47 protein-coding genes and 1 tRNA gene (1 of these 48 cut by a window edge) are annotated in these 57,671 nt (G+C 45.9%); 27 read left to right on the forward strand and 21 right to left on the reverse strand.

Annotation, left to right across the window (positions count from 1 at the left end):
* Positions 1 to 453, forward strand: the 3' portion of a protein-coding gene (locus tag D0A37_RS24860; protein ID WP_242718484.1) for a hypothetical protein. It extends 318 nt beyond the left edge of the window; 453 of the gene's 771 nt are visible here — the last part of the coding sequence; its start codon lies off the left edge, out of view; the stop codon is at positions 451 to 453.
* A 366-nt stretch (positions 454 to 819) separates the two neighbouring features.
* Positions 820 to 1,266: a hypothetical protein gene (locus D0A37_RS24865; protein WP_242718486.1), complete on the forward strand. Its 447-nt coding sequence runs from the start codon at positions 820 to 822 to the stop codon at positions 1,264 to 1,266.
* Between the two features lie 225 nt (positions 1,267 to 1,491).
* On the opposite strand, the gene D0A37_RS24870 is transcribed toward D0A37_RS24865, so the two are convergent.
* From D0A37_RS24870 to D0A37_RS24880, 3 genes are all read right to left on the reverse strand, one after another.
* Complete coding sequence (locus D0A37_RS24870; RefSeq protein WP_242718488.1) at positions 1,492 to 2,046, reverse strand: cyclic nucleotide-binding domain-containing protein; 555 nt, start codon at positions 2,044 to 2,046, stop codon at positions 1,492 to 1,494.
* 167 nt (positions 2,047 to 2,213) lie between these two features.
* Positions 2,214 to 2,378 (reverse strand): hypothetical protein, encoded by a 165-nt coding sequence (locus tag D0A37_RS24875; RefSeq protein WP_242718490.1) that lies wholly within the window; start codon positions 2,376 to 2,378, stop codon positions 2,214 to 2,216.
* Positions 2,378 to 3,361: a DUF1517 domain-containing protein gene (locus tag D0A37_RS24880; RefSeq protein WP_242718492.1), complete on the reverse strand. Its 984-nt coding sequence runs from the start codon at positions 3,359 to 3,361 to the stop codon at positions 2,378 to 2,380. Before D0A37_RS24880 ends, D0A37_RS24875 begins: the two co-directional genes overlap by 1 nt.
* A gap of 303 nt (positions 3,362 to 3,664) precedes the next feature.
* Here D0A37_RS24880 and hemB point away from each other — a divergent pair, with 303 nt between their 5' ends.
* Both hemB and D0A37_RS24890 read left to right on the forward strand, forming a co-directional pair.
* Positions 3,665 to 4,648 (forward strand): porphobilinogen synthase, encoded by a 984-nt coding sequence (hemB, locus tag D0A37_RS24885; protein ID WP_242718494.1) that lies wholly within the window; start codon positions 3,665 to 3,667, stop codon positions 4,646 to 4,648.
* 501 nt (positions 4,649 to 5,149) lie between these two features.
* Positions 5,150 to 5,638, forward strand: a complete 489-nt coding sequence (locus D0A37_RS24890) for a GNAT family N-acetyltransferase (protein ID WP_242718496.1) — start codon at positions 5,150 to 5,152, stop codon at positions 5,636 to 5,638.
* An 83-nt stretch (positions 5,639 to 5,721) separates the two neighbouring features.
* Here D0A37_RS24890 and D0A37_RS24895 read toward each other — a convergent pair whose 3' ends face one another.
* The 9 genes from D0A37_RS24895 to D0A37_RS24935 all read right to left on the reverse strand — a co-directional run bounded on the left by D0A37_RS24895 (position 5,722) and on the right by D0A37_RS24935 (position 10,989).
* On the reverse strand, positions 5,722 to 5,886 hold the full coding sequence (locus D0A37_RS24895; RefSeq protein ID WP_242718498.1) for a hypothetical protein: 165 nt from the start codon (positions 5,884 to 5,886) through the stop codon (positions 5,722 to 5,724).
* Positions 5,887 to 5,981: 95 nt separating this feature from the next.
* Complete coding sequence (locus tag D0A37_RS24900; RefSeq protein ID WP_242718500.1) at positions 5,982 to 6,149, reverse strand: hypothetical protein; 168 nt, start codon at positions 6,147 to 6,149, stop codon at positions 5,982 to 5,984.
* A gap of 9 nt (positions 6,150 to 6,158) precedes the next feature.
* Complete coding sequence (locus tag D0A37_RS24905) at positions 6,159 to 7,094, reverse strand: sensor histidine kinase (protein WP_242718502.1); 936 nt, start codon at positions 7,092 to 7,094, stop codon at positions 6,159 to 6,161.
* Between the two features lie 25 nt (positions 7,095 to 7,119).
* Positions 7,120 to 7,713 (reverse strand): L-threonylcarbamoyladenylate synthase, encoded by a 594-nt coding sequence (locus tag D0A37_RS24910; RefSeq protein WP_242718504.1) that lies wholly within the window; start codon positions 7,711 to 7,713, stop codon positions 7,120 to 7,122.
* A 46-nt stretch (positions 7,714 to 7,759) separates the two neighbouring features.
* Complete coding sequence (prmC, locus tag D0A37_RS24915) at positions 7,760 to 8,737, reverse strand: peptide chain release factor N(5)-glutamine methyltransferase (protein ID WP_242718506.1); 978 nt, start codon at positions 8,735 to 8,737, stop codon at positions 7,760 to 7,762.
* A gap of 161 nt (positions 8,738 to 8,898) precedes the next feature.
* Entirely contained in the window at positions 8,899 to 9,753 is an 855-nt protein-coding gene (locus D0A37_RS24920; RefSeq protein WP_242718508.1) for a Tic22 family protein, read from the reverse strand.
* Between the two features lie 152 nt (positions 9,754 to 9,905).
* Positions 9,906 to 9,979, reverse strand: a tRNA-Pro gene (locus D0A37_RS24925).
* A gap of 226 nt (positions 9,980 to 10,205) precedes the next feature.
* The gene (locus D0A37_RS24930) at positions 10,206 to 10,388 is read right to left on the reverse strand and encodes a hypothetical protein (protein WP_242718509.1); all 183 of its coding nucleotides are present in this window, start codon (positions 10,386 to 10,388) and stop codon (positions 10,206 to 10,208) included.
* 49 nt (positions 10,389 to 10,437) lie between these two features.
* Positions 10,438 to 10,989, reverse strand: coding sequence for a GNAT family N-acetyltransferase (locus D0A37_RS24935; protein WP_242725747.1), 552 nt, complete (start codon positions 10,987 to 10,989; stop codon positions 10,438 to 10,440).
* A 278-nt stretch (positions 10,990 to 11,267) separates the two neighbouring features.
* On the opposite strand from D0A37_RS24935, the gene D0A37_RS24940 reads away from it, so the two are divergent.
* The 11 genes from D0A37_RS24940 (at position 11,268) to D0A37_RS24990 (ending at position 27,097) form a co-directional block, all read left to right on the forward strand.
* The gene (locus D0A37_RS24940) at positions 11,268 to 11,420 is read left to right on the forward strand and encodes a hypothetical protein (protein WP_242718511.1); all 153 of its coding nucleotides are present in this window, start codon (positions 11,268 to 11,270) and stop codon (positions 11,418 to 11,420) included.
* Positions 11,421 to 11,505: 85 nt separating this feature from the next.
* Positions 11,506 to 12,231, forward strand: a complete 726-nt coding sequence (locus tag D0A37_RS24945) for a hypothetical protein (RefSeq protein ID WP_006631881.1) — start codon at positions 11,506 to 11,508, stop codon at positions 12,229 to 12,231.
* A 1,191-nt stretch (positions 12,232 to 13,422) separates the two neighbouring features.
* Complete coding sequence (locus tag D0A37_RS24950) at positions 13,423 to 14,292, forward strand: alpha/beta fold hydrolase (protein ID WP_242718513.1); 870 nt, start codon at positions 13,423 to 13,425, stop codon at positions 14,290 to 14,292.
* Between the two features lie 35 nt (positions 14,293 to 14,327).
* Positions 14,328 to 14,492 (forward strand): hypothetical protein, encoded by a 165-nt coding sequence (locus D0A37_RS24955; RefSeq protein WP_242718516.1) that lies wholly within the window; start codon positions 14,328 to 14,330, stop codon positions 14,490 to 14,492.
* Between the two features lie 203 nt (positions 14,493 to 14,695).
* On the forward strand, positions 14,696 to 15,838 hold the full coding sequence (hrcA, locus tag D0A37_RS24960; protein ID WP_445242560.1) for a heat-inducible transcriptional repressor HrcA: 1,143 nt from the start codon (positions 14,696 to 14,698) through the stop codon (positions 15,836 to 15,838).
* Between the two features lie 986 nt (positions 15,839 to 16,824).
* The gene (gene metG, locus D0A37_RS24965) at positions 16,825 to 18,432 is read left to right on the forward strand and encodes a methionine--tRNA ligase (protein WP_242718520.1); all 1,608 of its coding nucleotides are present in this window, start codon (positions 16,825 to 16,827) and stop codon (positions 18,430 to 18,432) included.
* A 90-nt stretch (positions 18,433 to 18,522) separates the two neighbouring features.
* A complete protein-coding gene (locus tag D0A37_RS24970) occupies positions 18,523 to 19,128 on the forward strand; it encodes a LabA-like NYN domain-containing protein (RefSeq protein ID WP_006631885.1) in 606 nt (201 codons plus the stop codon).
* 197 nt (positions 19,129 to 19,325) lie between these two features.
* Positions 19,326 to 20,522, forward strand: a complete 1,197-nt coding sequence (gene lptC, locus D0A37_RS24975; protein ID WP_242718522.1) for an LPS export ABC transporter periplasmic protein LptC — start codon at positions 19,326 to 19,328, stop codon at positions 20,520 to 20,522.
* An 85-nt stretch (positions 20,523 to 20,607) separates the two neighbouring features.
* A complete protein-coding gene (locus tag D0A37_RS24980; protein ID WP_242718524.1) occupies positions 20,608 to 21,192 on the forward strand; it encodes a Uma2 family endonuclease in 585 nt (194 codons plus the stop codon).
* Between the two features lie 1,200 nt (positions 21,193 to 22,392).
* Positions 22,393 to 25,191 carry a hybrid sensor histidine kinase/response regulator gene (locus D0A37_RS24985; protein ID WP_242718526.1) on the forward strand — a complete coding sequence of 933 codons (2,799 nt, stop codon included), beginning with the start codon at positions 22,393 to 22,395 and terminating at the stop codon, positions 25,189 to 25,191.
* Position 25,192: 1 nt separating this feature from the next.
* Entirely contained in the window at positions 25,193 to 27,097 is a 1,905-nt protein-coding gene (locus tag D0A37_RS24990) for an EAL domain-containing response regulator (RefSeq protein ID WP_242718528.1), read from the forward strand.
* Between the two features lie 320 nt (positions 27,098 to 27,417).
* Here the strand turns inward: D0A37_RS24990 and D0A37_RS24995 are convergent, their stop codons facing one another.
* Both D0A37_RS24995 and ffh read right to left on the reverse strand, forming a co-directional pair.
* Positions 27,418 to 28,026 carry a Uma2 family endonuclease gene (locus D0A37_RS24995; protein WP_242718530.1) on the reverse strand — a complete coding sequence of 203 codons (609 nt, stop codon included), beginning with the start codon at positions 28,024 to 28,026 and terminating at the stop codon, positions 27,418 to 27,420.
* A gap of 163 nt (positions 28,027 to 28,189) precedes the next feature.
* Positions 28,190 to 29,638: a signal recognition particle protein gene (ffh, locus tag D0A37_RS25000; protein ID WP_242718531.1), complete on the reverse strand. Its 1,449-nt coding sequence runs from the start codon at positions 29,636 to 29,638 to the stop codon at positions 28,190 to 28,192.
* 203 nt (positions 29,639 to 29,841) lie between these two features.
* Here ffh and D0A37_RS29185 point away from each other — a divergent pair, with 203 nt between their 5' ends.
* Positions 29,842 to 29,964, forward strand: coding sequence for a hypothetical protein (locus D0A37_RS29185; RefSeq protein ID WP_278187107.1), 123 nt, complete (start codon positions 29,842 to 29,844; stop codon positions 29,962 to 29,964).
* 237 nt (positions 29,965 to 30,201) lie between these two features.
* Here D0A37_RS29185 and D0A37_RS25005 read toward each other — a convergent pair whose 3' ends face one another.
* Positions 30,202 to 30,984, reverse strand: coding sequence for a calcium-binding protein (locus D0A37_RS25005; RefSeq protein ID WP_242718533.1), 783 nt, complete (start codon positions 30,982 to 30,984; stop codon positions 30,202 to 30,204).
* Positions 30,985 to 31,528: 544 nt separating this feature from the next.
* On the opposite strand from D0A37_RS25005, the gene D0A37_RS25010 reads away from it, so the two are divergent.
* The 3 genes from D0A37_RS25010 (at position 31,529) to D0A37_RS25020 (ending at position 40,307) form a co-directional block, all read left to right on the forward strand.
* Positions 31,529 to 33,913, forward strand: coding sequence for a GAF domain-containing protein (locus D0A37_RS25010; RefSeq protein ID WP_242718536.1), 2,385 nt, complete (start codon positions 31,529 to 31,531; stop codon positions 33,911 to 33,913).
* Between the two features lie 199 nt (positions 33,914 to 34,112).
* Positions 34,113 to 39,593: a trifunctional serine/threonine-protein kinase/ATP-binding protein/sensor histidine kinase gene (locus D0A37_RS25015; RefSeq protein ID WP_242718538.1), complete on the forward strand. Its 5,481-nt coding sequence runs from the start codon at positions 34,113 to 34,115 to the stop codon at positions 39,591 to 39,593.
* A 282-nt stretch (positions 39,594 to 39,875) separates the two neighbouring features.
* Entirely contained in the window at positions 39,876 to 40,307 is a 432-nt protein-coding gene (locus D0A37_RS25020; protein ID WP_242718540.1) for a Tery_1686 family protein, read from the forward strand.
* Between the two features lie 61 nt (positions 40,308 to 40,368).
* Here D0A37_RS25020 and D0A37_RS25025 read toward each other — a convergent pair whose 3' ends face one another.
* Positions 40,369 to 40,791, reverse strand: coding sequence for a thiol-disulfide oxidoreductase DCC family protein (locus D0A37_RS25025; protein WP_242718542.1), 423 nt, complete (start codon positions 40,789 to 40,791; stop codon positions 40,369 to 40,371).
* A gap of 103 nt (positions 40,792 to 40,894) precedes the next feature.
* Positions 40,895 to 43,975 carry a PAS domain S-box protein gene (locus D0A37_RS25030; protein ID WP_242718544.1) on the reverse strand — a complete coding sequence of 1,027 codons (3,081 nt, stop codon included), beginning with the start codon at positions 43,973 to 43,975 and terminating at the stop codon, positions 40,895 to 40,897.
* Between the two features lie 319 nt (positions 43,976 to 44,294).
* Here D0A37_RS25030 and D0A37_RS25035 point away from each other — a divergent pair, with 319 nt between their 5' ends.
* The 8 genes from D0A37_RS25035 (at position 44,295) to D0A37_RS25070 (ending at position 54,832) form a co-directional block, all read left to right on the forward strand.
* Entirely contained in the window at positions 44,295 to 44,576 is a 282-nt protein-coding gene (locus tag D0A37_RS25035; RefSeq protein WP_242718545.1) for a hypothetical protein, read from the forward strand.
* Between the two features lie 166 nt (positions 44,577 to 44,742).
* Complete coding sequence (locus tag D0A37_RS25040; protein WP_242718547.1) at positions 44,743 to 45,936, forward strand: NAD(P)/FAD-dependent oxidoreductase; 1,194 nt, start codon at positions 44,743 to 44,745, stop codon at positions 45,934 to 45,936.
* Between the two features lie 464 nt (positions 45,937 to 46,400).
* Complete coding sequence (locus D0A37_RS25045) at positions 46,401 to 48,317, forward strand: S9 family peptidase (protein ID WP_242718549.1); 1,917 nt, start codon at positions 46,401 to 46,403, stop codon at positions 48,315 to 48,317.
* A gap of 91 nt (positions 48,318 to 48,408) precedes the next feature.
* Positions 48,409 to 49,125, forward strand: coding sequence for an HAD-IA family hydrolase (locus D0A37_RS25050; protein ID WP_242718551.1), 717 nt, complete (start codon positions 48,409 to 48,411; stop codon positions 49,123 to 49,125).
* 276 nt (positions 49,126 to 49,401) lie between these two features.
* Complete coding sequence (locus D0A37_RS25055) at positions 49,402 to 50,025, forward strand: DUF3859 domain-containing protein (protein WP_242718553.1); 624 nt, start codon at positions 49,402 to 49,404, stop codon at positions 50,023 to 50,025.
* Between the two features lie 218 nt (positions 50,026 to 50,243).
* On the forward strand, positions 50,244 to 52,010 hold the full coding sequence (locus D0A37_RS25060) for an asparagine synthetase B family protein (RefSeq protein ID WP_242718555.1): 1,767 nt from the start codon (positions 50,244 to 50,246) through the stop codon (positions 52,008 to 52,010).
* Positions 52,011 to 52,174: 164 nt separating this feature from the next.
* Complete coding sequence (locus D0A37_RS25065) at positions 52,175 to 53,395, forward strand: diaminopimelate decarboxylase family protein (protein WP_242718557.1); 1,221 nt, start codon at positions 52,175 to 52,177, stop codon at positions 53,393 to 53,395.
* 117 nt (positions 53,396 to 53,512) lie between these two features.
* Positions 53,513 to 54,832, forward strand: a complete 1,320-nt coding sequence (locus D0A37_RS25070) for a toprim domain-containing protein (protein WP_242718559.1) — start codon at positions 53,513 to 53,515, stop codon at positions 54,830 to 54,832.
* Between the two features lie 319 nt (positions 54,833 to 55,151).
* Here D0A37_RS25070 and argJ read toward each other — a convergent pair whose 3' ends face one another.
* From argJ to D0A37_RS25090, 4 genes are all read right to left on the reverse strand, one after another.
* On the reverse strand, positions 55,152 to 56,393 hold the full coding sequence (argJ, locus tag D0A37_RS25075; protein WP_242725749.1) for a bifunctional ornithine acetyltransferase/N-acetylglutamate synthase: 1,242 nt from the start codon (positions 56,391 to 56,393) through the stop codon (positions 55,152 to 55,154).
* A gap of 305 nt (positions 56,394 to 56,698) precedes the next feature.
* The gene (gene gifA, locus D0A37_RS25080) at positions 56,699 to 56,839 is read right to left on the reverse strand and encodes a glutamine synthetase inactivation factor IF7A (protein ID WP_242718561.1); all 141 of its coding nucleotides are present in this window, start codon (positions 56,837 to 56,839) and stop codon (positions 56,699 to 56,701) included.
* 61 nt (positions 56,840 to 56,900) lie between these two features.
* Complete coding sequence (gifA, locus tag D0A37_RS25085) at positions 56,901 to 57,095, reverse strand: glutamine synthetase inactivation factor IF7A (RefSeq protein ID WP_006631905.1); 195 nt, start codon at positions 57,093 to 57,095, stop codon at positions 56,901 to 56,903.
* Between the two features lie 25 nt (positions 57,096 to 57,120).
* The gene (locus D0A37_RS25090; protein WP_242718563.1) at positions 57,121 to 57,321 is read right to left on the reverse strand and encodes a hypothetical protein; all 201 of its coding nucleotides are present in this window, start codon (positions 57,319 to 57,321) and stop codon (positions 57,121 to 57,123) included.
* Between the last annotated feature and the right edge of the window lie 350 nt (positions 57,322 to 57,671).

Genomic DNA, 57,671 nt, shown 5'->3' on the forward strand with positions numbered 1-57,671 from the left:
CTTTACGCCCTAGCCGCCACCGGAATTAGTGCTGTTGGCTATCTCAGTTCCGGTGCTGCACTGCTGTTAACTGTACTGCGTCCAGCTATCCGAGGTTATCAGTATTTAGCCCAGCGGCTGACAAGTATCCGCCGCCAATTTTTGCACCCCCGCGAAGATATTGTCGAACTCCGCAGCCGCTTTGCAGAATTAGAATCTACAGTTAGAGATTTGACCAATCAATTAAGTTCAGACAATCCGAATTCGTGGGTGGCTGTCCAAAATCGGGAACGGCAAGTTATCAGAAGAGAATTAACTACGGTATCCGCATCTCTACAATCTTTGCAAGCGACAAATGAGGCAGAACACACTAAACTCAGAAGAGATGCAGAAAGTGCGATCGCCCAACTCACCGATGACGGACAATTTCTCAACCACGTCCGCGAAATCATCCGTTTCTTTAAAGAATCGTAAACGCAGACGATTTTAGATTAAAGAATTGAATAATTGGGAATGACTGATGACTATCTGGCTTAAGAGCTGGCCTACCGTAAAATTCTGGTTCTAAACTGGTATCATTAGTCATTAGTCCAATTCCCAATCCTCAAACTCCAATTGCCAATTCCCTATCTTTAGATAGATGCGAAATAGTCGCAGATAGTCACAGTTTTAATAAAAACAGAATTTTATCAGTCTTCAGGAAGACTCAATCAAGGTATTTTCCCTAACAGCAATTTTTAGCCAACTATAACCAAAGATAGTTTGTGAATGAGTTAGCTTGGGCCTAATATTTAAATATAACGCAAAGACCTTTTTGAAAAAACAACCCAGGAATAAATCATGACTAATCGCCAACCAATACCCCCCAAAGAAGAAGTTAGCAAATCAACACCGGCCGACGAACAAATCGAAGCCAATATGGAAGCCCCCCACTACGACCGGGGCATTACTCCTGCTGAGACAGCAGCGCGGCAAGACCGGGAAGGCGCTAATTTCATGCACACAACCACCGAAGGGAAGCAGAAAAGTGCAAAAACTGATGACCAAACCGATGACGAAAGCATTCACACTACAGATGGTTATACAGTAGACCAAGAAGGTCTGGTTAACAATTACGCGATCGAACCGGAAATGTACATCAACGAACCGGGCGATTTGAGAGCAAAAGAAGAAGCAGAAGCCGCAGAACGCGCTCAAATTCTTGCAGAAATCAAAGATAAAAAAGGCGAGGAAGGAAAACTGACAATGGATGCAGACACCCGCGGCAAAGGGCCGGGAATTATCTAGATTGTGTGGTTGGTAGTTGCGTTTCAGCGCGCGAAATTGCAACTGCGAAGCAAAGGGGCGGGTTTTTATAGTTCCGGCAGTTATCGATCGATATTTCCGGTAAAACTCGCCTCTATTTTGTTTTGCACATCTGTTTGGTGAGTTGAGAGGTTACATCATACATCTCTCAATTACCGTATCAATCGGCAAGTTTTCACACCCAGCTCAAAAAAGCCTTAAAATTCCTCAAGCTTTAACATTTTCCTTCAGCCAATTAAACTTAGCCTCAGCTAGTGCCAAATTTTCCAGGACGTTAGGATTGATATCCTCTCGTTCAAATTCTGGTTGATCTAATTCTATATTGCGACCGTATTCTATATGTCTGATCGTACCGCGCATCCTATCGGCCAGACACAGTGAAATTCCATAATAAAACCGCGAAGCAAAGCCCATATCTTGTTGAAGTTTGATTACTAACTGCCGCCTCGGAATTGCTAGCAAGTGAGTTTCTTCCATCGCCTTCACAGTTGCCAAAGGAGGACGAGCGTCAATGAAAGAGACTTCTCCCACCAATTCTCCCGTGGCTATTTTAGCGAGTTCTCTAGTCTGCTCAGCCTCGATCAAAACGCTCAAACTTCCATCTAAAACAATGTATAGCGCATCGATCTGTCTCCCTTCATGGATCAAAATCCCGCCCGGATCTAGAACTTCCTTTTTGCCTTTTTGGACGATCCAGTTGATATCGTCATTATTTAACTGGCTCAAAATAAAAAGTGCTTTTTTTCTGCTGCTGTCGGCCATAAGTTTTAGCTCTTGATCGCTTCTTTTTTATATAAAATTCAGAGGGCGCGCGATCGCAACTTCTTCCGAAGCAGTCCTCGCTCAATACAGTTTTTTTTATCTTGCCTAACTTCTTGGCCAAACCCCTATTGGGCAGGCTTTGCCAATAGCAGATGAATCACGCTGAATCATAATCTCTCAATACTAGCATTTGTTAAACAATCTTCTTTAACTCGATCGACCTTCCTAACATCCCGCGAAATGCCCGTCTCAAAAGCAATCGGGTTCGTCCACACAGCTTGTGAGACGGGATCGGGCGCGGGAAACCATGCTCCGCGCCCAGTCTTGCTCACTAAATCGATCGCAAATCAGGATAGCCCGCCAACATATCGTCAGCAGTCAGAGTGTCCCCGTTCGCTTGAGGAGTCCACAGCACCTCAACCGCCAGCAACTGCTCGCTCGATACTCCCCCAATCTGACGCAAAGCTTGGCGCAAATCTTCAGAGTTTTTCACTGCTGGCAATTGCAACTTACCTTGAGTACCGACAATCACCGTCACAACAATAAATTCCCCGGGATCTGAATTCAAATCAGAAGCAACCAGCGCACCATCTTGCTGCATACCTGGCAGGATATTGCTGCTCCCTGCTTGCCGGAGCTGATTGTTATAATTCGAGAGCGTTTCCTCAGTAAATTTACTGCGTTCTGCCAAAGACAATTGATTAAACTTAGCTTCGGCTGCTTCCAAGCGAGTTTGCACAGATTCAGCGCCCGCGTAAACCCAGTATTCAGGATGCCGCAGCAGCGCCAGAGTAGATTCTTGCACCACTTGAGCGCGACCGGCCGCTGTATCGGTATCCGCTTTGCGCGCTAGAGTGTCGAGTTCGGCTTGCAAACCGCGGGCCTCTGCTAGCAAACCAACTTGCAAGCGGGCGACAGATACGGTGGTAGTGGGGGCGCTGTTGCCGAGTTCGTCAGTTGATCCCCCGGCGCGGCGGAAGCTTTGGACAAGGAAATTAGCGATCGAAATAAAAATCAAAATCGAGAACAGGCCGCCAAACCCGCCCCCAAAGCCAAAAAACGGCAGCAAGAACGGGAAACCGAAGCCGCCGCCAAAGCCACGGCCTGGGTAGTAGCCCCCTCCCGACGGCGCGTAAGTGCGACTAGGAGACGAGTAACTGCGCGCCGGAGCTCTAAAAGATCCGCCGCCGATGCGTCCTCCGCTGCGGGCTGCCAAAGCTCCGTCAGCGTTACCGAGGGCTAGCGTCAGTACCAGACCGATCGCAAATAGTGATTTCAAAAGCGGTTTGATCTTGGAAATTAGTTGCTTGTACATAAGACCGTTACTATTCGATACATTTATAATTTACAGTCTATCCTCGCTTCTGGGCAGCCTGGTTATAGGTATGAAGCCAGCGAGATATCCGTACCAACCGATCCCACAAGCAGCGTTAGGGCTGAGTCTGGGAACGGGAAAGGCTAGAAATGACTGGCATTCCTGACTACGAACAATGGACATCCCGGGTTTTACAGAAGTTTACTTAAGTCCAGGGCGATCGGCCAACAATAAGCTCTAGACTTTTAAAGAAGCGCCACGAGTCCTAGAAAACAGGGCTTTATCTACCGTAAAAAAAACATTATGTTTCCAACTCACCGCCCCCGCCGCCTCCGCAACCATCCCCAACTCCGCCGGATGGTACGCGAAAATATCTTGACAACCAGCGATTTAATTTACCCCTTATTTGCCGTACCAGGGGAAGCTTTTGCTAAAGAAGTCACATCGATGCCGGGAGTTTACCAGCTATCGGTAGACAAAATAGTAGAAGAAGCAAAAGAAGTCTACGACCTCGGCATTCCCGCGATTATTTTATTCGGCATTCCCGCAGATAAAGACACAGATGCTACAGGTGCTTGGCACGACTGCGGCATCGTCCAACAAGCGACGGAAGCAGTAAAAAAAGCCGTACCAGATTTAATCGTCATGGTCGATACTTGTCTGTGCGAATATACCCCTCACGGTCACTGCGGTTATTTGCAAGTCGGAGATTTAAGTGGCCGCGTCTTGAACGATCCCACACTAGAATTGCTCAAGAAAACCGCCGTTGCTCAAGCTAAAGCCGGTGCAGATATTATCGCACCTTCGGGAATGATGGACGGTTTTGTCGGAGCAATTCGCGAAGGATTGGACAGTGCTGGATTTGAAGATATTCCCATCATGTCTTACGCGGCAAAATACGCCTCAGCTTATTATGGCCCGTTCCGAGATGCGGCCGATTCTGCTCCGCAATTTGGCGATCGACGCACCTATCAAATGGACCCAGGAAACGGCCGCGAAGCTCTCAAAGAAATTGCTCTCGACATTGCCGAAGGCGCAGATATGCTCATGGTTAAACCCGCTTTAGCTTACATGGACATCATCTGGCGCGTGAAGGAAGCAACTAACCTGCCAGTTGCTGCTTACAACGTTTCTGGAGAATATGCGATGGTGAAAGCCGCCGCCCTCAACGGTTGGATAGATGAAGAAAGAGTAGTGATGGAAACATTGACCGGATTCAAGCGTGCTGGTACTGATTTGATTTTGACTTACCACGCCAAAGACGCCGCCCGCTGGCTGCAAAACTGATTCACTCGATTTGACAGGTGAGATTTGACTCCACAGCACAATCTTCGGGTGTTTTCGTGGAGTCAATACCTCTCTCGATAGATGCTTTTTAAGCAGGCAAGAAACAAGCTATCGCTTACGCTTACCGATAAAAGACGCCTCGAAATCGGCTTTTTACAGTCTCAGTGGGCTGTAAGGAAGTATTGGTATGAAAAAACCCGGTTTCTCTGTAGACCAACTCCAAACCCCCTAAAAAATCAGTCATTCCCCATCTAAAATCTCAAATCTAAAACCTCCCATGGTATGAGTTATTAAGTTGGGAATTCTGAGTCAAAGACTTTTTTACAAAATATAGCCAAAAAAGTATTAATAATTACCGAAATTAGTTAAAAAATATGTATGAATAAAAATAGTTTTGTAAATCGGGAATTAAATCATTGATTGTTCCCAAGCAAAATCAACTATACCCGGTAAGACAGTAAAAGTAACACACTTTAGATAGAAATTGAAGGCAGATTGAGCATGACATCAACGACTAGGGATTCCAGTCACATTCAATTTTGTATAGGTCGCGATCGCGCAGACATCGTACAGATCCAAGAACTATTTAAAGCCGCCGCCTTTTGGGCGAGGGAACGCAAGATAGAAGATTGGGAAATTGCGATCGCCAACAGCGAACCAGTTGTTACAGTTTGGGACGGCTCACGGGCGATCGGCTTTGCCAGAGCCACCTCAGACGGCATCTATCGAGCCACCATCTGGGATGTCGCCATTCACCCGGATTACCAAGGTGCAGGACTCGGCCGTAAATTAGTGCAAACCGTCTTGAGTCACCCTCGGATGTGCCGAGTAGAGCGAGTTTATCTCATGACAACTTACAAACAAAGCTTCTACGAGCGCATCGGTTTTCAGCAAAACGCTAGCACCACAATGGTACTTGAAAATCAGCTTCTAGAAGAGAATCTCGAATTAGAAATTAGCAACAGCGAATTGCTAACTGCTAATTGTTAAATAATCACCCGATTGGCACCAAAATCTATAATATGTAGGGTGCGTAAGGGCGCACCTTACTCCCTATGAATAATTTCCTTGTTTCATCTTCCCTCGAACCTCTTCCCCACCTCCGTTAAATCTGTTAAATCCTTTGCCTTCTTCCCCACCTCCGTTACATTTGATATGTTGCACCATTCTCCATAGCCTTTTATGAACAGGCAAGATGCCTGTTCCACCAGAAAATTAATCTCTTGTGGAACAGGCATCGTGCCTGTTGCGCTTTCGGGCCTGTTGCACAAGAAAATTCATCTCTTGTGCAACAGGCATCTTGCCTGTTGCTTACAATGGTGCAATATCTCAGTTACATCCCGTACATTGCTCGTGGTTGAACGGGAGCATCGCATATTTGTAAAAACACTTCTTCTGGCTCCTTCCTTCTTCCTTCTTGCTCTTTCCTCCTGACTCCTGTCTCCTGACTCCTATCTCCAATTTCTAGCTTGGGTGCAAAAGTGAGATGCCCGTGGCCCAACTTCCTTCATCACAAAGTTGCCAAAGGAATAGAACACTGAGTACGGTTAAAATTGCACTCTTCGGACTCAGAAGGCACAGCCAGAACCTCTAACTTTCCGCTCATCAAACTTAAAAGAGTCTGATTCATCAATAACCTCATTCCAGAAGACACCTGAGAATTATCGCTGCTCTTAGTAGCATCACACTCCAAATCGTGCTTCAGCAAATCCCAAGACTCGCTCCAACCACTCACTGAACGCTGATCGTCCACCCAAATGTGAACGCATCCAGATTCCGGCGAAGCATGGGCAGACACAGAAATACTCCCCTCCTCCATCTGAGCAACAGCAGTATCTACCAAATGGACTAAAACTTGCCTAAATCTCGGCAAATCTGCCAATACATAAATCCCCGGATCTGGTGGCAATATCTCCAAACGAATGCCGCGATTAGCAGCCTGCAAGTAAGTTAAATCATCAACCTCGTCAAAAACCTTAGCTAACTGAATCGGCTCAATATCCATCCTGTCAGTACCGTGTTCAGTTTTAGCAACAGAGATAATTTCATCTATCAATTTCACCAGCTTGAGTGCCGCGACGTGAGCTTGCTCGACAAACTCTCGCTCCTCAGCAGGATCGTCGCACAAATCCGAGAGAATTAATTGCAGCGTACCAATCATAGTGCTCAGGGGCGATCGCAACTCGTGAGAAGTTCGAGCCAAAAAACCCGCCTTAAATTGGCTCATCTCCGATGCCATCTGATAAGCCAATTGAGTTTGCTTAAGTTGCTCGGAAAGGGCATCAAACTTCTCTAAGTGAATTTCTTGAGGAGGTGGCTGCACTTTGGGTGCAGGTTCGGGCTGTTGCGAGCTTTTTTGCCGCCGGCGCCAAATCACACTGCTTCCCAAACCCAGCCCCAGTCCCATACCTAAATATATAAATTCGCTCCAGCCGATCGGCGCCATATTGCTTTGCCTTGGAGTTTAGCTTTTAGCATTCTAACTCGATCGCGCCTTGTCGCAATATTTCCCAATCGCTGCCACTCCATTTAGCCACAGTGGAAGGCAAACTCGAAGCTGTTGCCGCTGTTGCTAATTCAGAAGGCACTAATGTCAAGACTTCGGGAAACACAGCCTCAATTTCTGCCACCGACTCCAGAGGTGGCTGACCGGATAAATTAGCGCTGGTAGTCGCCAAAGGGCCTGTCTGCTCTAGAATTTTGAGCGCAAGGGGAAGGTTAGGCACTCGTACTCCGATTGTAGTTCGATCGATGGGATTGAGAGCCGCCGGAACTTTTGCCGAAGCCGGCAGCACCAAAGTTAACGCCCCCGGCCAATAGGATTCGGCTACTTGCTGCCACAATTTTAACTCTGCTGGACTTCCCTGCACGTAAGGCCACAAAGCCCTCGCTGATGCTGCCATCAAAATCAGCGGTTTGTCTTGACTGCGGCGTTTAGCTGCAAAAATCAGCTCGGAGCGATCGGGACGCGCAGCCAAAGCGGGTACAGTATCTGTAGGAAAACTGACGATATGATTACCAGAAATTGCCCCTTGAACTAGGGCATCGATCGAAACTTGTGTCATACCATTTTAGATTTAAGATTTTAGAATTGCGGCATATTCTTGAAACCTAAAGACGGTAGGCTAAGGCAAACCGATCGACTCCTGCTAAATCAGAAAATATCTGAACTTTGCCATAACTCCCGTGAGTTTGCAGCATATCAGCTACCGCCTCAGCCTGTCCCGCCATCATCTCAATCAACCAAACTCCCCCCGATTCTAAATAATCGGGAGCCGTTTCTACCAAATGCCGGATGCACTCTAACCCGTCAAAACCGCCGTCTAAGGCCAGATGAGGTTCATGCTTCAAAACTTCCGGTTGCAGGGTCAGAACCGTGCTGCTGGGGATGTAAGGCGGGTTAGAGACCATGCCGCTGACTTGACCTTTGAGAAAAGCTAGCGGTTCCCACCACAAACCTTGATAAAAATTAATTCGCGATCCAAAACCCAAATTCTCAGCATTCAGTCGAGCCACTGCCAAAGCTTCCGAACTGCAATCTACCGCATAAACCGTAGCATTGGTCAACGCAGAAGCCAAGCCGATCGCGATCGCCCCGCTGCCCGTCCCCAAATCCACCCAATGTGATTTGGCAAATTCTCCCCCCCGAACCTCGGAGAAGTTTAAATCTTCTCCCCCCCTTACTAAGGGGTTGGGGGGGGTAGATTTTTGATTGATATTTTCTACTTCTAAACGGCTTTTAACAGCTTCTACAGCCAAATCGATCAGCAATTCCGTTTCAGGGCGCGGAATTAGCACCGCCGGCGTTACTTTGAGCGAAAAATGCCGCCAATGTGCAACTCCCGTTAAATACTGCACCGGCACCCGTTCCTGTAAGCGCCGCTGCCACAATTGAGCCAGTTCAGATAAAGACAACTTTAATTCAATTTTTGGCAAATCTTTAAACGACTCCAAACGCAGAGCCAACCTATCTAAACGAGCCAGCTCTTGCAGCAGCCAGTCGATTTCTGCTAGAGGAATATCATAATCGATCGCCTCTGCCTTAGCTTGATTCACCCACTGCCAAAGCTCTAAACCAGAAGCAAACATAAGGCTTTTTAGTAATCGGTAATTCTTAAGGGGTAATTCGCAATTGCTAACTGGTAATTAGTAATTAGTAATTACTAATTGGTAATTAGTAGGCTGAGTCGAGAAACCCAACCTACTAATTAATGACTGATAATTAATGACTAATGACTGCTGACTAACTATTAGCGAGCTGGAGCCGGAGCTGGAGCCGGCCGAGCTGGAGCCGGAGAGGCTGGAGCCGGTCGAGTTTGATTCGGAGCAAGCTGTGGATTTTGGCCCGCACCGGCAGGTTGGAGCGATCGCACAAATTCCAGCGATTCCCGCGAGGGAACCAAAATCATTTGCGTCAAAAACGGGTCGTTTTCAGTACGCAAAGCTTCCAAAACGCTCTCCAAGTTGACCACCTCAATCTTAATTGTGGCAGTCACGTTCGGCTGCTGCTGCTTAAAACGATCGACCATGCCCTGTAAATCCTCCTTGTTAAAAAACAAGGGAATCACCTCTTGCTGGCCCCGCTGAATCGTCAAATAACCATTTTCCGCGCCGCCTCTTGCCAAAAACAGAGGTACACCGTTGAACTCGTTAACTTGTTGACCAGTCTGTTGAAGTACAGTTTTAGCCGACTGCACCTGCTGCGGAGCCGGAACAAAAGCAAATTGCACTTCCTCCGGCTTACCTTTATTTGCTTGAGTGATCTGATAAATTTCCCCCAGCGACACCGGCATCACGCGCACCGACGCCGCCAACTGAGGATTTTTGGTTTTCAGTTGATCGACAAAAGCTTGAGCATCTTTCTGGCTGATGAAAATTCCCGCGACGGAAGCATTACCAGTTTGACCCTCACCCTGCTTGGGAACAGAAGCGATCAAGGGCGCACCCTGAGCGTCTGTAATCGTAAATACTGGCACCGATCGCAATTTTTCCAAAATTTGCGGCTCCGGCAGTGCCAGTGCAGACATTTTGCCAATTGGGGAGGGGCCCAGCAGAGTGCTGCCGACAATTCCCAATATTGCGCCCAAACGAACTAATGATTTCATGTTTTTTCCATCAGGAGCGATCCTGAAACACATTAACGCAAAGACTGGCGACTTAGCACGATCAGCAAAAACTGCCTCAATTTGTTTTCATTTTGACGAAATGTAAACATCAGAGACAGTTCTGCTTCAATCTATTATTTAACATTGTGCGATCGGGATGACAGGATTTGAACCTGCGACATCCTGCTCCCAAAGCAGGCGCGCTACCAAGCTGCGCTACATCCCGGTGTTATAGTTAGCTAACCTCTAACCATTAACGCACAAAACCACTTGCTTGTCAAGCTTTATTAAATATTTAACTTTCGATGCAGCTAAGGCGAAGTTTTTTTCAGGTTGTGCGGTTTGACCCCACCCAAAAACCGATACCAGCCCCTGACTCCTATCGTGATCGGCTCACAATTTTAGACCCTAGTTCAAGCTCCCAGATTCATCTGTGGAATAAATCTCAAATCTCAAATAGTGCCTTCGACTGAGGGCGACTTGACGCCTCGACTGAGTGCCGAACGTCTCGCCGCAGTCTCAAATCTCAAATCGACTGACAATACTTGCACAGCTTCATAACGGCCCTGATGGCGAGATACATCCCAGCCTAAATGACCGCAGCGCACAGGTGCATTCGGTGTTGGCAGCGTCAATATTGTATTGTATATCCTCAACAAATCAACGCCGACCTGCACCTCTGGGCTAATCTGGATACCAAAACATACCTTTAATCCCCTCTGGATCGGACATAAAGCCCAAATTGCGGTAAAAATCCACCACCTGAGGGTCAGCAAATAAGGTAATGTTGCTGATATCTTCACTGCGGAGTTTTTTAATGATGTATTTCATCAGCGCCTTGCCCATGCCTTTGCCCTGGTAGTCAGGATGAACTACCACATCCCAAAGCGTGGCATTAAAAGCATGGTCTGAAGTCGCTCTGGCGAAACCCACCAGCCGTCGCTGGCTGCCCCGCATCTCCCACATAGAGACGACTAGGAAGCTGTGCACAATAGCTTTTTTGACTTTACGCAGGGGACGGCGAGACCAACCCACTGCATTACAAAGTTCTTCGAGTTCGTAGAGGTCAATGTCCCGATCGCAACTGAAAAAGATGCGAGCGTTGCCGCTGGCGGGTTTGCGAAACGTTGGGGAAAGCGGATCGCCTAACCCAACAGCCACATCTTCCTCAAAATCCGCTGTTTGGGGTACAGAGGCAGACTCAGAACTACTAAATAAGTTTTTCCAAAAACCCATGCAGGCGCGGTTAAGGTAGTAGAAGTTGGACGACGAGAAAGAGAACCCGACAGATAAACCCACTCCGATCGGTGTAGGATCAATTGCCGGTAGCCTCTTGAGGAACAGTTTACGGTACACTCATCTTACGCCGAAAACAGGGATTTGTCGTCCAACATTGAGTCTGCGCTTTTTTGATTCTTGATTCTCGTCAAGTTTCGTAGAACTGTTCTGCTAGCCAGTGCGCGGACAACCCGGTTTTAAGGTAAAATTTGTTGCCGAACCAGGACAGAGGCATTTTGGGAATTGCTTCTTTTGAGTGCCGCCGATCGCGCCGGAACTTATACCCTTGGTGGGAAATACCACTGGAATGGCGCAACGGTGACATTCTTGTGATCAGTTCCCCGACCGATTTGACTTTTGCTTTTAGTGAGAAGACGGGGACAATTTAAGTCGAATCGTCAAATCGAAAATCCCATTGCCATAAGGCATGGGAGAGTCAATACCTAGTATATCTCCCGCACCTTCTCCTCAATTATGGCTTCGGGTTTAAAACCATCTACACTAGAACTTCTCAAGCGCTTTAACCGAGCGTTTCCGCAGTTTTATGAGCAATTTGTCAGCAGCGAAATCCAGTTGCAAAACCTCAAATTAGCTTACCAGCTTTACAAAACTCGGCAAGCAGTCATCGAAATCCGAGCCGAAGGTAACAAAAGTGCCCTGCATTTTGCTTACCGGAACCAGTCTTTTCTATTGAGCGATATTTTTGGAGTGCTCGCGGCCTACGGACTGACGATTCACAGTCTGAGTCTGTACGGTCAAATTTACCCGCCCATGCTGGTATTTATCAAATTGGTCGTATCTCGCGGTGGCAAGGTACTGGCAGATAAAACAGCAGAAAACGTCTGTCGAGCCGTTCGAGAGGCCTTGGCGGGACATTTTGAGGTTGAAGAGATGTTGGCGGTGGAATTTAATTTAGACGCGGGTTTGGAAGATGTGGCAACTGAATTCTACGTCGATCCGGTTTTCCACTTGCCAGCTTTACTGATTGAAGCAGATAATCAACCTGGACTTTTTTACAAAGTTATGTATGCCATCTGGCAAGAGGATTTGTTGGTCGTAAATGCTAATTTGCTGGTTTGGCGGGGGCGAACTCGCCTAATTCTCTACTTGTTGGGGCCCAATGAAAGTTTAATTCCCGAGTATCTGGGGCAGAAAATCGCTGAGGGGGTGCGACAAAGATTGCTGGGCGAGCGATTTTAGCGCAAGCTACCGATGATCCCTAAATAACTAGATTTCTATAAGTAGACATTAGTTTACAGAAGTTTTCCAGTGAGATAGGGTAAAAAGATCGGCAACATTGTTCGTACAAACGAGTCTAGATAGCGGTTCTCATAAACATGGGAAACGCAGAAACGATGTTGTCAAGCTTTTTAAGTTTGATGGCGTACTTCATCTACAAAATAACCGCCCTAAGAGAAAAGACGTGCCAGACAAATAGGGGAGTTTAACAAGCAATGTAGCAATCCTTGCAGGAGTAGTAAATTTTTTACCCCACCCCAACCCTCCCCGAACCCGCTCGCTCGGGAGTAAGAAATTCACAAATGATGCGAGTATTGCTATAGTGCTGACTATTTTTAGTTCGTAAAATCAGCTCGCATCACACCGAAAAGTCGCACTTATCCGCAAAAATTACCTCCATAAAATTATGTATTATCTCGCTAAAAACTATGTACAAGTAAGGCTCATTAGCTATATAATTAATAAATTAAAGCATTGTTAAATTATCACAGTGTTGCTGGTTCAATAGTTAAATGCGGAAGGGAAAAATTTAGTTTTGGACTCGACTACCAAAATATTTTTAATCTAAATTGACACTGAAATTTCGAGGGTTTGCGATTCCCAAATAGGCTAAAGTTGGGGAAGTTCTTGCCGCAAAATGCCCTTAAAAAATCGCCATGATGTATGTCCCCCTTGCGCTCATACAGCAGACAGAAATTTGAATGCTGCAAAAAACATAGAACGTGGGTTTGAACTGATATCTTGCACCATTGTCAGCAACAGGCAAGATGCCTGTTGCACAAAAGATAAATTTTATTGTGGAACAGGCATCTTGCCTGTTCATGAAAGGCTAATTGAGAATGGTGCAACATAGGAGTTTGAAGGAATATTTATTCTAGGGCGATCGGATAAAAGGGCAAGCTATGCCAATATTGCCCGTGCAGTGGACAAAAATCTTGTAACGTCCGCTTAAGACGGCGCGTTGCAGCAGGAGGTAAGCGCTAAATCGATAAAGTTGAGTCTTTTTGGCTTACTTATAGCGATTCTTGGGTAGATGAGGTAAACAATTCCACTGAAAAAGCTTGAGAGCACAGGGTTTCGGCGTACTCTCTCTTTCTGAGAAAGGCTATACATAGGTTTACATAGGTCTTATGGAGCGGGTACGATAAAAGTATGGCAACAATCGACATCCTAGGGGTTCGGCACGCTTACGATTTGACGGCTCCGACTGCAACTTCCCCGGTTCTGGTATTTGTCCACGGCTGGCTGTTAAGCCGCCACTACTGGCAACCTTTGACCGATCGCTTGGCATCAAACTATCAGTGCCTTACCTATGATTTACGCGGGTTTGGGGATTCTCAATCGGACGTAGGCGACGATCGCCCATGTTCCGAACCCCTAAATTCCTGCTACACTCCCGCAGCTTACGCTCGCGATTTGGAACTTTTACTCGAAAAACTCGATATATCTTCTGCTTGGCTGGTGGGACACTCTCTGGGCGGTACGATCGCTCTATGGGGAGCGAGCAAATTTTCTGATCGCGTTAAAGGCGTGGTCTGCATCAATGCAGGAGGTGGCATCTATCTTAAGGAAGAATTCGAGCGGTTTCGAGGGGTCGGCAAGCAGCTAGTAACAATGCGTCCCGGCTGGCTGCCTCGCTTGCCGTTAGCAGATTATCTGTTTGCCCGCGATTCTGTAGCCCGCCCGATCGGCAGATCCTGGGGACGGCAGCGCTTAATAGATTTCGTGGGAGCTCATCCAGAGGCAGCTTTGGGGGCTTTGTTGGACTCCACCACAGAAGCGGAGATTCACCTATTGCCACAAATTGTCTCCCAACTCAAGCAGCCTGTTTATTTTATTGCCGGTACTAAAGACAAAATTATGGAACCAAAATACGTGCTGCATTTGGCTAGCTTTCACTGGATGTTCCAAGGTTGTGGCGAGAATGTCCTTCAGCTTCCCGATTGTGGCCATTTGGCAATGGTGGAACAGCCGGATGCAGTGGCTAGTTACTTGCAAAATATTCTGCAAGAACACACTTAAAGGGAATTGGGCACAGCAAAGCCGAGGAATTGGGCATGGGGCAGAGCTCGGATTCGGGGAAGCGAAGCTCCAAAATTGAAAGTTATGGCAGAAGGAAGAAGGAAGAAGGAAGAAGGAAGAAGGAAGAAGGCTTTACTTATCTACGAGAGAAGGAAGAAACAATTGAGCGCATGGGAAAAGTGCAATTAAGAACGTCCTAACCGTCAGGGCGGTTGCTCTACAAGTTAAAACTTAAAACATTCTTCCCTGTTCCTTGTTCATTCTTACCTCTTGCTTCTTCCCTGTTCCTTCTGCCTTCGCCTAAATCTGTTATCTTAAATAGATAAGTCTGCCCGCTCGCCCTCTTCGGACAGACATTTCGATTAAATAGTGGCTTTCAACTCTAAATTCTAATTCTGCTTAAATATCTGTGCGCGTTAACCTCACCGATCGGCAACAACACATCCTTTGGGCAACGGTTCGCCACTACATAGCTACAGCGGAACCCGTTGGCTCAAAAGCTTTGGCTGACGAATTCAACCTCAGCGTCAGCCCAGCTACAATTCGCAATGCGATGGGGACTCTTGAAAAAGCTGGACTGCTTTATCAGCCCCACACTTCGGCAGGACGAGTCCCCTCTGACTCCGGCTACCGAATTTATGTAGACCAGTTGATTCAGCCGTCTGATACGCTGGCCCGCAAGGTGGAACAGGTACTAGACCAACTCAATTGGTCGGATGGTCGCATGGACGCGGCACTCCGTGGCGCGGCTCAAATCCTGGCAACTATCAGCGGTTATATAGCAATGATCACCATACCGCAAACCACTATGGCTTGCTTGCGCCACTTGCAATTGGTGCAGCTAGAGCCGGGAAAGGTGATGCTGATCGTGGTGACGGATGCTTATGAAACTCAATCGGTTTTGGTGCAGTTGCCTTTGGACGCAGAAGGTAACACGCCTGATGTCGAAATCGTCGATCGCGAATTGCAGATTTTGTCGAATTTTTTGAACAGCAAGTTGCGGGGACGATCGCTCTCGGAACTCTCGGCTGTAGACTGGAGCGAGTTAGGCCGGGACTTTGAACTCTACGCTGAGTGGATGGGAACCATGCTGACTGCTTTGAGCAGCCGCCAAAGCAATCCAACCTACACGCGGATTCTGATCGGCGGTTTAGCAGAAGCGCTGCGCTTGCCTGAGTTTTCGCAGTTGCAGCAAGTTCAAACCCTGGTGCAATTGCTCGAACAAGAGCAGGAACTGCTTTGGCCTTTGATTTTTGAATCGTCTGAGTTAGATACCCCAGGGAAGCGGGTAACGGTGCGTATTGGCTCGGAAAATTCCTTAGAACCAATTCGTGGCTGTACTCTGATTTCTTCGACTTACCGCCGGGGCTCGGTGCCGGTGGGTAGTGTTGGGGTTTTGGGGCCGACGCGGATGGTTTACGAAAATGCCATCGCGGTGGTGGAAGCTGCGGCCGATTATTTGTCAGAAGCTATTGGCGGAAATCGAGTGAGTTTTCCTGATAACGATCGAGGGCGATCGGATCATCCCTTGTTAGATGCGCCCTAATGTGATATCCCCAAGCTTAACGGGCTTGGGGTTTTATTGTCTGTGGACGTACTCGCAACCTTTATCAACCGGGTTTTGTGACAAAAAGCCTAGGCTTTTATCCCACATTCCGCACCCTGGCGTGTTATATCAATTCCGGTTGCACTCCTCCGGAATTGTTGATTGTTGACTGTTGACTGTTGACTGTTGACTGTTGACGGGCGGGTCGAAAAACTGAATGGTTGAGTGTTAACTGTTGACTCGATTTGATTATTCCGATGCAACCGGAAACGATATTACACAGCATAATTACGCAGAAAACTATATCTTGAAAGTAATAAACTATACCTTTAAAGAGTCTTTTATCCGTTAATCTACGGTATAAGAGTAGAATTTATAGTTTTATTGCTCGATAAAAATAAGTAAAAACCCATAGTGACAGTTGAGGGTGGGGAATGTCGGTTTTATACTCTTTTTCGGGTAAGAAACTAAAGCTTCGCGCTTGACCAGAGAGTTTCCTAAACAACCCGGTTTCTGCGTCCATGAGCGGCTCGGAAAGTGGTAGGAGTTATGGGGAGCGACTTTCCAGCGATTGGGAGAAAAAGATTGCGATGGCGAGCGATCGCGCATTTACAGAAAGTGGTCGCGGAGTGTTAGTCGAATGGCGGGTTTAGCAGCCTAACCGATGAGTTTTGTTGCCACCCGGGTGGGCGATCGCCCGCTCTAGGCATAGCTGCTGCGACAAATAAATTGAGGAGACGCGAACCCCGCGATCGTCGCTTCCCAAGGCAGCAGAAGGTCAAAATATTAAGACATTTTAGAGAGTTCGTCAAAAAGAACTAAAAAAGATTAATGTTGATATGAAAGCAATATTTCTTTTGGGAATAGCCCGGGTTAGACAATTGCAAATAACTTGCAGTAAATTTGGCTTGATTGCCACTCCATAAAAAATTTAACCGCTGAGTTAAGATCGAAACGAAATTTAGGGAATTTTCTTTTAGCATTCAATGAAATCGACCGATAAAACTAAAAATACCTTTGCGATCACAACCCCTCTGTATTATGTAAACGATTTACCTCACGTTGGCAGCGCTTACACGACTATGGCAGCCGATGCCCTAGCCAGATTTGAGCGGCTGCGGGGTAAATCTGTTTTGCTGGTGACGGGGACCGACGAACACGGGCAGAAAATTCAGCGGACAGCCGAGAGTTTGGGACGATCGCCCCAAGCTCACTGCGATTCAGTGGTTCCGGCGTTTGAGGCGCTGTGGGAGCAACTCGACATCCATTACGATCGCTTCATCCGCACAACTTCGCGGCGCCACGAGTACATTGTCAAAGAATTTTTCCAGCGCGTCTGGAACTCCGGCGACATCTACTTGAACCAGCAACAAGGCTGGTACTGTGTCTCCTGTGAAGAATTCAAGGATGAACGGGAATTGTTGCCGGGAAATCGGTGCTCGGTCCACACCAGCAAGGAAGTTGAGTGGCGCGACGAGGAAAATTACTTTTTCCGCCTGTCGCGGTATCAAGACCAACTGCTGGCCTTGTACGCAGAACGTCCCGACTTCATCGCGCCGGAAAGCCGACGCAACGAAGTGCTCAGTTTCGTCAACTCTGGACTGCAAGACTTTTCGATTTCTAGAGTGAATCTCGAATGGGGTCTACCCATGCCAGTTGACCCCAGTCACAGCATCTACGTCTGGTTTGACGCTTTGCTGGGATACGTCACCGCCTTGCTAGATCCGGACAGCGACCCAATCTTGGAGAATGCTTTATCTAAATGGTGGCCGGTTGACTTGCACTTGATCGGCAAAGATATTCTTCGCTTCCACGCAGTTTACTGGCCGGCAATGCTGATGTCCGCGAATCTACCGGTGCCGGGTCGCGTCTTCGCACACGGGTTTTTGACCAAAGACGGCAAAAAAATGGGGAAAACGGAGGGTAATACTTTAAACCCTGTCGAATTGGTCAACAAATACGGCGCTGATGCAGTACGTTACTATTTCCTCAAAGAAATTGAGTTCGGAGAGGACGGCGATTTTAACGAAACTCGGTTTATCAATATATTGAATGCTGAGCTAGCAAATGATTTGGGAAATTTGCTTAATCGTACCCTAAACATGGCTCGCAAATATTGTGGTGGCTGCGTACCAAATGTGTTGGGAGAAAACATTGACGGTGACAACATTCTCAAGGCTATGAGCCGGGATTTGGGCGATCAAGTAGCGGGTTTTTACGAAGAGTTGGCTTTTAGCAAGGCTTGCGAAGTCGTGCTTGCATTAGTTCGAGCCGGTAACAAGTTTATTGATGTGCAAGCACCTTGGAGTTTGTACAAGCAGGGACAGATCGAAAGTGTCGCACAAGTGCTATATTCTGTTCTGGAATCTGTTAGACTAGCATCTTACCTTTTATCGCCGATAATTCCCAATATCAGCAACGCTATCTATCAGCAGCTAGGTTTTTCAATTGACTTTAACGATCGAGTTACAGTTAACAGTTTAGCGAATTTTGCAGCTCATGCTGCCTGGGGCGCTTTGCCGGCAAACCAAACTCTGGGGGAACCCCAACCTGTTTTTAAGCGGCTCGAACTGCTGGAAACACTACCTTCATAGTTGGCAGCCAGCGCTCTGGGTGTTATGACAGACTACGAATTAGCAGTTATTTCCTTACCAATCTTTCATAAAAATTGAGGCATAACAATCATGTTGAATAGAATAGAAAGCAACGACCTTTTTACACCGGAACAGGTTCTAGAAAATCGCGGCCGAGTGGCAATATTTATTGATGGGTCTAACCTTTTTTACGCGGCTTTGCAGTTAGGAATTGAGATTGATTACACTAAGCTGCTGTGCCGTTTAACTGCGGGTTCGCGGCTGCTGCGCTCTTTCTTCTACACGGGTGTCGATCGCACTAACGAGAAACAGCAGGGGTTTTTGCTGTGGATGCGCCGCAACGGCTACCGGGTGATTTCTAAGGATTTGGTACAGTTGCCAGATGGTTCTAAGAAGGCGAATTTAGATGTAGAAATCGCTGTGGATATGATGGCTTTAGTGGGGTCTTACGACACGGCGGTACTGGTCAGCGGTGACGGGGATTTGGCTTATGCTGTAGACGCTGTGAGCTATCGCGGTGTGCGGGTTGAGGTGGTGAGTTTGCGATCGATGACGAGCGACAGTTTGATTAATGTAGCCGATCGCTATATCGATTTGGAAATGATTAAGGACGACATCCAAAAAACATCACGCCCTAATTATGCTTACCGCCCTTTGTCTGGTCTAAGCTTGATGGAGGAACACGACGACAGATAGGGATTTGGTAATTGGTAATTGGTAAGGGTTAATAGGTGATGGTTAATGGGTTAAATCATTGAGAATTAGAAGTTAAAAATTTAGACAAAGCATGAGACATTTTTAATTTTTGATTAAGTGTTTTTTAATACCCAATTATCAATTACCGATTACCAATTATCGATTACCAATTACCGATTACCAATTCCCAATTCCCAATGATTAATGTCACATCCTCAATTCCAAATCTCAAATCCCCAAAATTGAGGCTGCTATTTTTAGCAGCACTGATTTTGGGGATTAATGCTTGTGCGGTTCCGCAAGAGACTCAAAAGAATAAATTAGCTGAGGATCTCCAAACTGCTCAACAGTCAAACAGCACTTTAACTTTAAACAAAGTCACTCTAGAACAAGCAAACGAAAAGGGCGAGACGTTCTGGAAAGTAAACTCGCAAAATGCCGTTTACAGCAAAGACAAAAAGATAGTTAACGTTCAGAAACCTGTGGGCAAATTGTTTCAGGACGGCAAAGAGATTTACGACATTCAGGGAGACACCGGGCAGGTATTTCAGGAAGGAAATCAAGTTTTTCTCAAAGGTAACATAGTCGCTACCGACCTAAAAAATGGAGTGGTCTTGCGGGGAAATGAGTTGGAGTGGCGGCCGAAAGAAGATGTTCTAGTTGTCCGCAACAATTTGACGGGACAGAACAAACAGGTAACTGCTTCAGCGAAGGAAGCGCGGGTTTTCAGTAGGGCTAAGAGGATGGAGTTATTCGGATCTGTAGTGGCCAATGTTAAAGATCCGGTTTTGCAATTGCGAACCGAGCACTTAGTCTGGTTTGTGGATCAACAAAAGGTACACAGCGACCAACCAACTCAAATTGACAGATACAAAGATAAAATAGTAACAGACAGCGGTTTTGCCGACAAAGTAGATGTAGACTTAAAAACCAAGATTGCGACGCTGACGCAAAACGCTCAGTTGATGCCATCAGACCCGCCGCTACAAATAGAAAGCAGTTTGATGAGTTGGAATTTTCCCGCGCAATATGTGATATCGCCTGGGCCTGTGAAGGTTTTTCACCGGGTGGAAAAGGTGACGATGACTGGGGATACGGGGCGCGGAGATTTAGAGAAAAAAGTCTTTTATTTGACTGGCAATGTGATAGCAATTGGGGAAAAACGTCAAGCTCAATTAAATACCGATCGAGTAACGTGGTATTTAACTAACCAGACATTCGACGCGGAAGGAAATGTGGTTTACAAGCAACTAAATCCGGTGTTTAATTTGACTGGACCGAGGGCGGCGGGAGAGTTAAAAAATCAAACTGTGATTGTCAAAGGCGACGGTGGCGGTGGTCAAGTGGTTACGGAATTTGTACCGGACGAGTATAAGGGAAATTTGGGACAGTAGATGAGATTGCGATCGCTGATGTAGGCAGATGAGCGCTGATGAACGCAGATCTAATGAAGATTAGATTGAGTAAGGAGGGGTTGGGATGGCAACAACTTTAGAAACAACTTTAGAAAAGGTGGATGAACCTATCTTAATTGACGAGCTGAGTTGGAGAGAGTTTAAGGTGGTTGAACAACTTCTCTCACGCCCAGGGGTGAGATTATCGTTTTTAGATGGGGTGTTGGAGATTAGACGTAGGCCTGGAGAAAAACATGAAACCATTAAAGAACGAATTGGTTCTCTACTAGATCTTTATCTGCTTCAAATGGGAATTGATTATCAGCCTACTGGTTCGATGACGCTGGAAAGTCCATCGGGATTGGTGAAGCCAGAAGCTGATAAATCCTATAAATTGGGAGCTAACCGAGAATTTCCTGATTTGGCGGTGAAAGTGGTGGTGACTCGCGGCGGTATTAACAAGTTGGAAGCTTACAAACGCCTGGAAATTCCTGAAGTTTGGTTTTGGGAAAATGGCGCACTTCGTATGTATTCGTTGGGGGCTGATGGATATGCAGAGGTCGATCGCTCTCAAGTTCTGCCAGACTTAGATATTGTATTATTGGCGCGGTGTATCAATATTGAAAATCACCTTCACGCAATGCGGGAATTCAGGCAAGCTATTCAATAGAATTTGATTGTGCAATTAAGTGTGCCCTCCTGACCGAAAGCATCCAGGATACAAGCCTCCGGATTGATCCGTGGAGAAATAAAAAACCTGTATCCGATGAAACTTGCCCCCCGAATTTATCCGTGGGGTCAATGCTTCAATTCTTTAATCTAAAATCTAAAATCTAAAATCGATTGACTTCTCTCTATTATTAAAGCTTTTAGTTACTAATGACTAAAGTTCCTTACTACAACACATCCCAACGGGCAGCATACACTGCAAGAGCGGATCGAAGCCGATCGTCCGAGACAGTAGTAAGGTAAAATACTTGACGGGGTGACAACGCCTCTGGAACTTTGATGGTAAAAGCATTAAAGCCCCTGAAACAAAAAAAAATAACGGATTATTGACAGGCTTATGGACTCATAAGAGCGTCCGAGCTCGCCTTGAACCTGATTTAAGGGATCTCGCCACTCTCTTTTATGGACTCACGCCCGCGAAGATATTTTCCCTTGGTCACTCAATTCAAAACCTTGACGGAGTTTTGCTTGTAACCTGCTTGTAACCCCGTCAAAGTGTTGAGTTTAGGGTTAATTTAGGCACTATGCACGATCGACTATTAAGCTAATAAGCTAAGCTATTGTGCATCGAGTTTGCCCCTTCCTCTGTTGGACAATCCTTGTGGGACGGGCATCGGGCTTTTTAAATGGGCCAGAGAATCCGTTTAAAAGCGCAATTAATCTCGCGTAAGCTTAGGACTTACGCCGAAATGCCCCAAACCCCCCTTTTTTGAAGCGGTTCTCCCCTTTTTAAGGGCAGCAGGGGAGATGTGGGTTTCAGGCCGTGTAGTGCGTAAGCCCTGACTATAATTGTATGCTTAGATCCATTAGTATTGAAGTCAAGACCGACAAGTGAATGGAGGTGTACTCAATATCTATGAAATCAGCAGGTAGGCTCACACTGCAACTCCAAGCCAAATATACCGCATTTGATATTTATGGAGATTCCGTCTCAAATGGGGTAGCTGTTTTTTTCATAAATTTGCAAACTGTATCAGTATTAACGACTCATTTCAGCCCGGTTCTTCAACAATAATATTTCATTAAACCAATTGGATTTCAAGATAGAGGGAATCAAAAATTTCCCTATAGCTGACTTTAAATAACCAAGTCTGAGCGACTGTTGTTATTGAAATAATCCAAATACTAAAATGACTCTGCCATGACAGTAATCGCAAGTGAGAATGAATTGGCAAAAAGCTCTCCCAAAATCCCCCTGCGCCTCGTCTTAGTCGTACCATTCGTCCTGCAAATCTTTGCGGCTGTGGGGCTGACAGGTTGGCTCTCGCTACGCAACGGCAAAACTGCTGTCAACAACGTTACTAGCCAATTAAGAACGGAGGTACTCGCCCGCATCAATCAACAACTAAACACTTACTTGGAAACGCCCCATGTGGTCAATGCCATCAGCGTCGATGCCATTCGCCGCTTTGGATTATGGAATCCAGACAATATGAGTTCGATGAGAAGTTACTTTTTCTGGCAACTTAAGCAATTTTCCACCGTTAGTTACATCAGTTTTGGAGGAGAAAGAAAAGAATATGCGGGTGCGGGATATAAGGATGATGGCAGCGTTGTTATTGAAATAACCGATCGCTCTACTAATTTTCTCAATACGATCATCCGCGTAGATAGAGAGGGCAACCCGACTGAGTTTAAGGAAACCCACCCAGACTACGATCCCCGCATTCGACCCTGGTATAAAGCCGCAAAAGCGGCAGGCAAGCCCCAATGGAATAAAATTTATCAATATTATATTCAACCTAGCCTAGGAATCTCCGCTAGCCAACCTGTTTACGATAAAAATGGTACTTTTATAGGAGTTGTAAGTACCGATCTGTTTCTCTCAAAAATCAGCGAGTTTCTCCATACTTTAAAAATTGGTAGATCGGGAAAGACTTTCATCATAGAACGCTCTGGCTTGCTAGTAGCTTCATCCACCGCCGAACAGCCATTTATTAAAACCAAAAATAGCAAAAAAACGCAAAGATTAAAAGCAATTGAAAGCAGGGTACCTTTGATAAAGGGTACAGCACAACATTTAATAGAACGCTTTGGTAACTTCACCGAAATTGACAGCAACCAGCAACTAGACTTCATCCTAGATGGTCAGCGAGAATTTGTGCAAGTATCCCCATTCCAAGATGGTCGAGGTCTTGATTGGCTGATTGTTGTTGTCGTTCCAGAAGCCGATTTTATGGAGCAAATTAATGCCAATACCCGCAGCACTATCTTACTCTGCGTTTTAGCGCTCGTTCTAGCGACGTTGTTAGGAATCCTTGCTTCCCGGTGGATTACCCATCCGATTTTTCGGTTAAGTCAAGCGAGTAAAGCGATCGCCAACGGTGAATTAGACCAAAAAGTAGAGGTCAATAGCATCGATGAACTGGGAATTCTGGCTCAATCTTTTAACCAAATGGCACTGCAATTGCGCCAGTCTTTTGCTGCTTTAGAAAAAACCAACTTAGAGCTAGAAAATCGAGTAGAAGAACGGACAAGTGAGCTAAAGGAGGCAAAAGTTGCTGCTGATACGGCTAATCATGCCAAGAGCGAATTTCTCGCGAACATGAGCCATGAACTCCGCACCCCCCTGAACGGAATTCTAGGATACGCTCAAATTATGGAACGCGATAAAACTACCACTCCTAAACAAAAAGATGCTATCCAAATTATTCACCAATGTGGTTCGCACTTACTCACCCTGATTAACGATATTTTAGATCTTTCTAAAATTGAAGCCAGTAAAATGGAACTTTACAGTTCAGCTTTTAATTTTCCTTTTTTTCTGATGGGCGTTGTGGAAATGTGCCGCATCCGAGCCGAACAAAAAGAAATTACCTTTAATTATCAAGTATTAAATCAGCTTCCTAAGGCAGTCAATGCTGATGAAAAACGACTGCGCCAAGTTTTGATTAACCTTTTGGGCAATGCTATTAAATTTACAGAAAAAGGAGGTGTTGTTTTTAAGGTAGGCGTAATAGGTAAGGGGGAAGACTCTGACCAATCATCACTTACTAAAATTCGTTTCTATATCGAAGATACTGGGGTTGGGATGGCCCCAGAACAGTTAGAAAAAATATTTTTACCGTTTGAACAAGTTGGAAATAGCCAACAGAAGGCAGAAGGCACTGGGTTAGGATTAGCGATCGCCCAGAAAATTGTTGAAATGATGGGAGGCGAAATAAAAGTCGAGAGTATACTCGGTCAAGGCAGTATTTTTTCTCTAGATTTAGAGTTGACTAAATCCTCGGAATATATTGAGCCAAATTCGAGCAAGACTTCCCTGAATTTAACTGGCTTTAAAGGAAATAAAAATAAAATTCTGCTAGTAGACGATCGATTAGAAAATCGCTCTTTTCTTAGAAATATTTTAGAACCACTAGGTTTTCAAATCAGGGAAGCTTGTAATGGAGAAGAGGGTATACATGAAGCCATTGATTTTAGACCTGATCTAATTCTCACCGACTTAGTGATGCCAGTAATGGATGGATTTGAAATGTCGCGGCGCTTGCGACAATCACCAGAGTTTAAAGATGTAATCTTGATAGCATCCAGCGCCAGCGTGTTTAACTTCGATCGCCAAAATAGCCACGAAGCAGGTTGTAACGAGTTCCTGTCAAAGCCTATCGAAGTAGACGAATTGCTGGAAGTATTAAAGAATTACTTGCAAATCGAATGGATTTACGACCAACCTGCTGATTTAGAGAACGAACAGCGGGAAGGTTTAACTAATGTGTTAAGTGTTCCCAGTGGGGAGCTTGTGATACCCCCATCAACCGAGCTGGTAGCGCTGTTTAATGCGGCTCGGATCGGCGATATTGAAGTTGTTGAACAGGAAGCCAATAGACTCAAGCAGGTAGACGGCAACTATCTACCTTTTGCCAATAAAATCTTGCAATTTGCGAAAAATTTTGAAGAAAAAGAACTACTAGCCTTTGTAAAAACACATTTAGGGGAATAAAATGATCAAACAAAACGATAATGTAATTTTAATTGTTGACGATAACCCGAATAACCTAAAACTTCTGTTCGATTTTTTGAAGGAGTCAGGCTTCAAGGTTTTAGTGGCTAAAGATGGGGAAAGTGCTATTGAGAAGTTACAAGAAGTTTCGCCAAATATCATATTGTTAGATGTGATGATGCCCGGGATAGATGGGTTTGAAACCTGCTACCGCTTAAAAGCATCGGTGGCAACAAAAGATATCCCTGTGATTTTTATGACAGCTCTTACCGATCGCGTGGATAAGGTTAAAGGTCTGTCAATGGGCGCAGTAGATTATATCACCAAACCCTTTCAGCAAGAAGAAGTCTTAGCCCGCGTGCAACTACACCTGAGACTGCGAAATTTGACCAAGACGCTGGAAGAGCAAAATGTGCTTCTGAAAGAAGAAATTGAAGCGCGAAGAGAGGCGGAAGCGGCCTTGCAGAAACTCACTTCTGAGTTAGAGGAACGGGTGGCTTCTCAAACGGCTGAACTTAGACAAGCCTACAACGAGCTTCAACAGGCTCAAGTTCTGTTGTTGCAAAGGGAAAAAAAATTAGGACATGATGCTTTTCACGATGCACTAACGGATTTGCCTAACCGCGCTTGGTTTATGAATCGGCTGCAACAGGCGATCGAGTTGTCGTACAGACGTGAAGATTATGTATATGCGGTGCTATTTATTGACCTCGATCGCTTTAAAGTCGTCAATGATAGCCTGGGACATTTGGTTGGGGATCAATTACTAAAAAGCGTTGCTCGTCAACTGCAAGTTTGTTTACGCCATACAGATGCAGTTGCCCGGTTTGGAGGAGATGAATTTGTGATTTTGCTGGAAGATATTCAAGATATTGAGGAACCAAACAGGGTGGCTGAACGCATCCAAAATCAATTAAGGCAGCCGTTTAATTTGAATGATTATGAAGTATTTACCGAGATCAGCATTGGAATTATCGTTAGCACAATGGGTTACGATCGCCCCGAAGACGTGCTCAGAGATGCAGATATCGCCATGTATTATGCTAAAGCTCAAGGCAGAGGGCGTTACGAAGTTTTCGATCCAGCGATGCAAACTGTTGCGATGACGCGCTTGCAGTTGGAGAACGACTTGAGAAGGGCGATCGCGCTACAAGAATTTTGCCTTCACTACCAGCCAATTGTCTCCCTTTCTACCGGGCAACTGAGTGGCTTTGAAGCTTTGATCCGCTGGCATCACCCATCTGGCAGGATCTACCCGCCGGCCGAGTTTATCCCTGTGGCTGAAGAAACTGGTTTGATCAATGAACTAGGGTGGTGGGTTTTGCAGGAAGCTTGTCACCAGATCAGTATTTGGCAGCAACAGTTTCCCCAAACACCTCCCTTGGCGATGAATGTCAATCTTTCCGCCGTGCAGCTCAAGCAAGTAAACCTACTCAATCGAATTGAGGAGCTTTTGCAGCAGACTGGCTTTCCAAGTTACTGTCTAAAACTAGAGATTACTGAAAGTTGCATTTTAGAAACAGTATCCAGGGAAGAAAAGATGTTGAAGCAGCTAAAAGCTCTAGGCATTATGTTGTGTATCGACGACTTTGGCACCGGCTACTCTTCTTTAAGCCGCTTACACGAGTTTCCCATTGATACCTTAAAGATTGACCGCTCTTTTGTCAACCGCATTGGGGCAGACAACAGCGGCGTAGAAATTATCCAGACAATTGTGACGCTGGCTCGCAGCCGAGGTATGGATATCGTGGCAGAAGGCATAGAAACACCAACACAGTTACAGAAACTGCGAGAGTTGGGGTGTGAGTTGGGGCAAGGATATTTATTTTCTAAGCCTGTAGACAGCGAAAAGGCAACCGAACTATTAGGCTTAAAAGTAGGGGTAGTAAGCTGGCCTGCCATCTAGTTTGGCCGCCATAAATTTTATGAATCTCTTGGGAGAAAGGCCCAAAAGCCTACTCTCATAATGCGAACTCAATTTTGCTGGGAATTAGGAGTTAGTTTGGGTGGGATTTTTGATATTTTATAAATTAATAAAATTTACCTCATGCCCGAACGTTAATTTTTAGGAATTCCTAACGGGTTTATGCTCAGCAACACAGAATTTCCGATATTTTGATTCACTATTGTCTCGGACGATCGACTTCGAGTCGCACTCTTGCAGTGTATGCTGTCCGTTGGAGTGTGCGGAATCTGGGATTGTGCGGATTTTGTATAAAACGCTCTCTAACGCCACACTCGCCTTAAATTCAACACAAATCCTGGCAATACGTCTTCGCCGGATAACTCGGTTGGATTGATTAATATTTCTACTTCTGTCTGTTGTCTGTAAATCTCTACCCGTTGGTTTTGCGGGTCAATTAACCAGCCCAATCTTGCGCCGTTGTCGATATATTCCCGCATCTTGGTTTGGAGGGTGGAGAGACTGTCAGATGCCGAGCGCAATTCTACTACAAAGTCTGGACACAGGGGAACGAAGCCTTTGCGCTGTTTTGGAGTTAGTGCCTCCCAGCGAGTTCTAGTCACCCAGGAAGCGTCGGGAGAACGGATTGCACCGTTAGGAAGGATGAATCCTCCCGAAGAGTCAAAGCCTTCTCCTAAATGTTCATGTGTTTCGCACCAGTTGCCGAATTGCCCGCTGATACTGAGATTGCGGCTACTGGATTCTCCTCCGGTCGGTGGATTCACTATTAATTCTCCTGCTGCGGTTCTCTCTAATCTCAAGTCGGGATTTGCCAATGCTAGGGCCTCGAATTGTTCTGGGGTGACAAAAAGGTCGATCGCGTTTGGCAATTCTATAGAGATGGTTTCTGGTTCAGTAAATATTTGTACCATATTCAATTCCAGTTTTTTTTAGATTGAACTCGGCAACAAAAAAAAGTTAAAGGACTCTCGCACGGGGTGGGGCGGGTTTACGAGATTGTGTGTTTTAGGCAATTATGATCGGTGAACCCGCCCCTACAAATTGTTGACAATAGTGCAATATGTTTGACGCTTTCTACAACTGTCCGAAACCTTTTTTAGGCTTATCTTTTTTCTTTTTCTTCTTCTGCTGGGCACCCATGTAGCCGCGGGAACCGGGCTGCATTCCGGGGCCGCCCATTCCGGGCATTCCGGGCATTCCGGGCATTCCTCCCATGCCGGCGAAGTTGCCTTGACTCATTTGCTGCATCATGGTACGCATTTTCTGAAAATCGCTGACCAGCTTAGTTACGTCATTTTCAGCGTAGCCGGCGCCTTTGCCGATGCGGCGGCGGCGGGATGGAGAACTTGCTAAAAGTTCGGGATTGCGGCGTTCTTCAACTGTCATCGAATTGATCATGGCTTCGGTGCGTTTTAGCTGCACTTCTCCCTGCCGCATTTGTTCGTCTGAAAGTTTGTTCATTCCCGGAATCATTTTCATGATGCCGCCGAGGGAACCCATATTTTTTAACAGTCTGGTTTGCTTGAGAAAGTCGGTAAAGTCAAACTTTGCCGTCAGCATTTTCTCTTGCATTTTTTCGGCGTCGGCGATGTCGAATTCTTCTTGCGCTTTTTCTACTAGCGTCAAGACATCGCCCATGCCGAGTATTCTCGATGCCATGCGATCGGGATAAAATGGTTGCAAGGCCTCCACTTTTTCGCCGACGCCGACAAATTTAATCGGCGCGCCGGATATTTGCCGCACTGATAAGGCTGCACCGCCGCGGCTGTCGCCGTCTAATTTGGTTAAGATTGCGCCGGTAATGCCGATTTGTTCGTGAAAGGTGCGGGTTAAATTTGCTGCTTCTTGGCCGGTCATGGCATCAACAACTAACAGCGTTTCGTGGGGTTGTACTGTTTGTTTGATGCGGCCCAATTCTGCCATCATGTCTTCGTCGATTTGCAGGCGGCCTGCTGTATCGACGATGATGGTATCAATGCCGATTTGTTTGCCGTGTTCGATGCCTTGGCGGGCAATTTCTACGGGGTCAATGTCTTTGCCTAATTCAAATACTGGTACGTCGATTTGTTTGCCGAGGGTCAGCAATTGGTCGATCGCGGCTGGTCGATAAATGTCGGTTGCGACTAGCAGTGCGGTACGATTTTGCTTGCGGAGGTGCAGCGCTAATTTGGCGGTAGCTGTGGTTTTCCCGGTTCCTTGCAAACCGGCCATCAGGATAACTGTGGGCCCGGAGTCTGCGGTGGCGAGGGGTACGTTGGTTTCCCCCATGACGCGGACGAGTTCGTCGTGGACGATTTTGATGAATTGTTGGTCGGGACGGACGCCTGAGACGACTTCTGCGCCTTGTGCTTTGGCCGCTACCTCTCCGATGAAGTTTTTGACGACTTGGAGGTTGACATCGGCTTCCAGGAGGGCGCGACGGACTTCTTTGAGGGCGTCTTGAATGTTGGACTCGGAGATTTTATTCTGTCCGCGCAGTTTTTTCCAGGTGGATTCGAGTCGATCGGCAAGGGCTTCAAACATAGGGCATTGTTGGCTAGTCAGTCTTTTTAATTTTAGGGCTAAATGGGGCTGTTTGGATTAATGTTTTGCTAATTTTTCAATAATCCTTTCAGGGCGGGCTAGAAGCAACGGCCCACAAGCAAATTATTCATGTGTTGTGGAACAGCCATCTTGCCTGTTGCTAAAACTGTTGCCCTAAAATCATGTGTTGTGGAACAGGCATCTTGCCTGTTGCTAAAACTGCTGCCCTAAAATTCATCTATTGTGGAACAGGCATCTTGCCTGTTCTTAAAACTGCTATAAGATGTGAGTTTTTATGTATTGTGCGATCGCTGGTTGGACTGTGAAGATGGCGCGATCGCCCTTTTGGACTTTTTCGATTAATAACCTCCGTCTCAAGGATTCGACGGCTTTGAGGAATGATGAGCCTAAAAAATCTCTAAAGGAATAAATGTTTTAATATCAATTCTGCAAAGTACGGTTGCGTATAGATAGATTGCCGGCTATCTGTAGGGACACGTTAGTGCCGTGTCCCCTACTCGGAACTAGCTCTATTTCCCGTCTAATTCGCTAGCTACAAATAACTAAGCTAAAAACTGGAATTGAGTACCGTTAACTGCCAATGCAAACGGACTCGCTTGTTCAAATGCACCGAGAAGTTCAAAGCTGTTGGTATTTAGAACTACCCCCACAATCTGTCCGGTAATTATGTTCTCAATCACCATGTCGTTGATAATTCCGTCGTTATCGTAAGCAATCAAATTGTCGTCTTCAAAGAAAAGGTCTAGTTCTGTTAAACCGTCCGTCAAACCGATGCGATCGCCCTCGTCAAAGTTAAAATCGGTAACGACATCTGCTGCATTTATACCAAATGCTTCCTCGTTGCTTCTGAGCACTAATATGTCAGCACCACTGCCTCCGGTGAGCACGTCAAGTCCCCGATCGCCCACCAAGAAATCGTCGCCCTCATTGCCGTCTAAATCGTCGTCTCCTTGCCCTCCCCGCAGGATATCGTTCCCGAACCCTCCGAAGATAAGGTCATTTCCGGCGTCGCCCCTAACTACGTCGTTGCCTTCATTTCCATCCAGGAGATCGTTCTCTTTCCCGCCGTAAATTATGTCATTTCCGCCACCACCACCGATAATATCATTGCCGTTATTTCCTAACAGACGTTCGTTGGAATCCGACGAGCCTCCTATAGTATCGTTGCCGTCGAGTCCCCAAACTCCCCAAGGAAAAGACGACAAATTTCCATTCCCTACGTCAATCTCATCGGGTGTAGCGAAGGCCAAAAGACGTGGCCCGCCGCCAGCAAATACAGGAAATCCCGTCACATCGCCAATGAGATTGTTAACCGTTAAAGCCATAACTATGTCCTTTCAAAATTCCTGTTAGCTGTATTATATATGTTAATTCTTGCATTGCCAAATAGCAAGGATGTTGGGATTTTTGCCACAACTTTTACTTTTATTTCCTAAATTAATGACACGCAGCCTGCTGGCTGATAGCCAATTACCAATTACCAATACTTCGGCTACGCGAGTGTATAAGTTACCAAATCCCAATTCCGAATTCCCAATTACCAGGGCTGTGCTTCATTCAACTCACACTGGCTATAGATCTCGCCTCTGAGTCAAATAGCAGTAGTTGCTGACACTATCCGCTACTGTCTACCGCTTATAATGGGTGTTACCCCCCAGGCGGTAACACGTTAATATCACCTATAACGTCGAGACTGAGAGGTTGTTTGTGAATAAAAGTAAAAGTCCCTGGGCCCCTCGTCCGAGAAAAAACCCAGTTTCCGATACCCACACACAAACTTTACAAACAGGATCTAAGCTTTTTACAAAGCCATAATCGCCGATCGCTGACATTCTTTGGCAAAATCCACTGCTTTCAGGTGTTTTACTCATGTCTACTCCTAAATCGTCTTCCCCTCAAAACAACAACTCCGTAAAATCACTGCCAGCGACAGATATCGTCCCAACAAAGCAAGACAGCAACAATCTGCCCAGCGAACCAAGTATAGAACAGCTACTGGAAGCTTTGGCGGGTCAAGTACCCAGTCAATCTTCAGAAATTGAACCCTTGAAAACGTGGAAACAAGATTTACAGCGATTGTTTCAATTTCTCGGCGACCGCCGCGTTTTAATCGCAGTAATACAACCAGGAACTTTTGCCCTGCGGTACGCTAACGCAGCACTTTGTCGCTTGGCCGGTTGGGAGGAAACGTCCTTGGCAACTCAATCTACCAACGGTTTGTTTGCAGAAACCGACATCAGTCTGCTGCAAATGTTCGAGGATGGGGACGGCAAAACAGCAGAACAATTGTACCGCCGCCACCTTTTGCACTGGGTATTTAAGCAATATTATCACATTGAAATCGAGGGTTTGCGGGTGCTAGACGAACCTGTCACGGCGAGTGTAAAAAACCCCAAACACCGAGAACCCAGATTTATAAAATTTTGGCTGGGTTCGGAACAGTTAAAAATTACTCGAATTGACTCAAAAATAGATGAATTTGCGGATATTTCTTTAAGATTAATGCCTGTTGTGGAACAGGAAGCTTGGCTGATGCAGCCGAATCAACTGGAAAATTTAGCTGATCGATTGCAGTTGGATAATTACCGCGTAGAAGGCTGGCTGCTACTAGAAGGTTTTGATGTCACCGTGCAGGAGCAAATTCGGCGGGTGACTCAGTTATTGATTGATCAAGATTCGATGCTGCGGGCAGACAAATTTGAGAGAATCGATCGGTGTTTGCGATCGCTATTCAATGCTGACGGCACTTTGTTGCTGCGGCCAGACGGCGATCAGGTACAGCTATTAGTTGCAAAAGATGGCCAACATTTGCAGCCGATTCTTTATTCAATGCACTCCCTAGAAGCTTCTCACTTTTTGAAGGCCACAGCAGCAAATCAAGTTTGGAACGTGCCAGACTTGCGTAGGGAGTGCGAAACCGAGTGCGATCGAACTTTGCGGAGAATGGGAACTCGATCGATGCTGCTGGTGCCCCTGGTAGTGAAATCTGTCACCCGCGAGGGGTGCGGGGTGCGGATTTTGGGTGTCGTGGGGCTGTTGTGCGATCGGCCCAACCACTTCAACGGCATTGACGCTCAACACGCCCAAGAACTCATTCCCGCCTTCATTGCAGCCCTCCGGCAAGCCATCCAGGAGCGGTTTACCCACATTCACAACATCCACCCCGCAGTCGAGTGGCGGTTCGCCCAAGAAGCAGAAAGGCGAAGTTGGGGACTCCCCCCAGAAACAATCGTATTTGCTGACGTTCATCCGCTGTACGGAATTTCGGACATTCGCGGTTCTAGCGACGAAAGAAACCGAGCCATTCAAACTGATTTGCTCGAACAATTCCGCTTAGGTTTAGTCATAGCTGATGCCGTTTGCCAAACACAAACTACCCACCTCGGCGAGCAACTGCGACTCGACTTGCTCGACTACATCCAGCATTTAAAACAAAAAGTAACAGTCGATATGGAGGTGCGAGCAGCCGAATATTTAAACGACCGTTTAGAAGTATATTTTGACTATTTTGTGCAGTGTGGCCCCAGGGTTCAGGCAGCAGTTGAAGCTTACCAAGCAGCCTGTGAAAACGAACACAACTGCGTTTACAGCGATCGCACCCGCTACGACCAAATGCTGAACCTAATCAGCACCAAACTCCAAGAAACCTGGGCCCGCTGGCAAGAAAAAATGCAGCAAATTCTTCCCCACTATTGCGACATCGAATGCACTGACGGGCTCGATCACATGATTTATGTAGGAAAATCGATCGACCCCAAATTCAGCCAGTTTCACCTGCACAGTTTGCGGTACGAACAACTGCGAGCAATTTGCGACTGCGGCCGCACAGTTTTTCGCCTGCAAGCCGAGTCTCAAATTAATATGGAACTCGCACATTTAGTCTTAGTGCAGAATACCACGATCGACATTTTTCACAACGAAAACACCGAAAAAATGTTTGACGTAAAAGGCACTCGCGACATCCGCTACGAACTCGTGAAAAAGCGGATTGAAAAAGCCGTTGACAAACACGCACAAGAGCGAATTACCCAGCCCGGAATGTTAACGATAGTTTATTCAACCGAAGACGAATGGGAAGAGTACCAACAATACTTGCGCTACTTGTCTCGCGAAGGTTGGGTAGAGCCAAAAGTTCAGACGGGTCTGGTAGAATCACTGCAAGGAGTCAGCGGTTTAAAATTCGCCCGCGTCCGCATTTTACCCAACCCTGAATCAATTATTCATGTCAGTGAAGTTACGGTACTAAACGATTGAAAATCTGCCTTGAAAATTTCTTTAAGTTGGGAATTGCGCGTTGCGAGTAAACGCGCCACTCCCAACTTAAAGCGCCCATATTTAATGTATTTTGCTTGTGATGCGCGATTTAAAAATACACGATGGAGATCACACAAAGCCCCGGTAATTTAATGTTATATTAATTAGACTTCGCTCCTGTTTAATTTTAAATTAATTCATGTTAAGTTTCTCTGAATACCGCATCGACTCTACTCTGCACGAAGGCGTCGAAACAATAATCTATCGCGCACAAAGACCCACAGACGGGCCCGCAGCAATTCTGAAAGTCCTCAAAGCCGAATATCCCACACTCGAAGCCATTACCAGGCTCAAACACGAATATCAAATCCGGCAAAATTTAGACCGCGAACAAATTGTCAAAGCCATCAGTCTCGAAACCTTTGACCACAGATTAGGACTGGTTTTAGAAGATTTTGGCGGCGAATCTCTCGGAAATTTTTTGGAAAGAGAAACACTGAGTGCGATTCCCTTCAAGATAGCTTCGCTTCACGAAATTTTAAACATCGCTGTCCAAATCGTCAAAGGCTTAGAATACCTGCATCAAAATCATATTATTCACAAAGACATCAAACCCAGCAACATCATAATTAACTCCCAAACAAAACAAGTTAAACTCACCGACTTCGGCATTGCCACAAAACTCAACAAAGAAAACCCGCAATTTAATAATCCCAACTCCGTCGAAGGCACATTAGCCTATATGTCTCCTGAACAAACCGGGAGAATGAACCGCACCCTCGACTACCGCACCGACTTTTATTCCCTCGGAATTACGTTGTATGAAATGGTGACAGGTAAACTGCCTTTCGCCAGCAGTGACCCCTTAGAAATAGTTTACAACCACATTGCAGTTCAACCAGTATATCCCCATCACATCAATTCTGAAATACCTGCCGCCATTTCAGAAATAGTGATGAAATTGATAGCGAAAAATGCCGAAGATAGATATCAAACTGCTGGCGGATTGTTAGCTGATTTAGAAATTTGTTTGCATCTGTTAGAAACCACCGGAGAAATTGCCGACTTCATCCCGGGACGCTTAGATATTCTCAGCCAATTGTTAATCCCCCAAAAATTGTACGGTCGGGAAAATCAGGTTAAGGAATTGCTAGCAGCATTTGAACGTGTAAGGGTGGGTTTAGCTAACAATTTGTTAGAAAAGCCAACAGCCTTAGAACTAAATCCGCCCGCATCAGGAAGCAGCGAATTAATGCTAGTCTCAGGCTACTCAGGCATCGGTAAATCAGCCGTAGTCAACGAAGTTAGCAAACCCATTACTAGGTCAAAAGGTTACTTCATCAGCGGCAAATTTGACCAATTACAACGCAACATTCCTTATGCCTCCTTAATCCAAGCATTTAACTCTTTGCTGCGGCAATTGCTAACAGAAAGTGCACTTTCATTAGAAATATGGCGCACTAAAATTTTAACAGCAGTGGGAACAGACGGCCAAGTAATTGCCGACGTAATTCCCAAAGTTGAATTAATCATCGGCAAACAGCCAGAAGTCGCCGAACTCGCCCCTGTAGAATCACAAAATCGCTTCAATCGGGTATTCAAAGAATTTATTCGAGTGTTCGCGCAAAAAGAACACCCCCTAGTTATCTTTTTAGACGATTTGCAGTGGGCAGATTCAGCAACATTAAAGTTAATGCAAATACTGATAACTGACCCTGAGCAGCAATATTTGTTGCTCATCGGTGCTTATCGAGACAATGAAGTTAGTCCCACCCACCCCTTAATTCAGACTGTAGAAGAAATTGAAAAAACTGGTACAATAGTCAACAATATTGTGTTGCAACCGCTGGATTTGGCAAATGTGACGGAATTAGTCACTGAAACACTTAACAGTAGCACAGAAAAAGTAAGCAACCTAGCAGATTTAATCTGGAATAAAACGGGCGGCAATCCTTTTTTCTTGACGCAATTACTCCAAGCACTTTATCAAGACTATCTTTTAAAATTTGACTTTAATCCCATTCCAAATGAGGGAAGTCAAGGTAGCTGGTATTGGAGTATCGATGAAATCCAAGCCATTGGAATCACCGATAAAACTGTGGTAGAACTGGTAGCTTCTCGCATTGAAAAGCTGCCCCCACCCACGCAAGAAATGTTGAAGCTAGCAGCTTGCGTGGGAGATAAATTTGCTCTTGATGTGTTATCACTTGTTAGCGAAAAGTCAGCTAATACTACAGCAACTGAACTTTATTCAGCTTTGCAAGCAGGGTTAATCCTGCCATTGAGCGATGCTTATCGCATTCCTTTAGTTTTCGATCGCGCCGAATCAATCAATCTCAAGTTAGACACTTCGCGGGTAACATACAAATTTTTGCACGATCGCGTCCAGCAAGCCGCATATTCCCTAATTCCCGAAGACCAAAAGCAATCCACCCATTTAAAAATCGGTCAATTACTGTTAGAGAATTCTCCCCCCGACAAGCTAGAAGAAAACATTTTTGATATCGTCAATCAATTGAATGTCGGAATTGACACGATTAGCCAACAGTCAGAAAAGACGCAGTTAGCAAAATTAAATTTAACTGCTGGACGCAAGGCAAAAGCGGCGGCTGCTTATGAAGCTGCTGTTAGGTATTTGCGGGTGGCTATGGAATTATTGCCAGCGGAGTGTTGGCAAAGTCACTATGAGTTGACCTTAGCCATTTACGAGTCAACAGCCGAATCTGAATACTTAAATATTAACTATGAAAATTCAAAAAAGCTGGTTGACATCGTACTGCAAAAAGCTAAAAACTTACGGGAAAAAGTGAATGTTTATGATCTTCAAATCCAGTCGTACAATGCTCAAAATAGACTGGTAGAATCACTAAATACAGGACTGGAAGTGCTGAAACTGTTAGGCATTTCTTTTCCTCAAAACCCCAACGCGCTAAATATTGTGGCGGGACTGATTAATACAAAACTGAGCTTGGGATTGAAACCAATTGAAGATTTAGCTAACTTGCCAGAAATGATTGATCCCGACAAACAAGCAGCCATGCGGATTTTATCAGGGATTCTCAGCACTGCTGTTCAGGCTAAGCCCCGCCTGGTACCGCTACTGGCATCTAGGATGGTCAAGCTGTGCATTAAATATGGTAATTCGCCTTATGCGAGTATTGCCTACGTTTTTTATGGCGTAGTTATGTACAAGCTAGGGGACAGTAGTTTGGCATACCAATTCGGTCAACTGGCAATTAAGATGTTAGACAAATTTCCATCCCGTTCAATCAAAAGTAGAGTTTATACACCCTTTGGTTCTTTTATTAACCACTGGAACGCCTCTGTCCAGTCAGGATTAGGCGATCTCAAAGAAGGTTTTCAAGCTGGGATCGAAACTGGAGAGTTAGAATATGCTGGTTATTCTATTGGTGAATATTGCTTCAAAAAACTGTCGATAGGAACTCCTCTAGATTTGGTGGATCAAGAGACTGGTAAATATATGAAACTAATGCAGCAATCTCAACTAGAAATGGCTGTACAGTATATAAGTATAGGCAGGCAGACAACCCTCAATTTGCGCGGTCAAGCTGTCGAACCCTGCCATTTAGTCGGTGAGAGATTTAATGAAGTCAAAACGCTCCCCGTTTTAATAGAATCTAAAAACTTTTTTTTAGTGAGTTTGGTTTATCAGGCCAAAACTCAGCTTAATTTTATCTTCAGAAACTACGCGGAAGCATTGGAAAATTCAATGTTATTTGAGAAATACGAAGAAGCTGCAGCCGGATTTTATGTAGTTTCCCTGAATAATTTTTACTCCTCTCTCAGTCTTCTCGCTTTGTATGCCCAAGCTGAGAAAGGGCAGCAAAAGCAATATCTGAAAAAAGTGCTGCGAAACCAAAAGAAGATGAAAAAATGGGCAGTTGATGCTCCGATGAACTATCAACACAAATACGACCTGGTAGCAGCCGAGAAAGTGCGAGTGTTGGGTCAAAATACCCAAGCAATGGAATTGTACGATCGCGCAATTGATGGAGCCGCCAAAAACGGTTACATTCAAGAGGAAGCATTAGCCTATGAATTAGCAGGAGAATTCTATCAATCTTTGGGAAAACACATAATTTCTCCAGCATACCTTACCAAAGCTTATTATGCTTACATCCGCTGGGGAGCAATTGCCAAAGTTAAAGAGTTGGAATTGAAATATCCTTTCTTAGTAGCACAAACGCGCACAACAGAAACCCCAACCCTCGATGTCACCCACACTGCCACGGGAAATACTACCAGTAGTAGTTTAGGCGATTTCTTAGACTTAGCTACTTTTATCAAGTCGGCGCAAGCCATTAACGGTGAAATTGTTCTAGAAAAATTGTTGACCCAATTAATCAAAATTATTTTAGAAAATGCGGCGGCTCAAAAAGTAGTGCTGCTGCTGCTGAAAAACGATATCCTCTGCATAGAAGCTACTGGCAGTTTTGCGGAGGATAAAGTGACACTTTTACCCTCTATTCCCGTAGAAAATCGTCAAGATGTTCCCCTGTCTGTGATTAATTACGTACACCGCAGTCAAAAGCATCTGGTTTTAGACAATGCGACTGTCGCCGAACCTTTTAACGTGGACACCTACATTCAGAAATATCAACCAAAATCAATTCTCTGTTTGCCGATTATTTATCAATCTCAGCGACGCGGAATAATTTATTTAGAAAATGCTTTGACAGTAGGAGCTTTTACCGCAGAGAGAGTAGAAGTATTCAAAGTGTTAATTTCTCAAGTTGCTATTGCTGTAGAAAATGCTGGTTTGTACGCGCGGGAGAAAGAAAAATCTCAACAGTTAGAAAAATCTTTCAATGAATTGCAACAGGCGCAACTGCAACTCATTCAAAGCGAAAAAATGTCGGCTCTCGGCAACTTGATTGCAGGGGTTGCTCACGAAATTAACAATCCGCTTGGTTTTATCGCGGGCAATCTTGATGCTGCTGCTGAGGCTAGCTTAGATTTGATTGATTGCTTACAACTTTACCAAGAAAAATTTCCTAATCCTGGAGATGAATTACAGGAGAAAGCATCGGACATCGAGTTAGAATATTTGATCGAAGATTTGCCGAAAATGCTTTTATCTATGAAATCAGGTACAGACCGCATCCGCAATATTAGCAAGTCTTTGCGGACTTTTTCCCGCGCTGATAGTGCGAATAAAGTGTCAGCAAATATTCATGAGGGCATCGACAGCACTTTGATGATTTTACAGTATCGCCTGAAAGCTACAGATACTCGCCCCACGATTAAGATTATCAAAGAATATGGAGATATCCCGCCAGTTAAATGTTATTTTGGGCAACTGAATCAGGTATTTATGAATTTGCTGGCAAATGCGATCGAGTGTTTTGACGAGTTTAATCAGGGTCGTACTTACGCTGAAATTGAAGCTTTACCGAATACGATCGCCATTATCACTCATCTCGGGGAGGATAACAACAGCGTGGTGATTAAAATCAAAGATAACGGTCAAGGAATGTCATCGGAGGTCAAGTCGAAAATATTTGACCACTTATTTACTACCAAAGGAGTAGGAAAAGGTACGGGTTTGGGGTTGTCTATCAGCAGGCAAATTGTGGAAGAAACCCACGGCGGTAAACTGACTTGCGAATCCGTGCTGGGAGAAGGTACAGAATTTGCGATCGCACTTCCTTTGAATTAAGGGACTCGGCGGTTGAAACGGGTTTTTTTCGGTTGATAGTCGTGGGGGCAAAAATCCGGTTTCTGTTGGTAATTTCGTGATTTTAGGATGGTTGCGAGAAACCGGGTTTTTTCGGTTGATAGCACGGACTCAGAAGCAATAACACAAGTTTGGAAATTTGTCAATGTCTAATTATCTTTTAAATAGTTCGCTGTTGACAGTCTACATTCGGCAGTATTGTAAATATGCAGTTACATTGTTATCTAAATCATGTAATAACTGTATTTGATAGGAGTTTTTCGAGTGAACGCTGCCGAACAAGCCAGAAATATAGAAGTTGCCAGCAAAATTGCTGCGGTTGTTAATTTATTCAAGTCCGAATTCCCGGATGCAAAAGTTGATTTGAAACCTTGGATGAATGACGAGGATACCAGAGAACTTGTCGATCCAGATTCGATCGACATTGGCTTCCATTTTCCCGGTAGAAGCCGCTTGTTGCAAAGCCGCAGCATCTTGGTTCAAATCCGATTTTATCAAGATCCCGTGGAAGGATATCAGCGGGCGATCGGAGTTGAGGCAGCCGGTTACGATCATACTGGGCAGCAGTGGCGCTTTTCTACTGTGGAAAATTGGAATTTTCTGGGCCAAACCGAACCTGCGGTGGAGTCGGCGCAAAAACTCAAACACTTTTGTCAGCAGATTTTTGATTTGTTTAATCAGTCATTCGGCGATTGAAATCGCTTCTAGACGAACGAAGTCCACTCCAAGCGGACTAAGAAATAAGCTGGATTTGGTATTAGTCCCGATTGTCGCAATTGTCGATCGATCTACAGCCAACTGCATAAACAGATTTGTAAGTAGTCGATCGCTTGCCAAATAAAGTATAGCGGTTGTCGCGGACTTGTTCGTAAACGCGATCGCCCATCCACTTCATCCCCGGCATTGCCCGATAAGCAGCCACAAACACCTCGCCAGCAGGCAATATCCGTCCGATTTCCTCCGCCGCATCGCTGCCTTGCCAGCGACGTTCTGGATTCTCTGCATCTATCAAAATCATCCCCATTTCGCAGTCTTGAGATGTAATTCCAAAGCGATTTAATTGCTCTAAATCTTGCATGGAAATATACTCAAAATTTTGGCCTTTATCTAAATTTTCTAGTACCTGCACCAAGGTAACGCAGAGATTGCAATTACCATCGTAAATTACGTTATATTTCATGGTTACGGGGAATAATGAATTGGGCATTGGGCATTGGGCATTGGGCATTGGGCATCGGGAATAGGTAATTGGTAGTAAATAACTACGGACTACGGACTACTGACTACTGACTATTCCCCACAGGAATCTCGATCGCAAATTCCGTACCTTGACCGGGTGCGGAATGGCATTTAAGCTGGCCGCCGTGCTTTTCCACTACAATTTGATAGCTGATCGACAGCCCCAAACCAGTACCTTTACCCGGTTCTTTCGTAGTGAAAAACGGATCGAACAACCTTTCCTGAACATCTATCGGAATCCCCGGCCCGTTGTCAGCAATCCGAATCACAATATGAGAAGGATGCCGAACCGAAGCATCAGAAACAGCAGAATCTGCTTGCATCAAAGCATCCTGTTCATATTTTACATCCGTACAAATCCGCAGCGTCGCCGAAGGACAATAAGGAATAGGTGCCAGTTCCCCCTCGGCCCACTTTTTGGTTTCCATTGCCTCTTCCAAAGCATCAATTGCATTGCCAATAATATTCATAAAAACCTGATTCAACTGTCCTGCATAACACTGTACGCGGGGCAAATTGCCGAACTCTTTGAGCAGCACAATTTTAGGACGCCCTGCCGTTTCTTTCAACCTGTGCTGCAAAATCAATAAAGTGCTTTCAATCCCTTCGTGAATATCCACCTGCTTTTGTTCGGCTTCATCTAATCGCGAAAAATTCTTTAGTGACAGCACAATTTGGCGAATTCGCTCTGCTCCCATTTTCATCGAACTTAACAGCATGGGCAAATCTGTGAGCAGAAAATTCAAATCGACATCATCTATTTCTTGTTTAATTGCCGGTGTTGGGTGCGGGTATTCCTGCTGGTAAAGTTGGAGCATTTTTAGCAAGTCTTTAAAGTAATCGTCAGCGTGCATGACGTTGCCGTAAATAAAGCTAACTGGATTGTTGATTTCGTGAGCAACGCCAGCGACTAATTGTCCCAAACTTACCATTTTTTCATTTTGAACCATCATGCTTTGAGTTTTATGCACGTCCCGCAGGGCTTTTGCCAATTCTTGATTTTTAGCCCTCAATTGACTTTCGGAAAGTCGCACCGCTTCTTCTGCGTGTTTGCGATCGGTAATATCTTTGCGAATTGCTACATATTGATGAGGTTCTCCGTTGGCATTTAAGAAAGGTACAATGGTAGTATCCAACCAGAATAATGTGCCGTCTTTAGCTTGATTTTTCATTTCTCCCCGCCAAACCTTTCCCTGGCGGATGGTTGACCAAAGCTCTCTGAAAAAATCGGCGGGGTGATAACCAGAATTAACAAGTCGGTGGGTTTTGCCAATCAGTTCTTCTCGGGAATATTTAAATTGTTCGCAAAATTGATCGTTGACATAGGTAATGGCTCCGAATTCGTCGGTATTCGAGACAATTGCCGATTGATCCAAAGCAAATTTTTCAAATTCCAACTCTTTGAGAGTTTGGCGTAATTCTGCTTCTGCTTGTTTGCGATCGCTAATATCGGTAATCATCCGTAACACCCCTGAAAATTCGCCCTCAGCGTCGAACATCGGCGTCGCCGACACGATCGCCCACAAGTGAGATCCGTCTTTGCGAGTAAACTTAAAATCGTGGCGTTCGCGAATGCCTTGCCGCCTGCGCTTGACGTAAGTTTCTGCTATTTTCCTAGAGTCGCCGTCTATAAACTCAAATAGCGATCGCCCCAGCATTTCCTCTACAGTATACCCCAGCATTTCGCCCATCCGAGAGTTAGCAAAAGTCGTGATACTTTCGCTGTCAAACATCCAAACGCCCTCCGAAGCTGTCTCGACAATGCAGCGGTAATAATTCTCCCTCTCCCTGAGTGTTTCCTCTGCTTGCTTGCGATCGGTAATATCAGTTTGCACCGCAATAAAACCTTCGAGTTCACCATTTTCCTGATAAATGGGGGCAATCGAAAGCGCCACCCAATAACCCTTTCCATTCTTTTTGTAATTGTAGATTTCCTGATTAAACGGCACGCCCGCAGCTAAAGCCGATCGCAGTTGAGCAATAGTTAGCGGGTCTGTTTCAGGGCCTTGCAGGACATCACCCGGTTTTTTTCCCTGCATTTCTGCCAGCACATAACCACTAATCCGAGTAAATCCTTCATTCACCCATTCAATGCAGCCTTGAGCATCAGTAATAATCACACCATTTTGGGTTTTTTGAGCCACAATAGCCAACCGCGACAACTCGGTTTCATTTTTTTTGCTTTCCGTAATATCTTCAGCAATACCCAGAATGTACTTAGGCGCGCCCGAATCGTCAAACAAAGGAACTTTTTTCGTGTGCAAAATCCGCTTTCCCCGGTGGGGAAGTTGGATAGTTTCTTCAGGCAAATCGACGCCTTTTCTCGTTGCTAGCACTTCTAAATCTTGTGCTTGCAAGTAATTTGCCTCCTCGGGCTTCAACAAGTCAGCAGCATGATTTAAGATCACTTCATCCCTGGAATAGCCAAACAATTCTTCGCTAGCAGTATTCCAATAAATAAATTTTTGCTCTACAGCATCTTTAATGAAGACGCTAATCGGCAGATTTTGCAGTACCGCATTCAGAAAATCTTGAGTGTTTCGCAGGTTTTCCTCAGCTCGCTTTCGTTCAGTAATATCCAAAATTACTCCGTCGAGATAAACAACCCGACACAGAGAAGTTGCGATCGGCGATACCGGCGGAATCGGCGAAACCACAGCCGACAAAAAGCCCTCAATTTCCCCTTGTCCCTCTTGTTTTCCTCTAGCCTCTTCCGCCTCGCAGCAAACAGCTTTGCCTTTTTCGTAAACCCAGCTAATTTCGCCGTCAGCCCGGACAATCCGGTATTCAAGGATGTACGGAGTTCTGGTTGCTACACTTTTTTTGACAGTAGCATCCACATTTTTGCGGTCTTGAGGATGGATAATGCTGGCAAAAGAACGGACGCGATCGTTGATAAAATCAGAAGATGGATAGCCTGATATTTCTTGAACAGCCTCGCTCAAAAACGCCATTGTCCGTGTTAATCCACCGTCGCCCGTAAAGTCGCAGCTACAGCGGTAGACAGCACCGGGAATATTAGCTACTAAATTTTTATATCGTTCTTCGCTTTTTAACAACGATTGGCCTTCTTCGTTATTCTGATCGCCGTTCTTAAATTTAGAAGAATTGGAAGAAATTTGCATGGTTTTTTTTCACTTGTGAGTGCGGGGGCAAGTGTTAGAGTAGATGACCCTATAAAAAGTGAATTTAATTTGCGTAACAATTCGTTATAAACTAATATAGTACAAAATCAGTTCTGCGAACCTTCAGAAAATTTGAGGTTGGCTAATAGGTAGAGCTAATCAAGGCTAGAGATATAGAAAACAGTTCGGAAACGCATTGTCTAGCGGATTTAATGGATTTAACTCACGCCCAGAGCACCATTGTCAAGAACAGGCAAGATGCCTGTTCCACAACAAGTGCATTTTCTTGTGGGGAGCACCATTGTCAAGAACAGGCAAGATGTCTGTTCCACAACAAGTGCATTTTCTTGTGGGGAGTACCATTGTCAAGAACAGGCAAGATGCCTGTTCCACAACAAGTGCATTTTCTTGTGGGGAGCACCATTGTCAAGAACAGGCAAGATGCCTGTTCCACAACAAGTGCATTTTCTTGTGGGGAGCACCATTGTCAAGAACAGGCAAGATGCCTGTTCCACAACAAGTGCATTTTCTGGTGGGGAGTAGGGGTTGGGCAGGAGAACCCGCTCATAAAAAGCTTATTGAGAATGGTGCTCGGATTTAACAGATCGATGTTGAGGTTCGAGGGATAAGAGGGAAGATTTTCCCATTTTCCCAGTCTCCCAGTCTTCCAGTCTCCTACTCCCCCACTCTCCCCCTTCCCCACTCCCTCACTCTCGTTAGAATAAGATAAGTTGCCTTGCTACCGATCGCCCCTCAAACAAAACACCATGACTCAACAACAACCCCGGATTTGCATTCTCGGCGGAGGCTTCGGCGGACTCTACACAGCCCTGCGCTTGAGTCAGTTACCCTTCTCCAAAACCGAAAAACCCGAAATAGTTCTCGTTGACCGCCGCGATCGATTTTTGTTCGTTCCCCTGCTGTACGAACTCCTGACCGGCGAACTCCAAACCTGGGAAATTGCTCCACCATTTGCCGAACTATTGGAAAATACAGGCGTGCGCTTTTGTCAAGGCACTGTCTCCGGCATCGATGTCGAGCAAAAGCGAGTGCAGTTGCACGACGGGCCAGAAATTCCGTGCGATCGCCTTGTTTTAGCTTTAGGTGGCGAAACGCCCCTAGATATGGTCAAGGGTGCGGTTGAATATGCTTACTCGTTTCGCACTCTCGACGACGCCTACCGCTTAGAAGAAAGACTGCGGTTTTTAGAAGCCAGCAACAACGACAAAATTCGGGTGGCGATCGTCGGCGCCGGTTATTCAGGAGTAGAATTAGCTTGTAAATTAGCCGATCGACTCGGAGACAAAGGTCGCGTGCGGTTAGTAGAGCAAGGCGACATGATTCTGCGGACATCGCCGGAGTTTAACCGCGAAGCCGCCACCCAAGCTTTAGAAAAACGGAAAGTGTGGATCGACTTAGAAACAGAAGTAGAGGCGATCGGATCGGACACCATATCCTTACTTTACAAAGGACAATTAGATGTTCTCCCCGTAGACATAGTGCTGTGGACAGTAGGAACTCAAGTTAGTCAAGCAGTGCGATCGCTACCTCTCAAACAAAACCAGCGCGGTCAATTAATTACATCTCCGACATTGCAAATTATCGACCATCCAGACATATTTGCCTTGGGAGACTTAGCTGAATGTTACGATGCAACTGGTCAAAAAGCCCCCGCAACAGCCCAAACAGCCTTCCAGCAAGCTGACTACACCGCCTGGAACATTTGGGCATCCCTCACCGGCCGTCCTTTACTTCCTTTCCGCTATCAGCCGCTAGGAGAAATGATGACATTAGGAATTGACAACGCCACCCTCGCTGGTTTAGGAATTAAACTCGACGGACAACTAGCCCACATTGCTCGCCGCTTAGCTTATCTCTATCGGATGCCAACATTTGATCATCAGCTAAAAGTTGGTTTCAATTGGATTAGCAAGCCGATTCAAGAGTTGCTTAAAAGCTAATTCATGCTTCTTCAAATAGATACAGTAGATTCCACATTTATGAAGTACACCCCCACTCGATACCCGTAGGGGTACTCCAAGAGCCCAAGGCGTGTCAATTTAAGGCTCTTTCCCTCAGTCCGTCAGTCCGGCAGGGGTTTCAACCCCTGCCTCAAAGCTGAAGTCCTCTAAAAGAGGACTAATAGACATCTCCTAAGAAAATTTTGGAAGCCTTGCCGTATTTGGACAAAAACCTAATTTTGGGAGATGTCTAATGAATTATTCAGTCCTCTTTTAGAGGACTTTAGCTATTAAGCTGTTCTGCCTTTAAATTGTCTGTCAAAAAAAAGCAAAGTCTTGTGGGGTGGGCGTCTCGCCCGCCCTGAATACACAATTTAAATGCGCGACAGCTTAGACAGGGAATTCATTCCCTAGCGGACTGGCGGGCGAGTGCGTCAGCTAGAGAATCTTAGCCAAAACAAATAATGCAAAATCTAACAGTTCAACAGCCAAAAACCGAACTTCCGCCCCTAATTCAGCGGGAAATTCTGTTCGGAAATCCCGAAAAAACTAGCCCCAGACTTTCACCCGACGGCAAGTATCTCGCCTACATTGCACCCGATGAAAACAACGTTTTGCAAGTGCAATTGCGTACCGTCGGTCAAGCAGACGATCGCCAACTGACAGCAGATAAAAAACGGGGCATCCGCATCTTTTTCTGGACTTACAGCGGCGAAGAGTTAATTTACCTCCAAGATGCCGAGGGTGACGAAAACTGGCATTTATTCTCAGTCAATATCCAGTCAAATCTGGTTCGCGACTTGACACCATTTCAAGGCGTTCAAGCTCAGCCGATCGCCTTTGACCGCAACTTCCCCAATGAAATATTAGTGGGAATGAACATCCGCGATCGTAGCAAACACGACGTTTACCGCATCAACCTCAAAAATGGTGCCGTTGAATTTGACACCGAAAACCCAGGTAACATAGTCGGTTGGACTGCTGACGCCCAATTCCAAGTGCGGGCGGCCACAGCCACAACTGCCGATGGCGGCTCAGAATTGGTGTTTCGAGAAACCGCCGACAAGTCTTGGGAAAGCCTGCGAAGGTGGGGGCCTGATGAGGAAGGTGGTGCCGTCATGTTCTCAGAAAACGGCAAAATTCTTTACATGATGGGCAATCATGATGCTAACGCCGAACGTTTGATCGCATTAGACTTAGAAACCAAACAAGAAACTGATCTCGCCTCTGACCCAGAATACGATGTCGGCGGCATTGTCGTACACCCCACCAAGCGAGAGATTCAGGCGGTTTCCTTCTACAAGGACAAGCAAGAGTGGCAGATTTTAGACCAAAGCATAGCAGAGGATTTTGAGGATCTCGGCAAATTCCGCCCCGGCGAATTCTCCATCACCAGCCGCAACCTCGCCGATACCACTTGGCTAGTCGCTTACATGACAGACGACGGCCCAGTTTACTACTATGCGTACGATCGCGCCTCCAAAACCTTCACCTTTCTGTTCAGCAACCAACCCAAACTCGAAGGGCTACCACTATCATCAATGGAACCCATTTCTTACACCGCAAGAGATGGTTTAACCATTCACGGCTACCTGACAAAACCGGTTGGTGTCTCAACACCCGTACCGACAGTCTTGCTTGTTCACGGTGGCCCCTGGGCACGCGATACCTGGGGTTACAATCCACAAGCCCAATGGCTGGCAAACCGAGGTTACGCCGTTTTGCAAATCAATTTTCGCGGTTCCACCGGCTACGGCAAAGCCTTTCTCAATGCCGGCAATCGCGAATGGGCAGCTAAGATGCACGACGACTTGCTAGATGGGGTGAATTGGCTTGTAGAAACAGGAATTTCCCAAGCAGATAAAATTGCGATTATGGGCGGTTCTTACGGTGGTTATGCTGCTTTAGCGGGATTGACTTTTAGTCCCGATGTTTTTGCCTGCGCCGTCGATATTGTCGGGCCAAGCAATTTGATTACACTGCTGCAAAGTATTCCGCCTTACTGGGAACCGCTCAAAGCAAGTATGTATCACCGCGTCGGAAATCTGGAAACAGAACCAGAGTTTCTGAAATCGATCTCGCCTTTATTTTTTGTCGATCGCATTCAGAAACCTTTGCTAATCGCCCAAGGTGCCAACGACCCGCGAGTGAAAGAAGCAGAAAGCGAGCAAATTGTCAATGCCATGAAGCAAGCCGGCAAACCTGTAGAATACGTGCTTTATACAGACGAAGGACACGGATTTGCGCGGCCGGAAAATCGCCTGCACTTTTATGCGATCGCCGAAGAATTCCTAGCCAAATATTTAGGAGGCAGATTTGAACCTGCGGGCAACATTGCCAATCATTCTGGCGTGGTGAATCCGCAAACAACTCACAACTAAAAAAGTTTGTAGTGAGGACTGAAGTCCTCAAACCTAAAATTCTAGGCAATCAAGACTAAAGTTCTTACTACAAACAAATAACAAATAACAAATGACCAAAGTAATTTTTTTAGACGCCGCCGGTACACTATTTGACGTTCGCGGTAGCGTCGGCGAGGTATACGGAAAATTCGCCCGCAGTTGGGGAGTAACTGTTTCTAACGAAGACTTAAATACAGCTTTTTTCCAAAGTTTCGCCTCCGCAAGTCCGATGGCATTTCCCGGAACAGAATTAGCAAAGATTCCCCAACTAGAATTTGAATGGTGGCAAGCAGTTGCTGCGAAAGCTTTTCAAATAGCAGGGGTTTTTCACCAATTCTCAGACTTTCCCAAATTCTTTGCCGAACTCTACGCTCATTTTGCCACCGCCGAACCTTGGTTCGTCTATCCCGACGTATTGCCAGCCTTAAATAAGTGGCAGCAACAAGGAATTGAATTAGCAGTAGTATCGAATTTCGATTCCCGACTTTATGCAGTATTAAAAGCACTAAATTTAGCCGAATATTTCACATCAGTGACAATTTCCACCGAAGTTGGTGCAGCCAAGCCCGATTCTCAAATTTTCACCGCAGCTTTGCAAAAGCACAACTGCATTGCCGAGAATGTGTTACATATCGGCGACAGCTTCAAAGCAGATTATTGCGGTGCTAAAAATGCGGGATTAAACGCAATTTGGTTGAATCGCCAACAGGAAAAACTAGATTTAGGCAAATTGCCTTTAATCGAGTCTCAAAAAGTTGAGGAAGTGGCCAGTCTGGATTTTATATAAGTCAGGATTTACTCACTCCCACAAAGAAATCGGCTATTTTACCTAATCTGCGGGTTGCAACGAAGTATTTTTGGAAAAGAAAAAACGTTTTTTGGGTATCTATACTAAGTCCTATAAATATGATTTTTATGAGGTCAAGGTTAGGATTTTTATGAATTGACTTTGAGAGCTATTTATTGAATAATATGGATAATTTAACCACAGAGAGCGCAGAGGGCGCAGAGGAAGAGAAGAGAGGGGTGATTTATATATCTAATTTTTACTGGAAAGAACTTTATGGAAACTCGGCTCACTCAAACTCAGTTAGCACAGGTAGTCGCTGAAATCGACAAGTTATCGCAGCAGCGCGAGTTAGAATTGGAGCCCGATCAGGTAAGAGAAATTTTACGAGAGTTGAATCTTCCTGATGAGCTTTTAGAAGATGCGATCGCCCAAATGCGCCGCCGCGAAGCGCTAGAACAACAGCAGCGACGGAATCGCTGGATCGCGATCGCCTCGACAGGCGTTGTCATTTCTGGGATCGGTATAGGCGTGCTGTTCGGGCAAAATCAGCAACAAAAAACTGCTCAAATTGTCGCCGGAGAAGACCGAATTGCCCTATCTCAAAAGGGCGGTGACAGCCTTACTCAAGTCAATCGTCAAATCAATCCCCGTATCTACTACCAGGTGACGTTGCAAAATGCTCCGATCGGTCGTGAGTTGTCTTTACAATGCGACTGGATTAATTCTAGCGGTCAAACTGTGCATCAGGGCAGGTATCAAACTCGCACGATCGATACTGCGGTTTGGAATACGCACTGCTTTTACGATCTCGGCTCTGCTGCCGCCCCAGGCAAATGGGAAGTTCGGATGTCCCTGGATGGGCGCGTCATCAGCACTGAACCTTTCATGGTGAAATAAATAGACTTATCCAAAAAAGCCTGTTTTGAACAGGCAAGATGCCTGTTCCACAATGATTATTGGAGCTCTCTAAATAGACTTATCTAAAACAGCTTGTTTTGAACAGGCAAGATGCCTGTTCCACAATGATTATTGAAGATATCTAAATAGACTTATCCAAAAAAGCCTGTTTTGAACAGGCAAGATGCCTGTTCCACAATGATTATTGGAGACATCTAATGGGTGCGATCGACAAACCTTCACATTTTATCGGCTACTGGGGACTCGACGATCGCACAAAAACGCTCAGCCGTTTAGCCCCAGACTACTGCATTCGGCAGGGCAAATTATCCGAGTGGGCGATCGCCTCTGCATCTGTACTCACGGCTGACACAGTGACGCTGAATGCTTGCGGGCGATTTCAGCCAACCGATTTACCGGGAGATGCTTGGGTGGCGGTAGAAGCGAAACAGCTACGGCTGGGGCGCGATCCGTTTGGGCGAGTGCCGTTGTACTGGATGCAGTTGGGAGAAACGATTTGGTTTTCGACGCAAATGCAATTGCTGCTACCGCTGATTGCTTCCCCTCAAATTAGCCCGATCGCCCTCCACAGCTATGCTTGCTTTTCCTACGTGCCCACGCCGTTAACGCCGATCGAGCAAATTGCATCCGTAGCAGCCGGAAGCGAGATGATGTGGCAACTTTCAAATGTTAACGATCTGCCGAAAGTAGGCGCGGCGAAGCTATCCTCTAGGGAATCGCTGCAATCGGCTTGGCAAGAAGCACCCCAATTACTGCGCCGTGAGGATGAGGCGATCGCACAATTGCAAGGGCTGTTGCAACAGGCGATCGATCGACAAGTGGCCGATTTGCCGATCGACGAACCCGTGGGCGTTTTACTCTCCGGTGGCATCGATTCTTCCCTAGTGACGGCGCTGCTAGTGAAAGCAGGCTTGCAAGTGCGCGCCTATGCCCTCGATTTTGGTGTCGAAGCCTATTCCGAACTGCCCTACGCGCAACAGGTGGCGGACTTTTTCGGGATTCCGCTGATCCGAGTGGCGGCGACGGGCGATGCAGTGTTGCGGGCGATCGGGCCAACCGCCAAAGCCCTCGATTTACCCTATGGAGATGGCACAACAGCCGCGCTGTTTTTGCTCAAAAAGGCGGCGGCGCAAGAGGTGCGAGTTGTATTCAATGGCGAGAATGGCGATCAGCTATTTGCTGGATGGACAAACAAGCCTTTGATTGCACACGGAGTTTACAGTGCAGAACATCCCGCCGGAAGAGAAACTTTTGAACAGCAGTATTTGCGGACATTTCAGCGCTTTTATGGTTATGAAAAACAGATTTTTTCGCCAGAAATGCTCGATCGCATCCAGTCTCACGATTTGAGCGTTTACCTGCAAGACGCGATCGATCCCGAAACCTGTCCTTCCCTGCTAGCGAGGCTGCGGCGGGCTTCGCTGATGCTCAAAGGTGCCCAAAATATTCAGCCGAGGGCAACGGCGTTGGGGTTTGCTTGCGGTTTGTGGGTGCGATCGCCCTTTTGCGACCCCGACCTCACAGCATGGACGTTTCAACTGCCAGGAGAGCTGCTACTGCAAGGTGCGTGCGAAAAATACATCCTCAAAAAAGCGTCCGAACGCTGGCTGCCGCCGGAAATTGTCTGGCGGGAAAAGCGCGGGATGGGTGTGCCGTTGAAGGTTTGGTATTACCGGGAGTTTTGGGCTGCGATCGGCGATCGGCTGAATCCGAATCTGTTGCGATCGCAAAATTGCTGGCAACCTTATTTGCCAGACTCAATGTTATCGGGACAACTCGGAGTTGCTATGCGCGATCGCTATATTGGCAATAATCTCTGGCTGCTGCTGATGTGGCAGGCATGGCGAACCGAGGTTTTATGCGAAATTCCGGTTAAGCGATCGCTGGATCATGTGTTTTGGTTGCCACCGGCGATCGGACAACGCATTTGGAAATATCGAAGGAGGTTGACTGTTGATTGTTGACTGTTGACTGTTGATTGTTGATTGTTGACTGTTGACTGTTGACTACTATTCACTCGATTTTACAATCTTTCATCTTCCATTTTTTATCTTCCATCTTCCATCTTCCATCTTCCATCTTCCTTCTTCCATCTTCCATCTTCCTTCTTCCATCTTCCTTCTTCTATATGACCGAATCTTTGCTACAGAATGAAACCAAAACACATTCGCCACCGTTCTCGGAAGCATTAGCCAAGCGACTTTTGTCAACTTATGGTTCGCCCTTATATGTGTATCAGGCCGAGATACTCAATCAGACCCTTGAGCATATTACGCGATCGATCGACTATCCCCACGTTCAGTTTCATTTTGCCACCGTCACTAACGGCAATATTGCTCTGTTGCAATTGATTCAGCAGGCTGGTTGGGGGCTACACGCGAATACACCGGGGGATGTTTTTTTAGGACTGAAAGCGGGTTTTACGAGCGATCGCATTGTCTACACCGGCAGTAACCTCAACAGGGCGGATATTCAGCAATTGATTGAATGGAAGATCGATCGATTCAATTTCGATAGTCTGTCGCAACTCCAGGATTTTTGCGAATATTCGCGCAGTCAACCGCGATCGATCCGTGCCGAAATCGGACTGCGCCTCAACTCACCGGAATTGACGGGAGACAGTCGGATTGGAGTGCGTCCCGCCGAATTCGAGAAAGCCAACGAAATCGCGCAGCAGCAGGGGTTGAGGATTACCGGATTGCATTTTTATCGGGGGACAGGTACGAACGCCACGAGTGCTTTTACGCAGGCGATCGATCGGCTAATTGCGATCGCCCAACAGTTACCAGATTGGCGAACTCTCGATTTTGGCGGTGGTTTTGGCTATCCCTATCGAGGCGGTGCAGTGTTTGACTGGCGGGAGTTTGGTGCGGCGATTACTGAACGATTGAGTGCGCTATCTCGCCCGATCGAGTTGGTGATTGAACCGGGACGATCGGCGATCGCAGGTTGTGGCGTTTTGCTTGCGAAAGTTGTGTCGGTGAAGTGGTTGGGCAATCGGCAAATTGTCGGGGTGGATACGACTGTATCAAATCTATCGGTACCTGCGGTACACGGGGGCTATCGGGCGATCGCAACTTGGGAAACCGACGATGTATCGCGACATGAAACGGATATTTGCGGCAACACGACTTATTCGCGGGATTATTTGGGGCGCAACTGTTGGCTACCGAAACTCAAAATTGGAGATGCGATCCTGATTTTGGATAGCGGGGCTTACGGCTATGCGATGTCGTCGCATTTTCTGCACCGCCCCCGCCCTGCTGAGGTGTTGATTGATGCTAAGGGCGATCGATTAATTCGACAGCGAGAAGACTATTCTATCTTGTTAAACGGGCAAATCTTTTAAACAGGATTTACGCATCTCTCTTCTCTTCCTCTGCGATCTCTGCGGCCTCTGCGGTTAAATCATTCCGAAAAAACCGTAAACGATATAAATCCATTAAATTAATCAGGAGTAAGCGAAATGGGGATGAAATGCGTCCAGTGTCAAACCGACAACATTTTGAGCGATCGTACCAGGAACTCAGGACGCTGTAAACGGTGCAACCATCCGTTTGTCTTTGAACCCACTACCGTCACTGATAAAAAGTTGGCATTCACCGATCCCTTTTTCAAAAAGGCGATCGAAAATATTTCCAGCCAAAATATGTTGTTTTTTACGCACAAACAGTTTTTGTATTTTATTGACCAAAAGCTTAAATCTCGCGTCCCACCAACCACTTGGATTGTTTTATACTTCTTTTATAGCGGAGTTGTGGGCATCTTCGCCCTTACTTGGGCTACTGCTATTTTTCCGTCACAATTCGCAGTGGTTATTCCCTTCGCTCTCTACAATTTGATTTGGATATGGCGAGTTTTCTACGACAGCAAATCTCCTGCTCAAGGTATTCGCGGCAGAAGAAATAATGCTAAACTCCTCCAGATTTTAGGGGTAATTATTTTAGTGCTGGGCATTTCAGGAAGCCTGATATTTGATTATTTTTCAGGATACATCGTAGCGATTACACTAGGGCTATTTTCCTACTGGCTCGGCATATCACAAAAAAATCGCCTACACGAAATTAGTGAAGTATTTATTGTCAATGCAGCGCAGAGCGATAAATGGCTGCGAGACTGGCAAACAGTCAACGGTACATTAGAAAAACTGCTGCCTGCTGCTCGTCAAGAAGCTTTATCCGCCACCATCGATCCCGAAGTTAGCGCCTACAGCTTCGATCGCGCAATTATCTGCGACAGTGACGAAATAGCTCAATTCCTAATTGCCAACAACGTCCATTTTGAAAACAACTGCGCCATTCTTAGTATTAGTGGCTATCCCCAAAGCATCTTCAACACCGTGATTGAAATGCTGCGCCGTAATGCCGATTTGAAAGTTTATGCGCTGCACAATGCGAGCCCTGCTGGAGTTCGCTTGGTAAATCAACTGCGAACTGATCCAAACTGGTTTGCGAATCAAGCGGTGACGATTTTTGATTTGGGAATTTCTCCCCGTCAAATCTTAGTAACCCGTGATATGTTTGTGCAACAATCTCAAACAATGGCACAAATCGCCCGTCAATTACCCGAGGCTGTAAGGCAAAGTTTAACAGCCGAAGAACTAGCCTGGCTGGATGCAGGCAGTTTTGTGGAATTGGAATCGTTTACGCCGCAGCGGTTGTTGCGCGTGGTGAATTATGGACTTGCTCAGAGTGGCGATCCGCAGACCAATGACGGCTTAATATTAGTGGATAATGCTGTCGGGTATGGTGGTGGCTATGTGTTTGTCTCCGATAGTTTTGGTTAGGGCGTGTTTTCAAACTTTATATTAGACTTATTAATAATAAGCTTAAAAAGTCTTGAAACTTAGTCTGAATAAGATTTTTAGCGCTCTTTTGTTAAAATCATAAAAAGCTTATCTTTGTAAGGGCTTCAGCGATTTTAAAATGAGGAGCAAACAAGCTGAGATTAACTCGGTGAGTAAAGGTTTCAGATTTTTTAATTTCCCCCCACGGGGGGAAATTAAGTTTAAATTGTGTGAAATTTGCCTTTAACCCGCCGTCCTCTGGTTTTGTTTGTGTAGCCGCGGTTTCTAAGGGCCCGGACTTCTAACCGCCTGGACTTATTTAAGTCGTATACTCCGCATTAATCTTCACGTAGTCGTAACTTAAATCGCATCCCCAAGCTTTCGCAAAACCGCTGCCACTCCCCACACTAACCTGAATTAAAACCGTATCAGCCTTCAAATATTCCCCCTCCGCAGCCGCTTTCATATAATTACTTGCAGCAGCGCGATCGAACTCTTTAGGTTGTCCGTTTTCCATCATCAAAAAATCCCCCAATTGAATCCGCAAATTCTCTTGGTCGAAAGGTACACCAGCGCGCCCAGCCGCCGCCGCAATTCTGCCCCAATTCGGATCGCGTCCGAAAATAGCAGCTTTCACCAAAGAAGAACCGACAATAGTTTTGGCAATTTTACTCGCAGAAACTTCATCCAGCGCGCCACTAACTTGCACTTCCACCAAACAAGTTGCACCTTCGCCGTCACGGGCGATCGCCTTTGCTAAATGTACGCAAACTTCTGTCAGCATCGCCTCTAATTTTTCAGCATCTGCGCCCATTTCCGTAATTGCTGGTGTGCGGGATTGACCATTCGCCAAAGCAATTAGCGAATCGTTGGTACTGGTATCGCCGTCTACAGTAATTTGATTGAAACTTCTGTTAGCCGCCCGACTCAGCATTTCTTGCCACAAATGCGATGACACTGCTGCATCGCAAGTTACAAATGCCAGCATTGTTGCCATATTCGGGTGAATCATTCCCGAACCTTTGCAGATGCCGCCGATGCGGACAGGCCGATCGCCAAACATGGTTTCCAGGGCGATCGTTTTCGGCACTAAATCAGTCGTACAAATAGCCTTAGCCGCCGCATCCGAACCAGTTTCCGATGCCTCAGCAACTAATCGCGGAATTCCCGCCCTCAGCGGCTCCATTTTAATCCGCTGTCCGATGACGCCAGTGGAGGCCAAAAGAATTGATTCTGGAGGAATATTCAGCGCTTTTCCCAACAAATTGGCACTTTCGAGGGCATCTGCCATACCTTGTTCGCCAGTAGCAGCATTAGCTTGTCCCGCATTGCACAAAATTGCTTTCGCGCTGGGTTTAGCTTGCAAAAGCTGGCGGCAGTAGTCCACGCAAGCGGCCCGGACAGTCGATGTGGTGAAGACTCCGGCGGCGATCGCGTCTACCTCTGACAAAATTAAACTTAAATCCGGCAAGCCTGAAGGCTTCAAACCCGCTGTAATTCCCGATGCTCGATACCCTCTGGGTGCTGTAACTCCGCCGTCAATTTCTTTCCAGTCCGACATCATGACCTCCCTAGTAGCCTTCAATCTGCTGAAAGGGGATTATACCATTTTAGATTTTAGATTTTAGATTTTAGATTTCGGCGTGAGCGCTCAGTCGAACGATTTTAGATTTTAGATTTTAGATTCCCCATTCTTTTGGGCGCAATTTCCCATTCCCCATTCCCCATTCCCATAAAACTAATCGCGGCTTCCAATCTAGAGTTAGAACTCAAGAAGAAGTCGCGACGGTTTTGTAATTAACATTATTAATTTTTAGCTGGCAAACAACAAACTCGATTCAACTATCTCGCCGTTGAAAAAAGGAGTTATTTGCGATCAATACTCGCTGGAGAGCCAGCATCTAAACCAACTTCAGCAGCCACACGGCTCAGCATGGATTCCTGACGGTTTTTGACGACGTGTTGATGGCGCATCATCAGGGCGCGGGCTTGTTCTTGAGTTGACATAACTGATTTCTCCAATTTATAGGTAATAACTTCGTAGAGAATTGTCGAAATTGAGCTTGCCCTAGCTCATAGTGGCGTTGCTGCGATCGTAACTGGCTTGAAAGCTGGGCTGCGGTTTGCCTTGAATGTGACCCCAGTAGTGGGTATCTTCCATCCCGACTTCGGTGGCGGTGCGGTTGAGCATGGATTGCTGCCGATTCTTCACCAGTTGGTGGTGGCGCATCATCAGAGAGCGAGCTTGATTTTCGGTAGACATAGGGGGTTCCTCGGTATTTTTTAGATTAATTTTGGGCTGGTTTTTTCTTCTCTTCTATCACTATAACAGACAATTCTGTATCTAAAGCTACCAAATCAAAATTGTAACAAAACTTTACAATTGGGCTATGGGGCGAGAATCTCGATCGAGGTTGCAGGGAGTGCGATCGAGCTTGGGCTAGTTGATTCAGCCCCAACCTCAAGCAGCCGTTGGCAAAATTTGACAATATTTTTCTTCTAAGAAGCACATTTTAGCGGCTACCTAATTGCCAAGGCCAAAAATAACTTTATAGTTTGATTGAGAGTTATAGATGCACAATTTTGGCTCTCAAGGAAGTCGGATTTGCCTTAGTTAACAGTAAATTTAATAAGTAGCGAATCACAATTAGATTTAGAATGATTAAGCAGCTATGCTCAAGCATAGTCAAGTTTTTTGTAGTCAACTAGATAATAAAGTTGGGCTAAGTGAATCGCCCTCGCCATCCTCAAAAAGCCAGCTTTCTTGGTTTATAAAAATAGATTAAGTCCCAGCAGCCTACCCACAAAAAAGAGCGATCGTCCTCCCCTAGAAAAACAC

Origin of the sequence: Microcoleus vaginatus HSN003 (assembly GCF_022701255.1) — a bacterium.
Taxonomy (GTDB): domain Bacteria; phylum Cyanobacteriota; class Cyanobacteriia; order Cyanobacteriales; family Microcoleaceae; genus Microcoleus; species Microcoleus vaginatus_B.

Bases quoted from the DNA above. Each gene is read 5' to 3' on its own strand.
- ffh (WP_242718531.1), bottom strand. From the start codon at position 29,638: ATGTTTGAAGCCCTTGCCGATCGACTCGAATCCACCTGGAAAAAACTG.
- D0A37_RS25050 (WP_242718551.1), top strand. From the start codon at position 48,409: ATGACCAAAGTAATTTTTTTAGACGCCGCCGGTACACTATTTGACGTT.
- D0A37_RS25025 (WP_242718542.1), bottom strand. From the start codon at position 40,791: ATGAAATATAACGTAATTTACGATGGTAATTGCAATCTCTGCGTTACC.
- lptC (WP_242718522.1), top strand. From the start codon at position 19,326: ATGATTAATGTCACATCCTCAATTCCAAATCTCAAATCCCCAAAATTG.
- D0A37_RS25035 (WP_242718545.1), top strand. From the start codon at position 44,295: ATGTCTGTTCCACAACAAGTGCATTTTCTTGTGGGGAGTACCATTGTC.
- D0A37_RS24955 (WP_242718516.1), top strand. From the start codon at position 14,328: ATGGGGCAGAGCTCGGATTCGGGGAAGCGAAGCTCCAAAATTGAAAGT.
- D0A37_RS24950 (WP_242718513.1), top strand. From the start codon at position 13,423: ATGGCAACAATCGACATCCTAGGGGTTCGGCACGCTTACGATTTGACG.
- D0A37_RS24970 (WP_006631885.1), top strand. From the start codon at position 18,523: ATGTTGAATAGAATAGAAAGCAACGACCTTTTTACACCGGAACAGGTT.
- D0A37_RS24920 (WP_242718508.1), bottom strand. From the start codon at position 9,753: ATGAAATCATTAGTTCGTTTGGGCGCAATATTGGGAATTGTCGGCAGC.
- D0A37_RS24865 (WP_242718486.1), top strand. From the start codon at position 820: ATGACTAATCGCCAACCAATACCCCCCAAAGAAGAAGTTAGCAAATCA.
- metG (WP_242718520.1), top strand. From the start codon at position 16,825: ATGAAATCGACCGATAAAACTAAAAATACCTTTGCGATCACAACCCCT.
- D0A37_RS25015 (WP_242718538.1), top strand. From the start codon at position 34,113: ATGTTAAGTTTCTCTGAATACCGCATCGACTCTACTCTGCACGAAGGC.
- D0A37_RS25055 (WP_242718553.1), top strand. From the start codon at position 49,402: ATGGAAACTCGGCTCACTCAAACTCAGTTAGCACAGGTAGTCGCTGAA.
- gifA (WP_242718561.1), bottom strand. From the start codon at position 56,839: ATGTCAACTCAAGAACAAGCCCGCGCCCTGATGATGCGCCATCAACAC.
- argJ (WP_242725749.1), bottom strand. From the start codon at position 56,393: ATGTCGGACTGGAAAGAAATTGACGGCGGAGTTACAGCACCCAGAGGG.
- gifA (WP_006631905.1), bottom strand. From the start codon at position 57,095: ATGTCTACCGAAAATCAAGCTCGCTCTCTGATGATGCGCCACCACCAA.
- D0A37_RS24910 (WP_242718504.1), bottom strand. From the start codon at position 7,713: ATGACACAAGTTTCGATCGATGCCCTAGTTCAAGGGGCAATTTCTGGT.
- D0A37_RS24980 (WP_242718524.1), top strand. From the start codon at position 20,608: ATGGCAACAACTTTAGAAACAACTTTAGAAAAGGTGGATGAACCTATC.
- D0A37_RS24995 (WP_242718530.1), bottom strand. From the start codon at position 28,026: ATGGTACAAATATTTACTGAACCAGAAACCATCTCTATAGAATTGCCA.
- D0A37_RS25065 (WP_242718557.1), top strand. From the start codon at position 52,175: ATGACCGAATCTTTGCTACAGAATGAAACCAAAACACATTCGCCACCG.
- D0A37_RS25040 (WP_242718547.1), top strand. From the start codon at position 44,743: ATGACTCAACAACAACCCCGGATTTGCATTCTCGGCGGAGGCTTCGGC.
- D0A37_RS25070 (WP_242718559.1), top strand. From the start codon at position 53,513: ATGGGGATGAAATGCGTCCAGTGTCAAACCGACAACATTTTGAGCGAT.
- prmC (WP_242718506.1), bottom strand. From the start codon at position 8,737: ATGTTTGCTTCTGGTTTAGAGCTTTGGCAGTGGGTGAATCAAGCTAAG.
- D0A37_RS24945 (WP_006631881.1), top strand. From the start codon at position 11,506: ATGGCTTCGGGTTTAAAACCATCTACACTAGAACTTCTCAAGCGCTTT.
- D0A37_RS24985 (WP_242718526.1), top strand. From the start codon at position 22,393: ATGACAGTAATCGCAAGTGAGAATGAATTGGCAAAAAGCTCTCCCAAA.
- D0A37_RS24935 (WP_242725747.1), bottom strand. From the start codon at position 10,989: ATGGGTTTTTGGAAAAACTTATTTAGTAGTTCTGAGTCTGCCTCTGTA.
- D0A37_RS25005 (WP_242718533.1), bottom strand. From the start codon at position 30,984: ATGGCTTTAACGGTTAACAATCTCATTGGCGATGTGACGGGATTTCCT.
- D0A37_RS25045 (WP_242718549.1), top strand. From the start codon at position 46,401: ATGCAAAATCTAACAGTTCAACAGCCAAAAACCGAACTTCCGCCCCTA.
- D0A37_RS24870 (WP_242718488.1), bottom strand. From the start codon at position 2,046: ATGGCCGACAGCAGCAGAAAAAAAGCACTTTTTATTTTGAGCCAGTTA.
- D0A37_RS25030 (WP_242718544.1), bottom strand. From the start codon at position 43,975: ATGCAAATTTCTTCCAATTCTTCTAAATTTAAGAACGGCGATCAGAAT.
- D0A37_RS24990 (WP_242718528.1), top strand. From the start codon at position 25,193: ATGATCAAACAAAACGATAATGTAATTTTAATTGTTGACGATAACCCG.
- D0A37_RS24905 (WP_242718502.1), bottom strand. From the start codon at position 7,094: ATGGCGCCGATCGGCTGGAGCGAATTTATATATTTAGGTATGGGACTG.
- D0A37_RS24890 (WP_242718496.1), top strand. From the start codon at position 5,150: ATGACATCAACGACTAGGGATTCCAGTCACATTCAATTTTGTATAGGT.
- hemB (WP_242718494.1), top strand. From the start codon at position 3,665: ATGTTTCCAACTCACCGCCCCCGCCGCCTCCGCAACCATCCCCAACTC.
- D0A37_RS24880 (WP_242718492.1), bottom strand. From the start codon at position 3,361: ATGTACAAGCAACTAATTTCCAAGATCAAACCGCTTTTGAAATCACTA.
- D0A37_RS24895 (WP_242718498.1), bottom strand. From the start codon at position 5,886: ATGCCTGTTCCACAAGAGATTAATTTTCTGGTGGAACAGGCATCTTGC.
- D0A37_RS25010 (WP_242718536.1), top strand. From the start codon at position 31,529: ATGTCTACTCCTAAATCGTCTTCCCCTCAAAACAACAACTCCGTAAAA.
- D0A37_RS25060 (WP_242718555.1), top strand. From the start codon at position 50,244: ATGGGTGCGATCGACAAACCTTCACATTTTATCGGCTACTGGGGACTC.